Annotated in this window: 53 protein-coding genes and 1 pseudogene; 19 read left to right on the forward strand and 35 right to left on the reverse strand. The window is 30.0% G+C overall.

Going from position 1 to position 50,098, the window contains the following annotated elements; genetic code table 11:
- The first annotated feature begins 549 nt into the window (after positions 1-549).
- Positions 550-810 (forward strand): helix-turn-helix domain-containing protein, encoded by a 261-nt coding sequence (locus tag B3R94_RS02075; protein WP_038337090.1) that lies wholly within the window; start codon positions 550-552, stop codon positions 808-810.
- A gap of 27 nt (positions 811-837) precedes the next feature.
- Here B3R94_RS02075 and B3R94_RS02080 read toward each other — a convergent pair whose 3' ends face one another.
- The 22 genes and pseudogenes from B3R94_RS02080 to B3R94_RS02185 form a co-directional block, all read right to left on the reverse strand.
- On the reverse strand, positions 838-1,440 hold the full coding sequence (locus B3R94_RS02080) for an acetyltransferase (protein ID WP_291098294.1): 603 nt from the start codon (positions 1,438-1,440) through the stop codon (positions 838-840).
- 3 nt (positions 1,441-1,443) lie between these two features.
- A complete protein-coding gene (locus B3R94_RS02085) occupies positions 1,444-2,049 on the reverse strand; it encodes a sugar transferase (protein ID WP_291098297.1) in 606 nt (201 codons plus the stop codon).
- Positions 2,050-2,069: 20 nt separating this feature from the next.
- A complete protein-coding gene (locus B3R94_RS02090) occupies positions 2,070-3,293 on the reverse strand; it encodes a glycosyltransferase family 4 protein (RefSeq protein WP_291098300.1) in 1,224 nt (407 codons plus the stop codon).
- A 6-nt stretch (positions 3,294-3,299) separates the two neighbouring features.
- Entirely contained in the window at positions 3,300-4,046 is a 747-nt protein-coding gene (locus B3R94_RS02095; protein WP_291098303.1) for a glycosyltransferase family 2 protein, read from the reverse strand.
- Between the two features lie 170 nt (positions 4,047-4,216).
- The gene (locus tag B3R94_RS02100) at positions 4,217-5,290 is read right to left on the reverse strand and encodes an EpsG family protein (RefSeq protein WP_291098305.1); all 1,074 of its coding nucleotides are present in this window, start codon (positions 5,288-5,290) and stop codon (positions 4,217-4,219) included.
- Positions 5,283-6,404: a glycosyltransferase family 4 protein gene (locus B3R94_RS02105; protein WP_291098308.1), complete on the reverse strand. Its 1,122-nt coding sequence runs from the start codon at positions 6,402-6,404 to the stop codon at positions 5,283-5,285. Before B3R94_RS02105 ends, B3R94_RS02100 begins: the two co-directional genes overlap by 8 nt.
- Positions 6,401-7,378 (reverse strand): glycosyltransferase family 2 protein, encoded by a 978-nt coding sequence (locus tag B3R94_RS02110; protein WP_291098311.1) that lies wholly within the window; start codon positions 7,376-7,378, stop codon positions 6,401-6,403. The genes B3R94_RS02105 and B3R94_RS02110 overlap by 4 nt, the downstream gene beginning before the upstream one ends.
- Positions 7,375-8,214, reverse strand: a complete 840-nt coding sequence (locus tag B3R94_RS02115; RefSeq protein ID WP_291098314.1) for a GT-D fold domain-containing glycosyltransferase — start codon at positions 8,212-8,214, stop codon at positions 7,375-7,377. The genes B3R94_RS02110 and B3R94_RS02115 overlap by 4 nt, the downstream gene beginning before the upstream one ends.
- Positions 8,215-8,263: 49 nt before the next feature.
- Positions 8,264-9,796, reverse strand: coding sequence for an oligosaccharide flippase family protein (locus B3R94_RS02120; RefSeq protein ID WP_291098317.1), 1,533 nt, complete (start codon positions 9,794-9,796; stop codon positions 8,264-8,266).
- Positions 9,797-9,841: 45 nt separating this feature from the next.
- Positions 9,842-10,825, reverse strand: coding sequence for a mannose-1-phosphate guanylyltransferase (locus B3R94_RS02125; RefSeq protein WP_291098320.1), 984 nt, complete (start codon positions 10,823-10,825; stop codon positions 9,842-9,844).
- On the reverse strand, positions 10,822-11,163 hold the full coding sequence (locus B3R94_RS02130; protein WP_291073135.1) for a phosphomannose isomerase type II C-terminal cupin domain: 342 nt from the start codon (positions 11,161-11,163) through the stop codon (positions 10,822-10,824). Before B3R94_RS02130 ends, B3R94_RS02125 begins: the two co-directional genes overlap by 4 nt.
- Positions 11,164-11,177: 14 nt before the next feature.
- Entirely contained in the window at positions 11,178-12,038 is an 861-nt protein-coding gene (gene rfbA, locus B3R94_RS02135) for a glucose-1-phosphate thymidylyltransferase RfbA (RefSeq protein WP_291073137.1), read from the reverse strand.
- A gap of 20 nt (positions 12,039-12,058) precedes the next feature.
- The gene (gene rfbC, locus B3R94_RS02140) at positions 12,059-12,607 is read right to left on the reverse strand and encodes a dTDP-4-dehydrorhamnose 3,5-epimerase (RefSeq protein ID WP_291076696.1); all 549 of its coding nucleotides are present in this window, start codon (positions 12,605-12,607) and stop codon (positions 12,059-12,061) included.
- On the reverse strand, positions 12,607-13,926 hold the full coding sequence (locus tag B3R94_RS02145) for a nucleotide sugar dehydrogenase (RefSeq protein WP_291098323.1): 1,320 nt from the start codon (positions 13,924-13,926) through the stop codon (positions 12,607-12,609). Before B3R94_RS02145 ends, rfbC begins: the two co-directional genes overlap by 1 nt.
- On the reverse strand, positions 13,923-14,939 hold the full coding sequence (locus B3R94_RS02150) for an NAD-dependent epimerase/dehydratase family protein (protein WP_291098326.1): 1,017 nt from the start codon (positions 14,937-14,939) through the stop codon (positions 13,923-13,925). Before B3R94_RS02150 ends, B3R94_RS02145 begins: the two co-directional genes overlap by 4 nt.
- Positions 14,939-15,358, reverse strand: a complete 420-nt coding sequence (locus B3R94_RS02155) for an adenylyltransferase/cytidyltransferase family protein (protein WP_114998507.1) — start codon at positions 15,356-15,358, stop codon at positions 14,939-14,941. The genes B3R94_RS02150 and B3R94_RS02155 overlap by 1 nt, the downstream gene beginning before the upstream one ends.
- 101 nt (positions 15,359-15,459) lie before the next feature.
- Complete coding sequence (locus B3R94_RS02160) at positions 15,460-16,452, reverse strand: mannose-1-phosphate guanylyltransferase (protein WP_038335997.1); 993 nt, start codon at positions 16,450-16,452, stop codon at positions 15,460-15,462.
- Positions 16,453-16,581: 129 nt separating this feature from the next.
- A pseudogene (pyk, locus tag B3R94_RS02165) lies at positions 16,582-17,971 on the reverse strand (pyruvate kinase).
- 32 nt (positions 17,972-18,003) lie between these two features.
- Positions 18,004-18,462: an IPExxxVDY family protein gene (locus B3R94_RS02170; RefSeq protein ID WP_291098328.1), complete on the reverse strand. Its 459-nt coding sequence runs from the start codon at positions 18,460-18,462 to the stop codon at positions 18,004-18,006.
- Between the two features lie 4 nt (positions 18,463-18,466).
- Positions 18,467-19,219, reverse strand: a complete 753-nt coding sequence (rnc, locus tag B3R94_RS02175; RefSeq protein WP_221854049.1) for a ribonuclease III — start codon at positions 19,217-19,219, stop codon at positions 18,467-18,469.
- The gene (gene fabF / locus B3R94_RS02180; protein ID WP_291098331.1) at positions 19,219-20,472 is read right to left on the reverse strand and encodes a beta-ketoacyl-ACP synthase II; all 1,254 of its coding nucleotides are present in this window, start codon (positions 20,470-20,472) and stop codon (positions 19,219-19,221) included. Before fabF ends, rnc begins: the two co-directional genes overlap by 1 nt.
- Positions 20,473-20,485: 13 nt before the next feature.
- Positions 20,486-20,722, reverse strand: a complete 237-nt coding sequence (locus tag B3R94_RS02185) for an acyl carrier protein (RefSeq protein WP_038336002.1) — start codon at positions 20,720-20,722, stop codon at positions 20,486-20,488.
- Positions 20,723-20,950: 228 nt separating this feature from the next.
- Between B3R94_RS02185 and pckA the strand changes: the two genes are divergently transcribed.
- Entirely contained in the window at positions 20,951-22,522 is a 1,572-nt protein-coding gene (gene pckA / locus B3R94_RS02190; RefSeq protein WP_291098334.1) for a phosphoenolpyruvate carboxykinase (ATP), read from the forward strand.
- 191 nt (positions 22,523-22,713) lie between these two features.
- Here pckA and B3R94_RS02195 read toward each other — a convergent pair whose 3' ends face one another.
- The 6 genes from B3R94_RS02195 to B3R94_RS02220 form a co-directional block, all read right to left on the reverse strand.
- Complete coding sequence (locus tag B3R94_RS02195) at positions 22,714-23,364, reverse strand: tRNA1(Val) (adenine(37)-N6)-methyltransferase (RefSeq protein ID WP_291098336.1); 651 nt, start codon at positions 23,362-23,364, stop codon at positions 22,714-22,716.
- A gap of 49 nt (positions 23,365-23,413) precedes the next feature.
- Positions 23,414-24,862 (reverse strand): sensor histidine kinase, encoded by a 1,449-nt coding sequence (locus B3R94_RS02200; protein ID WP_291098339.1) that lies wholly within the window; start codon positions 24,860-24,862, stop codon positions 23,414-23,416.
- A gap of 2 nt (positions 24,863-24,864) precedes the next feature.
- Complete coding sequence (locus tag B3R94_RS02205; RefSeq protein WP_291098342.1) at positions 24,865-25,452, reverse strand: riboflavin synthase; 588 nt, start codon at positions 25,450-25,452, stop codon at positions 24,865-24,867.
- A gap of 104 nt (positions 25,453-25,556) precedes the next feature.
- Positions 25,557-27,404, reverse strand: a complete 1,848-nt coding sequence (gene glmS, locus B3R94_RS02210) for a glutamine--fructose-6-phosphate transaminase (isomerizing) (protein ID WP_291098345.1) — start codon at positions 27,402-27,404, stop codon at positions 25,557-25,559.
- Between the two features lie 45 nt (positions 27,405-27,449).
- Positions 27,450-29,060 carry a DUF4270 family protein gene (locus tag B3R94_RS02215; protein WP_291098348.1) on the reverse strand — a complete coding sequence of 537 codons (1,611 nt, stop codon included), beginning with the start codon at positions 29,058-29,060 and terminating at the stop codon, positions 27,450-27,452.
- A 15-nt stretch (positions 29,061-29,075) separates the two neighbouring features.
- Complete coding sequence (locus B3R94_RS02220; RefSeq protein ID WP_038336009.1) at positions 29,076-29,888, reverse strand: glycogen/starch synthase; 813 nt, start codon at positions 29,886-29,888, stop codon at positions 29,076-29,078.
- 118 nt (positions 29,889-30,006) lie between these two features.
- Here B3R94_RS02220 and panC point away from each other — a divergent pair, with 118 nt between their 5' ends.
- The 3 genes from panC (at position 30,007) to B3R94_RS02235 (ending at position 32,325) form a co-directional block, all read left to right on the forward strand.
- Positions 30,007-30,849: a pantoate--beta-alanine ligase gene (gene panC / locus B3R94_RS02225; RefSeq protein WP_038336010.1), complete on the forward strand. Its 843-nt coding sequence runs from the start codon at positions 30,007-30,009 to the stop codon at positions 30,847-30,849.
- A gap of 85 nt (positions 30,850-30,934) precedes the next feature.
- The gene (gene panD / locus B3R94_RS02230; RefSeq protein ID WP_038336011.1) at positions 30,935-31,282 is read left to right on the forward strand and encodes an aspartate 1-decarboxylase; all 348 of its coding nucleotides are present in this window, start codon (positions 30,935-30,937) and stop codon (positions 31,280-31,282) included.
- 23 nt (positions 31,283-31,305) lie between these two features.
- Positions 31,306-32,325 (forward strand): lysylphosphatidylglycerol synthase transmembrane domain-containing protein, encoded by a 1,020-nt coding sequence (locus B3R94_RS02235; protein ID WP_280045926.1) that lies wholly within the window; start codon positions 31,306-31,308, stop codon positions 32,323-32,325.
- A 157-nt stretch (positions 32,326-32,482) separates the two neighbouring features.
- Here the strand turns inward: B3R94_RS02235 and B3R94_RS02240 are convergent, their stop codons facing one another.
- The 4 genes from B3R94_RS02240 to B3R94_RS02255 all read right to left on the reverse strand — a co-directional run bounded on the left by B3R94_RS02240 (position 32,483) and on the right by B3R94_RS02255 (position 34,842).
- Positions 32,483-33,259, reverse strand: a complete 777-nt coding sequence (locus B3R94_RS02240) for a hypothetical protein (RefSeq protein ID WP_291098351.1) — start codon at positions 33,257-33,259, stop codon at positions 32,483-32,485.
- A complete protein-coding gene (locus B3R94_RS02245) occupies positions 33,252-34,040 on the reverse strand; it encodes a hypothetical protein (RefSeq protein ID WP_125349138.1) in 789 nt (262 codons plus the stop codon). Before B3R94_RS02245 ends, B3R94_RS02240 begins: the two co-directional genes overlap by 8 nt.
- Entirely contained in the window at positions 34,033-34,578 is a 546-nt protein-coding gene (locus B3R94_RS02250; protein ID WP_291098354.1) for a hypothetical protein, read from the reverse strand. The genes B3R94_RS02245 and B3R94_RS02250 overlap by 8 nt, the downstream gene beginning before the upstream one ends.
- Before the next feature lie 108 nt (positions 34,579-34,686).
- Positions 34,687-34,842, reverse strand: a complete 156-nt coding sequence (locus tag B3R94_RS02255; protein WP_185144126.1) for a hypothetical protein — start codon at positions 34,840-34,842, stop codon at positions 34,687-34,689.
- 198 nt (positions 34,843-35,040) lie between these two features.
- Between B3R94_RS02255 and radA the strand changes: the two genes are divergently transcribed.
- The 4 genes from radA to B3R94_RS02275 all read left to right on the forward strand — a co-directional run bounded on the left by radA (position 35,041) and on the right by B3R94_RS02275 (position 37,805).
- Entirely contained in the window at positions 35,041-36,405 is a 1,365-nt protein-coding gene (gene radA / locus B3R94_RS02260; RefSeq protein WP_291098359.1) for a DNA repair protein RadA, read from the forward strand.
- 71 nt (positions 36,406-36,476) lie between these two features.
- Positions 36,477-36,854 carry a CD225/dispanin family protein gene (locus B3R94_RS02265; RefSeq protein ID WP_125349135.1) on the forward strand — a complete coding sequence of 126 codons (378 nt, stop codon included), beginning with the start codon at positions 36,477-36,479 and terminating at the stop codon, positions 36,852-36,854.
- Positions 36,855-36,858: 4 nt separating this feature from the next.
- Entirely contained in the window at positions 36,859-37,269 is a 411-nt protein-coding gene (locus B3R94_RS02270; protein WP_125349134.1) for a DUF2752 domain-containing protein, read from the forward strand.
- A gap of 5 nt (positions 37,270-37,274) precedes the next feature.
- The gene (locus tag B3R94_RS02275) at positions 37,275-37,805 is read left to right on the forward strand and encodes a hypothetical protein (RefSeq protein ID WP_291098362.1); all 531 of its coding nucleotides are present in this window, start codon (positions 37,275-37,277) and stop codon (positions 37,803-37,805) included.
- 18 nt (positions 37,806-37,823) lie between these two features.
- Here the strand turns inward: B3R94_RS02275 and B3R94_RS02280 are convergent, their stop codons facing one another.
- Both B3R94_RS02280 and B3R94_RS02285 read right to left on the reverse strand, forming a co-directional pair.
- Positions 37,824-39,581, reverse strand: a complete 1,758-nt coding sequence (locus tag B3R94_RS02280; protein WP_125349132.1) for an Ig-like domain-containing protein — start codon at positions 39,579-39,581, stop codon at positions 37,824-37,826.
- A gap of 27 nt (positions 39,582-39,608) precedes the next feature.
- Positions 39,609-40,274, reverse strand: a complete 666-nt coding sequence (locus B3R94_RS02285; RefSeq protein ID WP_221854032.1) for a ComF family protein — start codon at positions 40,272-40,274, stop codon at positions 39,609-39,611.
- Positions 40,275-40,308: 34 nt separating this feature from the next.
- Here B3R94_RS02285 and queD point away from each other — a divergent pair, with 34 nt between their 5' ends.
- Positions 40,309-40,761: a 6-carboxytetrahydropterin synthase QueD gene (gene queD / locus B3R94_RS02290; protein WP_291098366.1), complete on the forward strand. Its 453-nt coding sequence runs from the start codon at positions 40,309-40,311 to the stop codon at positions 40,759-40,761.
- Positions 40,737-41,564 (forward strand): UDP-2,3-diacylglucosamine diphosphatase, encoded by an 828-nt coding sequence (locus tag B3R94_RS02295; protein ID WP_291098369.1) that lies wholly within the window; start codon positions 40,737-40,739, stop codon positions 41,562-41,564. The genes queD and B3R94_RS02295 overlap by 25 nt, the downstream gene beginning before the upstream one ends.
- On the opposite strand, the gene B3R94_RS02300 is transcribed toward B3R94_RS02295, so the two are convergent.
- Complete coding sequence (locus B3R94_RS02300) at positions 41,499-42,389, reverse strand: DUF6427 family protein (protein WP_291098372.1); 891 nt, start codon at positions 42,387-42,389, stop codon at positions 41,499-41,501. The two genes, B3R94_RS02295 and B3R94_RS02300, sit on opposite strands and share 66 nt — an antisense overlap.
- Positions 42,390-42,482: 93 nt before the next feature.
- Between B3R94_RS02300 and B3R94_RS02305 the strand changes: the two genes are divergently transcribed.
- The 8 genes from B3R94_RS02305 (at position 42,483) to B3R94_RS02340 (ending at position 50,094) form a co-directional block, all read left to right on the forward strand.
- On the forward strand, positions 42,483-42,671 hold the full coding sequence (locus B3R94_RS02305; protein WP_219034107.1) for a hypothetical protein: 189 nt from the start codon (positions 42,483-42,485) through the stop codon (positions 42,669-42,671).
- A gap of 170 nt (positions 42,672-42,841) precedes the next feature.
- Complete coding sequence (locus B3R94_RS02310) at positions 42,842-43,738, forward strand: hypothetical protein (RefSeq protein WP_291098375.1); 897 nt, start codon at positions 42,842-42,844, stop codon at positions 43,736-43,738.
- Positions 43,739-43,746: 8 nt separating this feature from the next.
- The gene (locus B3R94_RS02315; protein WP_280050828.1) at positions 43,747-44,331 is read left to right on the forward strand and encodes a hypothetical protein; all 585 of its coding nucleotides are present in this window, start codon (positions 43,747-43,749) and stop codon (positions 44,329-44,331) included.
- Positions 44,332-44,362: 31 nt separating this feature from the next.
- The gene (locus B3R94_RS02320; protein WP_291098379.1) at positions 44,363-45,628 is read left to right on the forward strand and encodes an oligosaccharide flippase family protein; all 1,266 of its coding nucleotides are present in this window, start codon (positions 44,363-44,365) and stop codon (positions 45,626-45,628) included.
- Complete coding sequence (locus B3R94_RS02325) at positions 45,615-46,715, forward strand: glycosyltransferase family 2 protein (protein WP_291098382.1); 1,101 nt, start codon at positions 45,615-45,617, stop codon at positions 46,713-46,715. The genes B3R94_RS02320 and B3R94_RS02325 overlap by 14 nt, the downstream gene beginning before the upstream one ends.
- Positions 46,705-48,099, forward strand: a complete 1,395-nt coding sequence (locus B3R94_RS02330; protein WP_291098385.1) for an O-antigen ligase family protein — start codon at positions 46,705-46,707, stop codon at positions 48,097-48,099. Before B3R94_RS02325 ends, B3R94_RS02330 begins: the two co-directional genes overlap by 11 nt.
- Positions 48,092-48,889: a glycosyltransferase gene (locus B3R94_RS02335; RefSeq protein WP_291098388.1), complete on the forward strand. Its 798-nt coding sequence runs from the start codon at positions 48,092-48,094 to the stop codon at positions 48,887-48,889. Before B3R94_RS02330 ends, B3R94_RS02335 begins: the two co-directional genes overlap by 8 nt.
- Positions 48,886-50,094, forward strand: coding sequence for an O-antigen ligase family protein (locus B3R94_RS02340; RefSeq protein ID WP_291098390.1), 1,209 nt, complete (start codon positions 48,886-48,888; stop codon positions 50,092-50,094). The genes B3R94_RS02335 and B3R94_RS02340 overlap by 4 nt, the downstream gene beginning before the upstream one ends.
- Positions 50,095-50,098 lie beyond the last annotated feature (4 nt).

The following is a 50,098-nucleotide window of genomic DNA, read 5'->3' on the forward strand; positions in this document are numbered from 1 at the left end:
CTTTCTCAACCTTAGTCTTAATCTGAATACATACTACTTTATACATAATACTTTATACATCACAACTACTACATTTTACACTTCTAAAATCTCAATACTAATATCTAACATCTACTATATACATCTTACAATTCTAACTGAATCGAATAACCATCTGTGCATTTCTATTATAAGAAATACATATTTAGAGAGCGTACTTTACTTGATTTGTAGAGGAATAAAACCAAGCATATTATATGAAGTTCGATGCGATTGTGATGGAAGAAAACGACCAAAAACAAGAAAGGCATGGAACTCTTCTTAAAGCATTAGAGGTACTGGCATACCCAAAGGAACAATAAGAGAGCCCACGCCTAGGTCGTGAGCAAAACTACTTATTTTTCTTGTTCCTTTTTATGAAAAGTGCCAGTTTTCTAATACAAGAGAAAAAGTAATAATTACTTTATTTTTAAATAATTGATATTCTTTTACTTATTCAAATGTATAAACAAAAAAAATGTAAACCAAATAGTTTACAATAAATTTTTAATAAACTCTTAAAATTGTCTTATGCCTAAGTTAAGTAATGAAGATAAAGAGTTAAGAGATACTATTAAAAAGAGGTTTTTAACAATCTTAGAAGAAAAGAAAATGTCAAAATCAGATTTAGCAAACTTATCTGATAAAGATCGTCAAGCTATAAATAAATGGACAAACTTAAATAATGAAGATGGATTAACAATTTACACAATAAAAAACCTATGTCGAATTCTTAAAATAAGTTTGACAGCATTTTTTAATGATAAATCATTTAATAATTATACAAAATAACAAAGGCTCCTAGTGGAGCCTTATTTTTTATTCGTTTATATCTTTTATTTTAATGATTTTTCCTGGATTTCCTACAACTGTGGCTCCATCTGGAACATCTTTTATAATCACTGCTCCTGCACCTATTGTACACCACTTACCTATTTTTATTCCTTGAATAACAGAGGCTCCAATACCAATATGCGTACCTTCACCTACCTCTACATTTCCTGCTAAAGCTGCATTAGGTGAAATGTGTACATAATCATCAATTTTACAATCGTGATCGATAGAAGCATTGGTATTAATGATACAATGTTTGCCTATATTGACTTCTGAATTAACAGAAGCTCCTGCCATCACTACAGAACCTTCCCCTAATATAGCTCTTTTCGATATTGTTGTTTTCGGATGAATAAGACTTAGATAATTAAATTGGAGGTGATTACTCACAATTTTTTTTCGAGTAGCATTTTGACCAATTGAAATTACAACATCAATCTGCTTTGTTGGTATTTCATGAATAACTGTATAGTCTAAGACTTTATTTTTCGATTGATCGCTATCTATAAAAGCTTCAATCAATATGTTATTTTCTTCAGCAATTTCAGCAATTACTTTTCCATGTCCGCTTGCTCCGTATAAATACATGTCTTAATTATTTCCGTTAAAAGGTTCTATTGTTACATGCCCATCGGCTGAAATTCCTTCTGATTTGAACACTTTTTTGAACGTTGAAAAGAATACCTTTACATCCATCAAGAAAGATAAATTATCCACATACTCCACATCTAATTCAAATTTTCTTTTCCATGTAATGGCATTTCTACCATTGACCTGTGCCCAACCTGTAATTCCTGGACGAACTTCATGACGGCGTTTTTGATGAGCATTGTATAATGGTAAATACTGTGGCAATAAAGGACGAGGTCCTATTAGTGACATATCGCCTTTTAAGACATTGATTAATTGTGGGATTTCGTCCAAGGATGTTTTACGAACAAATGCACCAATCGGCGTTAAACGAACTGCATCTGGTAAAAGATTTCCATTGGAATCCTTTTTATCGTTCATAGTTTTGAATTTAATGATCTTGAAAATCTTTTCATTCAGTCCTGGACGTGCCTGAAAAAAGAAAGGCTTCCCTTGAGTGGCAAAATATAAGCCAATCATCACTACGATAAATAGTGGCGATAAAATAATCAACCCAACAAAAGCGATGATGAAATCGAAAAGTCTTTTAAAAAAGTTTTTGTACATAATGATAATTAATGAATTTGCTAATTTGCTAATTTGCTAATTAATGAGTTATACTCCTCAAGTAATGCATTCCATACTACTGATTGTTCATAACGAGATTGAATCATGGGACGAGCATTTCCTTTCAGTTTACTATAATAATCATTATCCTCTATCAAACATTGCATAGCCTGTAATACAGCATCAGAATTTTTAACTGGAATTATTATCCCATTTTCTCCTTCTACAATAATTTCATTGCAACCGTTGATATCACTTACAATACTTGGCAATTCCATTGCTCCTGCTTGCATCACCACGTTTGGAAAACCTTCGCGATAACTTGGAAATACTAATGCATTTGCTATCGCAAAATATGGTCGAACATCTTTTTGGAAACCTACACTGATGATATTAGGATTGGTTTCTATTTCTTTTAAGGTTTCAGACTTTAAGGGATCCAGTTCAGTTTCTAATGGGCCAACCAATAAGAGTTTAGGGATTCGGGATTGGGAATTAGAAATTGGAGACTGGAGACTGGAGATTTGGGGTTCGGAACTAATTCCTAATTTCTGATCTCTAATTTCTAGTTTCTGAAATGCTTTAACTAATTCATTGATACCTTTGTCGCCAACCAATCTACCCACAAAAACAAACACAAAATCATTGGGTTGAATACCTAATTCTTCTTTCAAGTCAAGCAACTGTTCTGTTGAAAAATGTTCTTTAGAAAAAAAATCCAAATCAATACCGTTCACATTACCATTTGCTAATACTTTTAAAGGTTTAGAAGTTATCTGATAATTTACAAGGTCTTCTTTAACACCATTGCCTTCGGGATAAATATTCGTTGCAGCCAAACACAATAATTGATCCATCTTAATTAACAAATTTTGGGTAAATCCAGTACGAGTAGGAAATATTAACCCCGTAAAGGTATGCATTCGTATAGGTACACCAGCCATTTTCCCAGCTAACATGGTTAATAAACCAGCTTTAGGTGTTATAGAATGAACAATTGTTGGTTTTTGTTTTAGAAAAATTTTATATAATTTGAACAAGGAAATTAAGTCTTTTAAAGGACTTATTCCTCTTTCCATATCTACTGCAATGGTTTTAATTCCTTCTCTTTTTTCAACTTCAATTAAATCTTCTCCTTCCGATGAGATACCAATCACATTAAATTTTTTGGAAAAAAATTTTAACTGCCCCTTTAATAATACATTAAGAGATAATGGAATTGTGGATGTTTTTATCAATTTCATGTTTTATCACCTCATTATTAATCTTCTAATAAATTTTAAAAAAGAGTAAGAACATACTTTTATAAGCATAAATACATTTATTTTCTTAAGTTTAAATAGATTTACATAATTATTTATCTCTCCCTTTTCCATCTCCCATAATTTAGAGGAAAGGCCACCTCCTGTAAATGCGAAATTTCTAGAAATAACAGGATTTGAAATATAACCACCAACAACACAAGCTTTTGTCTCCGAAGATATTAACAACCAAGACCTGTAATCTTCGGAATATTTTTGTTTTTCGTTGAAAGGATATTTCTTAATCCATTCTTTTTTAACAAAAGTTGTCGAAGTTTGAAAATAATTTTTATACATTAAATCTTTAAAACTAATTTCCTTGTAATCTATTTCTAATTTGCTACCACCAATCAAATTAAATGAATTCTTATCCAAGAAGATTTTTGCAATTTTTAAATTATTAAACTCCCAATAATCATCAGAATCTAAAAAAGCTATCCAATCGCAAGTGGAATGATTAATACCATTATTTCTAGCCACTGAAGGACCTGAGTTCTCTTGGGTTAAAATCACTACTTCAATCCCCTTAGGAGCATGTTCTCTTATTTTATGTAATAAATTTAAGGTTTGATCTTTAGAGCCATCATCTATTACAATGACTTCTTTAGGCAATAAAGTTTGATTGAATACAGACTGAACACATTTAACAATGGTTTTCTCACTATTATAACAAGGGATGATTACAGTGAAATTCATTGATTTTGTTTAATATAAATTTTTTCATTTGAAAATTGCTTTACAATATTTCTAATCTTATTTAAAAATCCGCCATCTACAATTAACCATTCGAACTCAAGTTCAGTCTGAGTTCTTAAGCGTAATCTATTGTAAGCATGAATAAATACTGTTGGTAAAACACTCATAAATTAGTTTGTTTTTAAAGCATAAAAAGTAATTCCCAATATAAAGGAAACTAAAAGAATTGTTCCTTTATTTATAAAAGTGTTTTTTACTTTGAAATTATCGAAAAAAGGAGCAATTAAAATAGGGATTAAAGCCCAAGAAAAAAGTCCATATCTATCACTAAATCCAGAATTAAACATTAAAAAGAATATACCACTCATTATCATATATATATTATAAGTTCTTTGATAGAAAAAGTTTTCATTTTTTTTGTTATAATAATTATATCCATAATAGCCTACAATTGCAAAAAACAAATTAAATACAAAAAAATCAAGTCTAAAACCTATGTTATATGAATCTACATTTACTGCACTATAAGCAGAAATTTTATCTACAAAAAGTCTATTAATTACGGGTATTTTTAAAAGAACATCATAGATAGGAATTTTTACTAATGACAAAATTGTAGAAGCTACAAATACAATAATAGAAAATTTTGCATTCTTTAAAAAATAAGAACCCATGTAAGCTAAAATAGGTATTACAAAAGACGAGTGAATAGTAATAGCTATTACAAAAAATAGATATTTGAGATACTTATTTGGTAAAATATAACCACATAAAAAAATAGACATAGCCATCCCTGTTCTTATTATATTATTTCCCATACTTTTAAAAAAAAACAAACTCACAAAGCAGAAAAATATTAGAAAAACATTTTTAAACTTTGAAATTTTTAAAAATAAAAGAATAAAGAATAAATATATGAAAGATACAGTAAAAAGATAATCATGACCATCAAAACCTATCTCTTTTAAAAGTTTATTAAAATAATAAAAACCAAAATCAGTAAGAAGAGTTTCATTTAAAAAGAAATTAACATATGTAATAGTATCTATTCCTACTGAAAAATCACGCAGACCAAAAAGAAATAAAAACAATATAGCATACAAAATAGTAAAAAACCACTGTAATTTCAATGAACTTTTCTTCTTTAGATAAGTTTCTATAAAAATAAATGTACAACAAAATGCCATAATTAAATATAGCGCCAAGAATTGATAATTAAAATGATTTTCCAAAAAATTATTCATTAATTATAGCATTAATTTTTTGACAATATTTGTCTAGTGTAGAAGTTTTTAAAATTCTATTTCTTGCTTTTATGCCTTCATTTATAACAATAGATTTATCCTTTATTATTATTTTTAGTAAGTTAGACAATTTATCTTCATCATCTTGAGGAATAAGCCATCCTCCGTTTTGATGATCTATTGCATCAGGAATTCCGCCTGTATTTGTTCCAATAACTGGAACACCACAAGATTGAGCTTCAATAAAAACTAAACCAAAACCTTCTACATCACTTGTGTCATCAGCCTCTCTTGTGCAAAGAATAAACAAATCATTTTTAGAATAAAAATCTGGTAATTTGTCATCTGGAATAAAACCATGAAAATAAGTGATATCATCAATTTTTAGTTCTTTCACTAATAATTTTAAATCTTGTAAATAAGGTCCTGTTCCACCAATATTCCAAACGATTTTATGTTTATACTCTTCAGATAAAGACGCAATCGTTTTAGCAATAAAATCATAACCTTTAAACTTAAGTATTCTAGATAAACTTACTATATTTATCTTATCATCAAAATTACTTGTTTCTAAAACTGTCGGTTTAAAAAAATTAGAATTAACTCCTAATGGAACTGCATTAACACGAGCCTTTTTACTTATTTTTTCTGCTAAACGTTTTGTATAATGGCTATTTGTAATTAAACAACTAGTAGATTCTAGAATAAATTTACAATATATATTAAGCCAAAAATACTTTCTCCAAAAAATATTCCCATGAAGAAATTCCGTACCATGTCCTAGTATAAAGATATTCTTAAAACCTGCTATTTTAGCAATTATACCTTCTGGATGCCAAACCCCACAAAGTATATCTGTATTATTTTTATCAAATTTCTTAAGATAATTCAAAATACTAAATTCAAGCTTTCCTCTACTTTCACCAAATCGAGTGATTATTATAGATTTAGAATTATAGGGTAAACTCGGCCCCCTTACATCTCTTGTGACTACTTCTATACTATCATAATAAGCACTTATACCTTGTGCAATTTCATTGCATAATCTTGCTATACCTCCATTTGATGGCGGAAAGTCATATGATAAAATTAAAAGTTTTCTTTGAGTCATCATTTTTTAAAATAATTTTTTAAAACTGTATTAACTAAAAATTTAGCTACTGTATATTGTTTGATTTTAATAAGAAAGGTAACAATTCTTCTAAATAGTGAAGAATATTTAGAAATTTGAAACATTACATTCCAATCTCTATCAGATAATTTAGCAAATTCTACTTTAGAATTATAATTATGTATAAAAACGGAATTTACAAACATATTTAATAAACTTACATATTTATCTGCCAAAACGTGAGATTTCACTTGTAGAACATCTAGCTTAAAATGATTAAGCATAATATCATCAATTACTTTTAATGGCATATAATAATTTTCAGGTTGAAGTAATCTCGAAGACAATGAATTACTAAATAAAACATAATTGTAATTAGACACATTAGATAAATAAATGGTTTTATTGCTTTTAGAAATATACTCTAAAACGAAAATATTATCTTCTGCGTACGTTAAATCTTCTCTAAATTTCAAATTATTACTAATTAGAAGCATTCTATCAAATACTTTACAAAATGGCGTTAAATAAAGTAAAAGATCATCCTCCAATATTTCACTAGATTTAATATGTCGATTCTTAAAACTTTTAGTATATAATAAATTATCTAAATTATCAACTCTTTTAAAACCTTGAATTACAAAGTTATTTTCATTATTTTTTAAATCATTCGATATTTCTTTTAAATAATCTACTTCAACATAATCATCACTATCTATGAATAAAATATAATCATTTGAAGCTTTTGTAATTCCATAATTTCTCGTATATGAAACACCATTATTATCATTTTTAAAATACTTTATTCTCTCATCTTTTAAGAAATTCTCTTTTAGAATTTTTTCTGAATTATCCTTACTCCCATCATTAACAATGATTAACTCAAAATCTATAAAGCTTTGTGATAATATAGAATCTACAGCTTTATAAATTGTTCCTTCAGAATTGTAAAATGGTAAAACAATCGAAAACATCATTCTAGTATTTTTTTTATTATTTGATTATGATATTCTAGTTCATTACCCTTCAAATCCGATCTTTTATTGTTTCCATCTACATTTTGTGCTTCATTTACAAATTTACCTTGAATAGAAACTTTCTCTAAATTTGAATTTTTATACCACATATATTCTACATCAATATGTCCTATATCTACAACTTGTACTTTTAAATCAGCTAAATCCAATGTTAATACTGAAGCTGTAGGACCTAAAGCTAATAAAACTAAATCATAGTCTTGAATAACATCTGTAATACTACTGTATAATTTATCATATAAGTCAAAAACATTTTTATTCAGTGTTACAATTCTATCTATCTTATTTACATTATTAAATAAATCATTCCCAACTCCAAGTTTAGTTAAGTTTCCTTCGACAATAAGCACATCCTTATCCTTCCAAAGATTTTTAAACTTTTCAAAATAAATACCTGTATTAGATTTATCTATATAATCCATATAAGGTCGAGAAATAAAAGAATTATGATAAGTTTTATTAAAATCTAAATATTCCTTATATCTTTTGTAATGTTGAACAACAGATGCCTTCCAAAAATATTGAGAGTTTTGAATATAACAATCCAAAGAATACAATGGATATGGTAAGCACACAACACAATTTTTATTCTTAGAGAGAAGAACCTCTTTTAATCTATTAGATAATTTTTCGTTACCATTCTGAAAACCTATATTCCCGAAATTATCTACCATATGTAACTCTCCATCACCAAACCTACTTAAAGAGACTCTATTTTCTATAATAAAGTCTAAGGTTTCATCAATGGTATGAATTTTCGGAAATTTATATATCATTTTATAGAAATAATAAAAAACTTCAATATAAATTCTATAGATTATTTTCTTACTCTTTTCCAGCATTAATTTTATTTTTAACTAACAAAAGTAGAAGTTCTAGTTGACTTCTTTTGAAAACAACAAATACTCCTAAGATTAAACTTATTAAACCACCTATTACATTTGCAATAACAAATAATGACCATTTGTTAATTTCAACTGTATTTACTTTTATCATATAATTAACTCCTAATGCAATACAAAAGACTAATAATCCTTGAATTATTAATTTATAAATTACGATACTTTTATAATTTAGAATTTTTGAGACATATAAAGGACTAAAAATCAAATGATTTAATGAAGTACATATCATAGCAGCAATTGGAATAGCATATATACCTAATTTAGTAAATTTCAATAAAGTAAAAATTAAAGCTAAATTTAATATAGACATCCCCAACGTGACCAATGCAGGTATTTTAATTTTATTTAGTGTAATATAAATACTAAATATAGGTTCAATCGAGAGTTGAATAACATATTTTAATAAAATAAGTATAAGTAAACTAGATAGTTTATTTATATCTTCTGTTGGAGTCCAAAGTGTGTAAAATATATTGCTGTATATTACAATTCCAGCAACTGGTATTAGTAAAATCAAAGAACTTAATTTAAAACAAATACCTATATATTTTTTTAGTTCATCAGCTTCACCATTAGCGTAAAACTTAACAAATGTAGGTATAAATACAGGAATAATAATATTAGATAAAATTAATAATAAGCTAGGAAATTGTTTCGTTAAAGCTAAATTACCCATTTCTGATACACCTAAATTTGTATTTACAATAAAAAGATCTGCCTGATAAAATAAAGCATCTGATAAACTCATTACCGAATTCCAAACGCCAGCATAAAATAATACTTTAATAATATTTTTAGATATAAAGCTTTTAGAAAACTTTAAGTCAGGGAGGTATTTTTTTGTAATATAAAAATTAGAAATACCCACATATACTGCCATTGCAAGACTACCTATTCCTAAAAAATAAATCTTAGGAAAACAAAAGTATAATAATAGTAGAATTAAAGTTATATTAATAAAATTCCCTAGAATATTTCTTATAGCATTAATATCTAACCTATTAAAAATAAAACCTATTGCTCCAAAAACTGACGTTACAAGATTGATAATTAAACTTAGAAATATAAATAAAAACAATATTTTGACATCAAATACTAAATGATTAGGTATCTCTATAACATTAGGAATTATAGTATAAAATACAAAAAATAAGATAGATAAAATAATTGAAATAAGAATATTTACAAAAAATACTGAGTTAAAATAATTATTAATTTTATCACGTTCTTTCTTTTCATAGCTAATCAAAACATACCTTCCAAACATTGAGTTAATAGAAGTTGTAAAGATTGTTATATAAAAAATAAAACTCCCTGCCAATGGATAAAATCCATAAGCCTCCTTACCTATTGTTTTAATTAAATAAGGAGTAATAAAAAATGATATTACTACACTACATAAAGCACTAATAACACTAGATAATAAATTAATTATAAACTTTTTTTTATCCATTAGATTTTATAAATATTAACCTAAAATAAACTTTTATTGCATTTTCTATTTTAGTTTATCCAAGTTTTCATATACTCTCTTCACCTCCTGTGCTTTTTCTTTTTTCAAAACCAAGATTGCGTCATCTGTTATCACCAAAATACATTTTTTTAATCCCAAAAATTCAGTATGTAATTTAGAACCAATGACCATGTTACCATGTTTATCAATAGGGTGCCCTTTTGTTACTAAATACTCATATACGGACTCAAAGGAGCCCATATCAGACCATTTGAATCTGCCTATTACTGCTTGTAATTTTTCTGTTTTTTCCATTACTGCGTAATCAACAGAAATAGAAGGTATTAATAAGCTATCTTCTAAAGGAAGTATATTATCCTTTGATAATTCAAATGCTTTTAATGCACTTTCATAAACTTCTGGCTCGTGTATTTTTAACTCGTTCAAAAATGTCTTTGCTTCAAAACAAAACATTCCTGAATTCCAATAAAAATCACCTGATTTTAAAAACTCTTGGGCTGTATCTAAATTAGGTTTTTCTCTAAAACCTAAAACTTCACCATTCTTAATTTGAATATATCCATAACCCGTTTCTGGTTTTGTTGGTTGTAATCCAAATGTTACAATGTTACCTTTTTGGGCAAGTTCAATTGCTTCCTCAATTGCTTCCCTATATATATCAGCATCTTCAATTAAATGATCAGAAGGAGAAACCAATAATACATCTTCAGGATTAGCTTTGAAAGCTGAAAAAGCAATCGCAGCTGCAGTATTTCTAGGAGTAGCCTCTATTACTTCATGAAATTTCTTAATTCCTAAATCTTTTAATGCTTTTCTTGATAAATGATAATTATCAACATTACCGACTACAATAAGTTCGTCGCAAATATCTTTGTTTCGAATTATTGTTTGTTGAAATAAAGATTTACCTTCAAATAAGTCAATATATTGCTTCGGTTTATCTTTCCTAGACAATGGCCAAAGTCGACTACCAACACCTCCTGTTAAAATTACATTGATAATTTTCATGCGCGATTGTAGTCGTCTTCAATTCTTACAATATCATCTTCTCCAAAATAAGTTCCATATTGCACTTCTACAAATACAACAGGTTCATTTGTTTTATTCTCAATACGATGATGAGCTCCTTGAGGTATTTGAGCTACCTCTCCAGTTTTATAGTCTTTTATCTCATCATTAATTGTAATTGTCCCGATTCCTGAAACTATTGTCCAAACTTCACCTCTTTTAAAATGATATTGCAAAGACAATCTCCCGCCCGGATTTACTTGAATTCTTTTTACTTTATGCGTATCGCTATCTTCTAATACCCAATATTCTCCCCATGGTCTAATATCATGTTCCATTTTATAGTAATAGTTTATTTGTTGATCTTCATCAAATATTCGCCATACCCACTTTTTTTCAGTGGTTCTGCAATATTCATTAATTCTTCTTTTGTAATGTACCCCATGCGATACGCCACTTCTTCTATGGCACCAATTTTCATTCCTTGACGTTCTTCGATCACTTGAACAAATTGACCAGCTTGCATCAATGAATTGATTGTTCCAGTATCTAACCAAGCTGTACCACGATCGAAAACACCTACTTTCAGTTTTCCTCTTTTCAAATATTCTGCATTAATATCTGTAATTTCTAATTCTCCACGCGGAGAAGGTTTTATATTTTTTGCAATTTCAACCACATCATTATCATAAAAATACAATCCTGGAACGGCATAATTTGATTTTGGTTCTTTAGGTTTTTCTTCAATCGAAACGACTTCATTCTTCTCATTAAACTCAACTACACCATATCTTTCAGGATCGCTCACTTGATACGCAAAAACTACTCCTCCATCTGGATCTGCAGAATCTTGCAATAATTTTGACATTCCTGAAGCATAGAAAATATTGTCACCTAATATCAATGCTACTTTATCATCTCCAATAAATTCCTCTCCTAGAATAAACGCTTGGGCTAAACCATCAGGACTTGGTTGTTCTTTGTACGAAAATTTACATCCAATCTGAGACCCGTCTCCTAATAATTTCTCAAAATGAGGTAAATCATGAGGTGTTGAAATAATTAAAATTTCATTAATCCCTGCCAACATCAACGTTGATAATGGGTAATATATCATTGGTTTATCATATACTGGCATCAATTGCTTACTCACCGCTAATGTTAAAGGGTGTAATCGCGTTCCTGATCCTCCTGCTAAAATTATTCCTTTCAATTTATAGTATTTTAGTTTAGTTATTTTGTTTTAAATTTCTGAAACGATTGTGCTTCTTGATCTTTATCAGAGATAATCATTTTATCCGAAGGGATTTGCCAATCAATATTCAATTCTTGATCTAAAGGATTTACTCCGTCCTCTGAAGCTTTATTGTATCCATTATCACATTTATAGAAAAAAGTTGCTGAATCAGATATTACAGAAAAGCCATGTAAAAATCCTCTCGGAATAAACAATTGTTTTTTATTATCTGCCGATAATTCAACTGCAACTGACTGTCCATAGGTTTCAGAACCTGGACGAACATCAACTGCAACATCTATCACCGCTCCTTCTACAACACGAACCAATTTTGCTTGCGAATGCTCTCCTGCTTGCATATGTAATCCGCGAACTACGCCATATGAAGAACGAGATTGATTATCTTGAACAAAAGTTGGTTTATAACCCAAAATTTCTTCCATTTTGTTTTCATTATATGATTCGAAGAAATATCCTCTCGAATCTTCAAAAACTGTAGGTTCTAAAATAAAACAACCTTTTAATTTCGTTTCTGTCGCTTTCATTATAGTCGTTTATCAACTTCTTCTTTAGGCAAAGCCCCTTTTACATCATAAATCACTCCATTTTCTTTTAAATAATCCGTTAACTGAAGATTTAAAAACTCATTGTGTGATACTGTCAAAATAATGGCGTCAAATTTAGATTCTTCGACAAACTCAGAATGACATTTTATTCCATATTCGTGCATCACCTCATCTGGGTTAGCCCAAGGGTCTAAAGTTGTCACCTCTATTCCATATTCTTCTAATGCATTAATTACATCAATTGCTTTCGAATTACGAATATCAGGGCAATTTTCTTTAAAGGTAATTCCTAAATTTAGAACTTTCGCGCCTTTAACTTTGATATCGTTATTTATTAACAATTTAACAACTTGCGAAGCTACAAAAGCTCCCATCGAGTCATTTAATCTCCTTGCTGCTAAAATTAATTCAGAATAATAACCAATTTCTTGTGCTTTTTGAGCCAAATAAAATGGATCAACGCCAATACAATGTCCTCCAACTAAACCTGGTTTAAATGGTAAAAAATTCCATTTTGTTCCAGCAGCTTCTAAAACATCGTTTGTATCAATATCCATTAGCGAAAAAATCTTCGATAATTCATTGATAAATGCAATATTGATATCACGCTGCGAATTTTCGATCACTTTTGATGCTTCTGCAACCTTGATTGTAGGTGCTAAATGAGTCCCAGCAACAATTACTGATTTATATAAATCATCAACAATTTTTCCAATTTCTGGAGTTGAACCTGAGGTTACTTTTAAAATTTTCTCAACCGTGTGTTTTTTATCGCCTGGATTAATTCGCTCTGGTGAATATCCCGCATAAAAATCTTGGTTAAACTTCAATCCCGAAGAATGTTCCAATACAGGAATACATTCTTCTTCTGTAACACCTGGATAAACCGTTGATTCGTAAATAACAATATCATTTGGTTTTAAAACTTTACCTACTGTTTCCGAAGCTTTTTTAAGCGGCGTCAAATCTGGTCGATTATTCTTATCTACAGGAGTTGGAACGGTTACAATAAAAATTGTAGCATCTCTAATATCTTCTGTATTCGAAGAGCAAAACAATCCGTTTTGAGATTCTTCGACAAGCTCAGAATGTGAATTAAAAGGATTTTGTTTAACTAAAACATTTTGTAGAACATTATTTTCAACTTCTAAAGTTGAATCTACTCCATTGTTTAATTCAGCAATACGTTTCTGATTGATATCAAACCCAACAACAGGGTATTTTGTTGCAAATAATCGAGCCAACGGTAAACCTACGTACCCTAAACCGATAACTGCTATTTTATGTTGTTGATTCATTTATTATAATATTTTCTGTACCATTGTACAAAGTTATACACTCCTTTGTCAACCGGATAATGAGGATTATAACCAAATTTATCTTTCAACTCTTGGACATCTGCCCATGTTTGATTGACATCTCCTGCTTGCATCGGATACATTTCTAAAATAGCTTTTTCTCCTGTTGACTTTTCGATTTCTTTGATAAAATCCATTAATTGAACAGGTTTACTATTTCCTATATTGTATAATTGGTATTTTTCGTTTGTATTTTTATCTTCAAGTATTTTGTCTATTCCTTGAATAATATCATCAATATATGTGAAATCGCGTGATAAATCGCCGTGATTAAAAACTTTTAAAGGTTGATGATTCAATATAGCATCTGTAAACAAAAACATTGCCATATCTGGTCGTCCCCAAGGTCCATAAACAGTGAAAAAGCGCAAACCTATCGTTTGGAAATCGTACAAATGGCTATACGCATGCGCCATTAGCTCGTTTGCTTTTTTGGTTGCAGCGTATAAACTAATAGGATGATCAACATTTTGATTTGTTGAAAAAGGAACATCTGAAGAGTTTCCGTAAATACTTGAACTACTTGCGTACAATAATTTTTTGACGTTATAATTTCGGCAACATTCTAAAATATTTAGAAAACCGACCAAATTACTTTGTCCATAGGCATCAGGATTTTCGATACTATAACGAACACCAGCCTGAGCTGCCATATTAACAACCGCATCAAACGAATATTCTTTAAAAATTTGAGCCAATGACTCTTTATCTTCTAAATTCATTCGATAGAAAATCATCTTTTCTTCGTATTTAGAAGAAAGAACTTTCTGATCAAAATTTGAAGCAAATTCTTGATTGATTCCTAATTCTTTTAATCGATCATATTTTAACTGAACAGTGTAATAATCGTTAATATTATCAATTCCAACAACTTTGATATTTTTTTCGATTAATTTTTCAGCTAAATGGTAACCTATAAAACCAGCTACACCAGTTATGAATACTGTTTTCATTATTTCTCCTTTTCAGAAGTCGCAACTACTTTTCTTAATCCAGAACTAGAGAAGCGGTGTGTACGCTTATTGTAGTAAATTTGAATATTATTATCTAAACAATATTGTTTTCCCGTAAAGTCGATATTTCGATATTCTTCGCCAATAACTCTAACATTTATTGGTAAAGCACTTAACATATCAAACAAATCTTGTTCGGTTTCGTAGGGAATAATTTCGTCGACATATCGACAACCTTCTAATTGAATATAGCGCTCTACGATGGATTGCGTAGGACTATTTTTTGAAGGGTCTACACTTGCAGGATCTGTATTAAGCCCTACAATTAAGTAGTCGCATTGTCTTTTAGCTTCTTCGAGCATCATCACATGACCTGCATGAAGCAAGTCAAATATACCGAATGTAATTCCCGTTGTCATTTTATAATACTATTGTTGGAGCGACAAATTTAGGGATTTATATTGAATTAATTATAAGCTTTTATGACATAAAAAAAGCACTCAAATCGAGTGCTAGGTATTTAAATTAATTCAGAATTTCTTTTTTCTAAATGCGTATAAACATTCTTTACTTCCTGCGAATATTCTTTTTGTAGAATTAAATTCGCGGTTGGGGTATTCACAAAAATAGTGTTTTGCAAACCGACAAAAGAAGTATAAACATCTGTTCCAATCACCATGTTTCCATTACGATCGACATAATGTCCGTTCATCACAAAATAATCATACAAGGATTCGAAAGAACCTAAATCATTCCAAACAAATTTTGCTGGAACTACTTTTATCTTCTTGCTTCGTTCCATTACGGCATAATCGATACTATTTGATGGAATATTCATTGAAAGTTCTTCGTTCAACTCCCCATTGATATTATCTGCCCAAGCAATTTTTGAAGCTTCGTAAATTTCTTTTTCAAATTTCTTTAGTTCTTTCAATAAAACACGTGCTTTGAAACAAAACATTCCACTGTTCCACAAAAAATTCCCTTGCTCGATAAAATCTTGCGCCGTAATATGATTTGGTTTTTCGCGAAACGATAACACAGTGTCTTCTTTGTGCTCAATATAGCCATACCCTGTTTCTGGACGAGTTGGATGCACTCCAAATGTGACGATATAGTCATTTTGTGCTAATTCGATTGCTCTATTCATCGCTTCTTGATAGGCTTCCATATCTTCAATCAAATGATCAGATGGTGTCACAATTAGAATATCATCATCCTCAACTGCTAAAGCTGCAAATGCAATTGCCGCTGCAGTATTACGTGGAACAGCCTCTACAATTTTCGTGTATTCAACATTCATTTTATCAAGCACTTCTTGACTTAAATGGTCATTATCTTTATTCCCAATCACCATTAATTTATCAGCAATTGGACGATTTCTCTGAATCGTTAACTCAAATAAAGATTGCCCATTAAACAAAGGTAAATATTGTTTGGGATGACTTTTTCGTGAAAGTGGCCAAAGTCTACTCCCAACACCACCAGATAAGATCACATTATAAATACACATAAATTCTTCTAATTCGAACTCGTAAAGATATTAAAAACTACTATATCATAACATTCTATTATGATTTTTCTTTTAAACACAAAAAAAGCGTTCAAAATTGAACGCTTTAAAGTATTAGTATTGATTTTATTAAATCATCGAAATACGTAATGTATTGGTAATTCCTTTCTCAAATGCTGGCATTGCATTCAGATTGATGATATAATCACCATATTCTACATAACCCGCATTTTTCGCTAAGATATTTACNNACTCCCCATAACAAATTCAACATACGGTTAATACGTTTACTTGGATTGAAAACCAAAATAAATGAATTTGGACGATGAGAAGAAATTTGGAAAGCTGTATAACCAGAATACGTTAAAGTTGCAATTGCTTTCGCTCCTGTATCTTCTGCCATTCTAGCTGCATTATAACAAACCATATCAGTTACGAAACGTTCGTTTTTGATCTTTGGTTTGTGTTCTGGTACATGTACGTGCTCATCATCTTCAACAGTTTGAAGAATCTTCGTCATTTTCTCGATAACTTGTACAGGATATTGTCCTACAGAAGTTTCTCCAGATAACATTACTGCATCTGCTCCATCAAAAACTGCATTTGCAACATCAGAAACCTCCGCACGAGTTGGTGTCAAACTCGAAATCATTGTTTCCATCATTTGCGTTGCAACAATAACTGGTTTACGAGCTAATTTCGCTTTGTCAATTAATTGTTTTTGCGCTTTTGGAACGATTTCAAACGGAACCTCAACTCCTAAATCTCCACGAGCAACCATTAATCCATCAGAAAATTCTAAAATATCATCGATATTTTCTAATGCTTCAGGTTTTTCAATTTTAGAGATAATTGGAATTTTTAATGTTCCATTTTCTTTGATAAATTCTGATAAATCTTTTACATCTTGTCCAGAACGAACGAAAGATAATGCAAACCAATCTACACGATTTTCGATTGCGAATTTTGCATCTTCTTTATCTTTATCTGTTAGAGCAGGTAAAGAAATATTGGTATTTGGTAAGTTAACTCCTTTTTTAGAACGTAGCGGACCTCCTTGAATCGTTTCTGCTTTTACAGTATCTGTTCCGTTTGTCTCGATTACTTTGAAGATTAATTTTCCGTCATCAATCAAAATATTTTCTCCCACTTGCACATCTTGCGCAAACTTTTTGTACGTCATAAAAACTTTTTCTTTCGTTCCTACAACATCCTCGTTTGTGAAAGTTAAAATATCTCCTGGATTGATTACGAAATCTTCGTGTTCCATTTTTCCAATACGCAACTTAGGACCTTGTAAATCCGCTAAAATTGCTGTATTGTAGCCATGATCGTTATTTAATTGATGAATTGTTTCAATCTTACGTTTCACATCCGCATAGTCTGCGTGCGAAAAGTTGATACGGAACACATCTGTTCCTTTTCTCATCATTTCTAATAAAATCTCTGGACTATCGGTTGCCGGACCTAAAGTCGCAACAATTTTTGTCTTTTTAAGATATTGTCTATCGTAAATCATAATTTTTCCCTTTTTTTATGCACAATATTTTGTTAGAAAACCAATTGATCTGCATTGCTAATCAAATCGATATCTATTTTTTTGATCGTTTTTATAAAATCTTTTTCTACAAATGGTAGTTGAAGATATTGTAGTTCATCTTCCCAACCAGAGATTTTTACAACATAGTTGCAATCCTTGTAATTTGGCACAAGAATAACGCTCCCTTTGAAAAGATTGGATAAATCTACTTCATTTTTTTTAAAATCGGATTGATTTGGCGTATTTTTAATAATATGATAATCTATTTTATTTGCTTCATCTAACCATTGATAGGTTTCGAAAAAATAAGTATGCTCATCTAACCGAATATCCAAATCCTGAATACGCTGAAAACGCGTATCAAAAGTAGAGTTGAGATGGAAAATAAATTGTGTAGAAGTGTTAAAACTAGAATTTACGCCTATGAGATGAAAATCTATCCAATCATCATATAAGAGTAATTCTGCCATGTTTCTAAACTTTTTCTATTTTCTTTTGTAGCGAATAGTACGCGCGTTTTGCTGCGCTTTCTTCGGCTTTCTTTTTAGAAGTTCCTCTCCCTTTCGAGATAACTTTATCATTGAGACGGATTACTGACACAAAAACCTGCAAATCTTCTGCGTTTTGCTCCTCAAATGTATTGAATCTTATCGTATTTCTCGTTTTTTGACTCCATTCCAAAATCAACGATTTGTGACTTGTAATCGTGTGCTCCAAACGATCTAAATCCGCATAAGGGTCAATAATTTTGACTTGAATAAATTTTTGTACTGCAGCTATACCTCCATCAACATAAATTGCACCAACCAACGCCTCCAACATATCACCATTTACATCTTCACCCAAATTGTTGTGATTGTTCATTGGATCCAAATAATCCAACAAGCCAAGTTGTTTCGAAACGGCATTCAATTGTTTACGCGAAACAATTTTAGAACGCATTTTTGTTAAATAACCTTCTTGTTGATCGGGCGCTTTGTAGTATAAGTGCATTGCTGCAGAAGCACCAAGTAATGCATCTCCTAAAAACTCTAATCTTTCAAAGTTTATACTGTTTCCATTTTCATCTTTTTTCTGTGCAGATCTGTGGGTAAATGCTTCTTTAAAAACCTCAACATTGCGAGGAGTATAACCCAAAATCGACTTCAAAAATTTCAAAAAAGGATCAGATGAATTTGAATCATCACGATGATTTTTAAAAGAAAATAATTTTTTTAAGAAAGACATTACTTATACTTCTTAAATATCACACAAGCATTGTGACCACCGAAACCAAAAGTATTACTCAATGCATAATCTACATTTTTCTCTTTTGCTTTATTAAATGTATAATCGATTTTCGGATCAAGATTTTCATCATCCGTAAAATGATTAATTGTTGGTGGAACGATACTGTTATTGATTGCTCCAATAGCCGAAATCGCTTCAATAATCCCTGCACCACCTAATAAGTGACCAGTCATAGATTTTGTTGAATTGATTTGAATATTATAAGCATGTTCTCCAAATAATTTTTGAATTGCTTTAGATTCTGCAATATCACCTAATGGTGTAGATGTTCCATGCATATTAATATGATCTACATCTTCTACATTGATATTTGCGTCTAATAAAGCCTCTCTCATCACATTTAATGCGCCTAATCCTTCTGGATGTGGTGCTGTAATATGATGTGCATCTGCTGTCATTCCTGTTCCTACTAATTCAGCATAAATGGTAGCTCCACGTGCAATTGCATGTTCGTACTCTTCTAACACAATACATCCAGCTCCCTCTCCCATTACAAAACCGTCACGGTCTTTGTCGAATGGACGAGAAGCAGTTTGTGGATCATCGTTTCGTGTAGATAACGCATGTAATGCATTGAAACCTCCAATACTTGCAGCTGTAATCGCAGCTTCTGACCCTCCTGCAACAATTGCATCAGCTTTTCCAAGTCTTAATAACATGTAAGCATCAATAATTGCGTTTGTAGAAGAGGCACATGCCGAAACAGTTGTATAATTAGGTCCCATAAGACCAAATTCCATTGAAATATGACCAGGCGTGATATCTGCAATCATCTTAGGGATAAAGAAAGGATTGAAACGTGGTGTTCCATTTCCTGTTGCGTAATTAGAAACTTCTTCTTCAAAAGTTTTAATTCCACCGATACCAGATCCCCATATAACGCCGATACGCTCTTTGTTTACATTTGCATCTTCTAAGATTCCACTGTGTTTTATTGCCTCTCTAGCTGCAATAATTCCCAATTGGGCACAACGGTCAATTTTTCTTGCCTCTTTACGATCAAAATGATCTTCAATATTGAAGTTCTTGATCTCACAAGCAAATTGTGTCTTAAAAAGAGTTGCGTCAAAAAGCGTAATAGGCGCAGCGCCACTTACACCATTCACTAATCCATTCCAATATTCTTGGTATGTATTTCCGATTGGTGTTAGCGCGCCTAAACCTGTTACTACTACTCTTTTTAATTCCATAAAATAGGAACTATTACTTGTTTAAGTCTTCGATGTATGTTACAGCTTGACCTACAGTAGAAATTTTTTCTGCTTGATCGTCTGGAATTTGGATATCAAATTCTTTTTCGAATTCCATGATTAATTCTACTGTGTCTAATGAATCAGCTCCTAAATCGTTAGTGAAACTTGCTTCTAGCGTAACTTCGCTTTCGTCAACTCCTAATTTATCTACGATAATTGCTTTCACTCTTGATGTAATGTCAGACATAATTTTCTAATTTTAATTGTTGTAAACTAGTGCAAAAATATAAAACTTATATTAAATACAAGCTTTTTTTTATATGCACGCATAAGAACTTGCAAATATATGGTGAATAAATATTCACGAAAACGTTTAAGTGAATGACATAAGTCAAATTTTTCACGCTTCTTTTTATTGTAACTTTGTCCAAAGTTTTTACCTTTAATATTTTAAAATACTATAAAAATCACAAAAATGAGCATAGAATTGGCATCTTACGGAATAAAAAATTCCAAAATTAACTATCAATTATCTCCTGAAGAGCTTACGGAGAAAATGGTAGAGCTAGGACAAGGAGAAATTACATCTTCTGGAGCAGTAAATATGTTAACAGGAGAATTTACAGGTCGTTCACCTAAAGACCGTTTTATTGTAAAAGATGATATTACTGCAGAAAACGTTTGGTGGGATAGAAACATCAATATTCCTTTCGATTCTGATAAATTTGATGCTTTGTATGATAAAGTTGTTGAGCATTTAAGCAACCGCGAAATTTATGTACGTGATGCTTTTGCTTGTGCTGATGATTCTTACAAAACAAAAATTAGAGCAATTACAGAAACTCCTGCGGCTAATTTATTTATCTATAACATGTTTATTCGTCCAACGGAAGAAGAATTAAAAAACTTTGGTGATTCTGAATGGACAATTATCAATGCGCCAACTTTTGTTGCAGACGCTAATGAAGATGGTACAAGACAACACAATTTCTCTATCTTAAATTTTAAACGTAAAATCGTTTTAAACGGAGGAACTGGTTATACAGGAGAAATGAAAAAGGGTATTTTCTCTGCCTTAAACTTCATCATGCCAGTATTCAGAAATACTTTACCAATGCACTGTTCTGCAAACTCTGGTGAAAATGGAGATACAGCAATGTTCTTTGGTTTATCTGGAACAGGAAAAACAACTTTATCAGCAGACAAAAACAGACGTTTGATTGGTGATGACGAACACGGATGGACAGAAGACAATACGGTTTTCAATTTTGAAGGTGGTTGTTACGCAAAAGTTATCAACTTATCTCCAGAAGGTGAACCAGAAATTTTTGCAGCGATCAAAGACGGAGCTTTATTAGAAAACTGTAAATTAATTCCAGGTACTAACGAGGTTGATTTTACAGATACATCTATCACAGAAAATACACGTGTTTCTTATCCAATTGATTATATCGAAAATATTGCAGTTCCATCTGTAGGAAAAAATCCTAAAAATATTTTCTTCTTATCGTTTGATGCTTACGGAGTTTTCCCTCCAATTGCAAAATTAAACCCAGATCAAGCAGCTTACTTGTTTATCTCTGGATATACATCTAAAGTTGCTGGTACAGAAGCTGGTGTTACAGAGCCTCAAACTACATTTTCTACATGTTTTGGTGCACCATTTATGCCATTACATCCAACTAAATATGCTGAAATGTTGAGCGATAAAGTTGAGAAAACTGGTGTAAATGTTTGGTTAATCAATACAGGTTGGAATGGTAAAAAAGAGCGTATGTCTTTAAAAGATACACGTGCAGTTATCAATGCAGCTTTAAACGGAGATTTGAACAATACAGAATTCAAAAAAGATCCTTATTTCGGATTTGAAGTTCCAGTTGCAATCGAAGGTGTTGCTTCAGAAAAATTAAGTCCAGCTACTTCTTTTGATTCTACAGCAGCATACGAAGCAAATGCGAAAGAATTAGCAGATAAATTCAAAGCGAACTTTAAGAAATTTGAAGAGTTTGCAACTGCTGATTTATTAGCTGGTGGACCAACGATTTAAGATTTAGATTGAGGTTGAGAATGAGTTTTTAACTCATTTTGAAAATCAGAAATAAATATAAAACCGAGCAAATTGCTCGGTTTTTTTATGTTTTAAACTTTAGAATAATTCACCACATAGACACATAGAAATACATTTCTATTTGATATAAAATAAGTAGTTTACTCAAAGATTTTCATCTTTGATGAAAATTACATTTTCAAGTAAAAATCTTTTGTTAAATCGATATAATCTTCTGTGTATTGATGACGATCGACTTCGATGATTAATTCTTTTTTTTCTACATCATTTTCATGAAAACTAAATTCTAACAACACACGTTTTGTTGCTGTTGTCGAATTCCCTTTGATATAAACGACTCTAGATAGTTTTAAAGCGTTTTGAGCCGTTATCATACAAAAATCACCCATTTGATCGTATGGAATTATAAAACTCGCTAATCCGTCTTTTTGTAGTAATTCGGCAGTTTTTTTTATTAATTCTTCGAAAGTCAACGTTTCTTGCTGGCGTGCTTGTTTACGCGCATCAAAATCAACCGTATTATTCACCACAAAAAAAGGTGGATTACTGACAATCAAATCATATTCTTTATTGGTTGAATAATCTTGAAGCGATGAATTAAAAATGGTTAATCGATCTGAAAAAGGTGCATTCTCGAAATTCTCTTTTGCTTGTAAAAAAGCATCGTTATCAATTTCTATTGCATCAATCATAGAAAGAGGAAAACGTTGCGCTAACATCAACGAAATTAATCCAGTTCCTGTACCAATATCTAAAATAGTATTTCCACTTTTTAAATCAGCCCAAGCACCAAGTAAAACACCATCTGTGCCTACTTTCATTGCGGTTTTATCTTGAAAAATTTCGAATTGTTTGAATCGAAAAGGTTTTCTATTCATTGTAAGGAATCAAAATGTAGAATGTTGTACCAACAGAAATTTCGGTTTCGAAACGAATTGTTCCGTCATAATCGTCAATAATTTTTTTGACCATTGGCAAACCAATTCCCATTCCACTATTCTTTGTTGTAAACTTTGGAACAAAAATAGAATCTTGCGATTCGACAGGAATTCCATCCCCATTATCTTGAATGGTTAGATGTAAGAAACCTCCTACTAAAAACACATCTACTTTAACTTTCGCAATACGAGATTGCGGAATAGATTGAAATGCATTTTTTGTAATGTTTGTAATAATTCGATTCAAATATTGTTTATCAAAACGCATCATGATGATGTTTGGAGAATAATTAAATTCGATAAACTCCATTGGAAAAACATAAAGCGTGTTTTTTATAACATCAACTACATCGATTTTTTCATCGTTACGAGAAGGCATTTTAGCAAAATCTGAAAAAGCTTCGGCAATCGCAGAAATGGTATCAATTTGTTGCAATAAAATATTAGTTGTTCGCATCGTCTTTTCTTCAAGATTCGGATCATTGATATCAAATTTTCGCATATAATTTTGAATCATTAATCGCATTGGTGTTAATGGATTTTTGATTTCATGCGCCACTTGTTTTGCAAAATCTCTCCAGGCTTCTTCACGTTCTTGTTTAGCCAACAAATCTGATTGTTCCCGCAATCGGTACAACATATCATTATAAGAATCTACCAGAACCTTTATTTCATCGTTACCATCGTAACGAATCGGCATATTGTTTACAATAACTTCTGTTTCGCGAATACGATCTGCAAATGACCAAAGTTTATTCAATGTACGTTTAGTAACAAAATAAACCGCTAACGTCCCAAACAAAAGAATAACTCCAAAAGCTAATCCATAACTCCCAATTAAGGTAAACATGTCTTGTTGTAAAAAATCTTGGTTAGATTGATAAGGTAGACAGAGAATAGCAATGTTTTCATTGTAATAATTTTTGATATGACTATAAGACGAATAAAGATTGTTATCATCAGCGGTATCTTTATTCGTTACAATAAAATCATTTGACTTTTGTAGTTTGTCTAATATTTTTTGAGGCAAAACATTATAAGTCGTTGAAACCGGCTGAGTGGTTAAAATTTTATTACCACGTAAATCATAAATTACAATATCGGTTTTATTGATATCACCGATGCGAAGAAAACCATCTTCTAAAATCTCGTGAATATTATCTTTGGTTGCAATTCCAGGATAATTATCCATTTCGTAATCTATCGCAGACTCTACCGCTCTAACTTTTCGTTTGAGAATATCTTCGTGATATTGTTTAGTTTGTTCATTGAAATGATTGGCAGTAATCAGCAAGATAGCACCTGCTGTAAATAACAAAATCGTTACCATATAAATGATAATACGAACGGGTAGCGATAGGTTATTTTTTTTTCTAATCATTTTTATTGTTGGAATAATCTTTTGACGTATTTTCCTAAGATATCAAATTCTAAATTCATTGTATCGCCCACTTTCACTTGATTAAGGTTTGTAAACTCCCAAGTATATGGAATAATTGCAACCGAAAACTGTCCAACTTTACTGTCTACAACTGTTAAACTAATTCCGTTAAGACAAATCGAACCTTTTTCTACTGTAACATTTCCAGACGATACTTCATCATATTCTACTGTAACAAAAAAGCTACCATTTTGGTTTTCTATCGAAACAATTTTTCCGGTTTGATCAACATGTCCTTGAACAATATGACCATCGATACGACCATTGAACTGCAAACATCGTTCTAAATTGATCAAATCACCTTCTTTTAAAGTGTTAAAATTTGTTTTTTGTAAGGTTTCCTCTATAGCAGTGACTTTGTAAAGACCATATTTGAAATCAACAACTGTTAAACACACTCCATTGTGAGCAACACTTTGATCAATTTTTAATTCATCACAAAAATCTGCTTCAATCCATAAATGTAAATTTGATTGATCTTTCTCTGCTTTTATAAGCTTTCCAACTCCTTCAATGATTCCTGTAAACATGATGTTATTTTTGGTGAAATTAATAATTAAATTAAACTTATAAAATGAAAAAGGGATGATTTTAAAACATCATCCCTTAATTATATAAACGCTGTAATAATTTTTTACTCTACAGTAACAGATTTTGCCAAATTACGAGGCTGATCTACATTCTTACCTAATTTAACGGCAATCCAGTACGATAATAATTGTAATGGAATAGCTGTTAGGATTGGAGAGAATTCTTCTGCTGTTTCTGGAATTACTACGTAATCATCTGCCATAGCAGTTACTTGATCATCACCATCATTCACAATTGCAATTACTTTAGCACTACGTGATTTAATTTCTTGAATATTAGAAACTACTTTTTCGTAATAACCTTTTTTCGTTGCAATAACAATAACTGGCATATTTTCGTCCAATAAGGCAATTGGTCCGTGCTTCATTTCTGCTGCTGGATAACCCTCTGCGTGGATATATGAAATCTCTTTCAATTTTAATGCTCCTTCTAAAGCCGATGGATAGTTGTATCCACGTCCTAAATAAATTGCATTTCTGTTGTCTTTGTATTTTTCTGCGATTTGATCAACAACCCCTTCACAGTTATCTAAAATTTGTTGAACTAAATCTGGAATACGCTCTAATTCTCGTGTTAACAATGTAAATTTCTCTGTTGATAATTCACCGTTTTGTTTACCTAATTTTAAGGCAATCAATGCTAAAATTGTTAACTGAGCTGTAAATGCTTTTGTTGATGCAACACCAATTTCTGGTCCCGCATGTGTATAGGCACCAGCATCTGTAATACGAGCAATAGAAGAACCTACAACATTGTTAATTCCAAAGATAAATGCACCATTTTCTTTTGCTAATTTAAGTGCTGCCAATGTATCTGCTGTTTCTCCAGATTGAGAAATTGCAATCACGACATCGTGTTTATTGATGATTGGATTGCGGTAACGGAACTCAGATGCATATTCTACTTCTACAGGAATACGAGCGAAATCTTCGATCATGTATTCTGCAACCAAACCTGCATGGTAAGAAGTTCCACAAGCAACAATGATGATACGTTTTGCATTCAAGAATTTTTCTTGATGATCCCAAATACCAGCCATTTTAATAACGCCTTCGTCTACTAATAAACGTCCACGCATTGTATCACGAATAGAACGAGGTTGTTCGTTGATTTCTTTTAACATGAAATGCTCGTAACCACCTTTTTCAATCGCTTCAATATTTAATTGTAACTCTTGAACATCTAAAGAAACTGCTTCATTGTTATGGATTGTACGTACATCAACTTCTTTATCTAAAGTAATTGTGGCCATGTCACCATCTTCCAAATAAACCGCATCTTTTGTAAACTCGATAAACGGAGAAGCATCAGAAGCAACGAAAAATTCGTTATCTCCAATACCAATTGCTAATGGAGAACCTAAACGACCTACAACAATTGTATTTGCTTCTTCTTTGTCTAAAACAGCTATCGCATAAGCCCCAATCACTTCATTCAAAGCTAAACGAACTGCGTCAGTTAAGTTTAAATTTTGTTCTTCTTGAAATAATTGAATAAAGTTTACTAAAACTTCTGTATCTGTATCACTATGAAAAACGTACCCTTTGTCTTTTAATAATTGTTTGATTGATTCATAATTTTCAATAATTCCGTTATGAACCAATACCAAACGTCCATTATTAGACATATGAGGATGAGAGTTTACATCATTTGGAACACCATGTGTTGCCCAACGTGTATGCCCAATTCCTAAATGAGGTGTTTTATCTAAACTTGCTGATTTATCTTCTAAATCTGAAACTTTTCCTTTTGTTTTTACCAATTCAAAATCGGTACCAGTAGAAAGAACTAAACCTGCACTATCATATCCACGATATTCTAGTCTTTTTAGTCCATTAATAATAATTGGGTACGCTTCGCGATGTCCAATATATCCTACAATTCCACACATAATATTTTATAGTATTTTAGTTAAATTCGTTAAATATAATACGCCCTATTTTTGAGAGTAATATACCAATAATTTCAATTTTTTATCCGCTACTTCCGAATTATTTCCATGTAAAACAATTCTGTATGGATTATAAGCTCTATCATTTTGATAAGGATTTGTACTATTAATAGTTGTTGCATAACTAACAGATGTTATAAAATTACCCATTGTAATAAACATCGTTTGATCTTTAAACTCATTTCCTTTCTCTAACATGCTTTTTAGATGTTTCGTGATATCAATTGTATAATAATCCGTATCTCCTTTTACAATAGGATTAAAGTGAACTGATGTAGGGTAAGAATTATAGAATTCTAAAACGTCTGCATACAATTCATTTATAACTTTATCATCTTTTTTGTAATTATTCCAAGCCACTAAATAAGGAGGTTTTGGAAAACCTGTAGAACCATCAATATAGAATTTTAATTTTGCGCCAAGAATCACAATATTAGTTTTTGTCATCTCAGATTTTAATTCATCTAATTGAGTTTGATTGAATTTTAATTTTGCATAATTCCCACTCATTCCGCTTAAATACAATCTTGCATCACCATTCACTTCATCAGGTTTGATTGTAGAATAAGTAGACCCTATTGTATTATTTACGATTTGAGAAGCAATAATATTGGCATTATTTGCAGTACCAGAATTCCACTGATTTGTCATATCAAATGCATAAGTTCCACTCAAACGTTCTTTGTAACTTGTGTCTGAATCTGTTTTTGCAGTTGGATTTTTATATGAATAATACATATTCAAGTCAATTTTATTTGGATTAAAATTGACAATAAATCCATTTGATTCTTCTACAGAAAACTCTAAACCTTTGATATTTTCACGAATAAATGTTGCGTAATCAGAAAGTAATCCTGTTTTAGCATTTTTAATAATTTTTTCATCGAAATAATCTGGATCTAAAGAAACTTTGTAACCAGGAACAACCTCAGAAATATTAGAAGTTCCAGTTTTTTGTTTAACAACTTTTCCTGTTACTGTTTTTCCGATTGTAGCTTTTCCGATTACTCTTGAATTAACAGAAATTGGAGATTCAATGCCACTTAATGTTGAAAAATATTTTGTGTCTTTATATAAAACCGTATTAATGTCTTTAATTTTCAACGTCATTGTCAAATCCTTATTCCCATACAAAGAGTCTACTGCATACTTTGTTGTAATTTGGATTGTATCTGTATCTTTTGGTTTCTCTCCAGGTTTAGAAAGATTGATCGTATCTTTAGAAATTGGATCTTTAGTCGTGTTGTAATAAACTGGAATTACCAAATTCACAGAATCTACTTTAGGTTCTGTTCCAAAATCCTGATCACCAATAGACGAAGGTCTAATTTGTGTATAAAACTTAGAGGATGTAGAACCAAAAATTGGTTCGTTGTACACACCAAAAGCTCCATTTTGAAGTACAAATTTATCTGTACGAAGCGTATCAAAATTTGCATTAAAAGCAATAACATCTAAGGATTTTACATTTCCTTCTGCCTCACCTCTAATCACATTGTTATCTAATCCTAGTGTTTCATTCTCACACGAAACAATTGCTCCCATTCCAATCATCATTGCAACAGACACAGAAAGGACATTCAAAAATTTTTTCATTAATCTAAACAGATTTTAATTAGAGTTCATTACTTCCTCAAGATAGAAGTTGTTGTAAACTTCTTTTGCTTGTTCTTTAGAACAATAGTCTAATAGAGGAATATTTTGTTGGTTGATATAGTTTTTCACATCTTCTGGAATCATCTCTTCTCCTTTCGCAACTGCATCTGCATATTGTAAAGAAGCTTGAATCATACCCAAATGTGTAGGTTTTTCTAAATATGTTTGTACATCAGCTTCTACCTTATCAAAAGCTAATTTTTTAACTAATTCGTTATCTAATTCTCCTTCAAATCCGTTGTCAAATAAAGAAACAACAACTTTCGCATCTTGAAAGAAAGGATCGTCAGAATAATATTTTTTTAGATACAATGGTACTAAACTAGACATCCAACCCATTACGTGAACAACATCTGGTTTCCAGTTTAATTTTTTTACTGTCTCTAAAACTCCTTTTGCGAAGAAAATAGAACGCTCGTCGTTATCAGAAAATAATCCATTATCTTCTCCATAAACTTCTTTACGTTTGAAATATTCTTCGTTATCAATAAAATACACTTGTAGTCTTTCTCCTGGAACAGAAGCGACTTTAATGATTAATGGTTGATCCAAATCATTAATAATCATGTTCATACCTGAAAGTCGTATTACTTCGTGTAATTGGTGTCTTCTTTCGTTAATTGCTCCAAATCTTGGCATAAAGATTCTTACATCTGCGCCACTACTTTGCATGATTTTTGGCAAATCTAATGCTTGTGAAGACATCGGATTTTCAGGAAAGTAAGGTACCATTTCTGTTGTTACATACAATATGCGCTTTCCTTCCATAATTTCTACTCTCTTTTCCTAATGAATAATAAGGCACAAATTTACAAAAAAATGTTGATATATTATTTGCTTATAGTAGCTTTGCGAGATATTAGTTTTTTTTTAACAAATCAGTGTTATGGTTATATTTAACGAAAAGGAAAAATTAACTCCCGCAATCGTCGAGTTAAAAAACCAAAACAAAACCATTGGCTTTATCCCTACAATGGGCGCTTTACACGAAGGTCACATGTCTTTGGTCAAAGCTTCTAAAGCTCAAAACGACTACACAATCGTCAGCATTTTTGTCAATCCGACACAATTTAATAATGCAGAAGATTTAGCAAAATATCCTCGAACTGAGGAAAATGATAAAGAATTGTTAATGAAAAATGGCTGTGATTTTGTCTATATGCCTACTGTTGAAGATTTATATGAAACAAATGAAGGTGCAAAACATTACGATTTTGGTACAATAGACCAAGTGATGGAAGGCACTTCTCGCCCTGGACATTTTGATGGAGTAGCTACAATTGTTTGCAAATTATTCAAAGCAGTTCAACCAACAAGAGCATATTTTGGAGAGAAAGATTTTCAGCAAATTCGTATCATTCAAGAAATGGTAAAACAAGAAAATTTAGATGTCGAAATTGTTCCAATGCCAATTCATAGAGCAGATTCTGGTTTAGCATTTAGTTCAAGAAATGCACGTTTATCAACGCAACAAACTTCGGATGCCCCTCAAATTTATTCAATTTTATCGCAAGCTGTAACGCTAAAAAATGAAGGAAAAGATGTTGCTGAAGTAAAAGCTTTCGTCGAAAATGAATTCAAAAATTCACCCTTCGAATTAGAATATTTTGAAATAACAGATGAAGAAACCTTGTTGTCTATCGAACATTTTTCTGAGGCCTATAATATTCGTGGATTTGTCGTTGCCTATGCAGGTGATGTACGTTTAATCGATAATATTCAGTTTTAATTAAATATAATAAATTTCTCAAATCAATAGAAAAATATTGAAACAGGTTTTGAAATTTATAAGTTCAGTGTAACTTTGCAAGATTATGATGGTAGAAGTTTTTCACTCTAAGATACATAGAGTTAAGGTAACAGACGCAAAATTAAACTACATCGGAAGTATTACAATCGACGAAGATTTGATAGATGCTGCCAATATGGTTGTGGGTCAGAAAGTACAAATCGTGGTACAAGAGAATGGCGAACGATTTGAAACTTATATTATAAAAGGTAAACGTGGAAGTGGCGAAATCTGTCTGAATGGACCTGCAGCGCGTAAAGTACAAGTTGGTGACACAGTTATCATCATTACGTATGCGATGATGGAGTTTGAGGAAGCCAAAACATACGAACCAACAATTGTTTTCCCTAACGAGAACAATCGTTTAGATTAAGAAATTAATTTTCAACAATTTATATGAAGAGTAAGATCAAACAATCGCTCTTCTTAATCACTGCTTCATTGTTAGCCGTATTTTTTGTCGTGGTAACAGTGAAGCAAATTGATTTCGAACGAGTTGCAAAAGTTTTAAAACAAACCAATTATTTTTGGATTTTTGCATCTATGGCAATCAGTATTCTCACATATTGGATACGCGCCGCTCGTTGGAATCTTCTTCTAAAGCCAATGGGCTACAACACACAAACCTCATCTGGTTTTTGGGCAATTGCATTTGCATATTTTATGAATTTGACCATTCCTCGAAGTGGCGAAGTGGCTCGTGCAACAAGTTTCTATAAAATGGAAAAAGTCCCGTTTGAGAAATCTTTCGGAACAGTAGTTTTAGAGCGTGTAATTGACGTTTTATTTTTGGGATTATTTTTCGGTTTAACACTTATTTTCAATTATGAAACATTCATCAAATTTGTAGAATTAGGAAACAAAGAAAAAGCACATCAACCAACAGCAGAACCTTCTTTCTTAAAATACTACATCACAATTGGAGTTCTTGTTTTAGGAATTGGATTAATCGCTATTTTCTGGAAAAAAATTAGTCAATTAAAGTTTTTTGAAAAAATCAAAACCTTTCTATTTGGACTTTGGGAAGGTATAAAATCAATCTCGAAATTAGAAAAAAGAGGCTTATTCATCTTTTATTCTTTCGCACTTTGGATTTGTTATTTCCTAATGACTTTCCTTGTTTTCTTTGCTTTTCCAGACACCAAAAATTTTGGTATACCAGAAGGTTTATTTCTATTGATTGCAGGATCTTTGGGAATGATTTTGCCTGTTTCGGGAGGTTTGGCTTATCCGTATATTATGTCGATTGCATTTTCGGCCGTTTATTTAGCAAAAGGCGGAGATCAGCACGAAGGACGAGCTATTGGCGATTATTTTGGGTTAATTCTTTATATAGCTCAAATTGTATCGATGATTAGTTTTGGATTGATTGCTATTTACAAAATCGCACGAATTCGACGAGATTCTACACAATAATCACATACCTCCAAAACTACGATTCCAAAGCTTTACCATTTTATTGATTTCCCAAGGATTTATTTTATAACTTATTTTCATAACAAAAAAGAAAATAAGATTGACAAACAATACAAAAAGTAATTCCATAGCTAATAAGTTTCATTAAATATACATTTTATTTCTTTATCATTTCCAAATATTTAGGCGCTTGTTCTTCTAAAATTTCTGTAATCTTATCGTATTTATTTTCTTTTACGAGTTTCTCTAATTCAAAATTCGCATAGCAATAACGCACATAATCAGTGACTTTATTTTCGGGAATATTCAATGTTTCGATGAAATAATTTGAGGTGAAATAATTCTCTAAATCCTTGATTTTATCTACCTTTTTGAAATATTCGTTTTGTTTTTTATCTTTTTTCTTTTGTCCAGAAATAGTTGCTATCCAATTCGACGGATCCAACAATCCATTATTATTAATTGTAGAAGTCATGTTAGGATTTATCTTTCGGAAACGCAAATTTGGATTAAAACCCAAGTTCAAATTATCATACAATTCATCTACTTTTCCGTGTTCTAACTTGATGTTATTCTTAAAATTTCTGTCCAACGTATTAATTCGCGCTTCAGCAAGTTCAATCGTTTCAATATTCAAATGAATCGTCAGCATTCCTTTTACTAAAATATCCGATGTAATTTTGATTTTTCGTTCGATATAAAAATCATGTGTAATCACCAATTCATCTCCCACAGAAGCTTTAATTGAAAACATTCCGCTCGCATTTGTAAACGTTTTCGCATTCGTCGATTCGTTTGTCACCAAAATATTGTCTACCGCATCTTGCCCAGCAACACCATCATCAATCACTACTTTTCCAGTAATCAAGGTTGTTTGCGCAAAAGAAAAAGTGCTCATCAAACCGAAAATTATAACGTGTAAAATTTTATTCATTCTTTTTGATTTTTGACAAATAAACCGGCGCTTGTTCTTCAATTATAAAAAGAATTTCATCAAAATTATTATCTCGCAACAATTTCGGAAAATCAAAATTTGAATAACAATAATCTAAAAACTCGTTTATTTTTCCTTCTGGAATTTTCAAATCATTCACAAAATAATATGTCGTAAAAAATTTATGCAACGCCGACAATTGATCTTCTTTCACAACTTTTATCGGAACTGGATTTTTCATTCGCTTTTTCGGACTTTTAAACACATTTAACAACCCAAGTAAATTAACTCCACCAACTTGTTTTATTGTTCTATTCACTCTTTCCTCATCATGTTTAAGATTAAGTTCCGCTTTAAATTCTAGAGAAGTAAAACCCGCTTCATCATTCAATTTTTCTTGAAATGATTTTTCTTTTCCCAAATTTTTGAGCGAATTTTTATCTAATTTCGAGATATTCGCTTCTTTCAATTCAATCACTTCAATATTTACATGAATCGTCACAAAACCTTTTGTAATCATAGTTTCCGAAACTTTCAATCTTCTTTCTTCAATTCCCGTATGTTTGATTATCAATTCATCATTCAAGTTCACATTGATCGAAAATAAGCCAACATTATTCGTTTTTGTTTTGGCTTTTGTCGTTAAATTTTCAATCGAAGTTCCTTCCAAATCAATAACCTCTTCTGCATCATCCACAATAATTTTTCCTGTGATTAAAGTGCTTTGTGCTTGAAGATAAGTTGATGAAATGATGAATAAAAAGAATAAAATTTTACTCATGTTCGATTGTTTTTTGGTTGATAGTAGAAAGATAATTTGGTGCTTGTTCTTCGAAAATTAAAGTGATTTTATCATAATTATTTGCTTTAAAAAGTGGTTCTAACTTAAACTCAACAAAGCAATAATGAATAAAATCAAGAATATTTCCTTTCGGAATTTTCAAATCATGTGCAAAATAATATTCGGTGAAATAATCTTTGAGCTGAATGATTTTATCGTATTTATCAAGGTTTTTCTTTTTCAGAAAATGTTTATACGTCTGCACTTCTTTGTCCGAATATTGCTCTATCAAACCCATCACATTTTCATAACGAATGGGAACTCTTAATTTTCGAAGATATTCCGAAGCAAAATAGGCTTTCACCATATCATTTTTAAATTCTTCATTAATACCTAAACTTTTATTGATTTTTTCGCTTTGCGTTTCTTCTTTGCTAATATTTTCTTTCCAATTCTTTTTAAGCGGTTTTATTTTCGTTTCGGATAATTCTATCACTTCAACATTTAGATGAACGTCTATAAAACCTTTTCTAATCATTGATTCAGAAATCTTAAGCTGACGTTCTTCAATTCCAATTTGTTTAAAAAGTAAAACATCGTTTGGCTGAACTCGAATCGAAAAAAGACCTTTTTCATTTGATTTTGTTCATGCATTTGACGTTAAATTTTCGATTACAAAATCATCAAGATTAACGATTTCATCCGCATTATCTACCATAATTTTCCCCGAAATTAAAGTCGATTGTGCATTGACAGAAATACAAAAAATATAAAAAAAGCTAAGAAATAAAGTTCTTTTCATTGGCATTTTAAAATATGATTAAAAATAATCGAGAAAATAATTGAAAATCAATATTTAACTCAACTTTATCTAAAGTTGATAATTTGTTAAAAAAGTAAATTATTGTTAACGTTTTTTGATTATTGTATTAAAATTTTTCACACTTATAACTCCATATCTTGTCGCGATAAAACATTATTTTTGTCTAAATTTGAAGCTATGGCTAAAACAAAAACTACATATTTCTGCCAAAACTGTGGCACGCAAACCGCGCAATGGATGGGACAATGCAAAAGTTGTGGCGAATGGAATACCATTGTTGAAGAAATTGTAGACAAAGGCGACGAAAAAAAATCGTGGAAAGATAAATCGGACAAAAAAGAGAAAACGTTTGCCCTGAATATTCGCGAAATAAATCCATTAGGAGAAATAAGAATTTCAACGAAAAACCAAGAATTAGATAGGGTTTTAGGAGGCGGAATTGTTCCTGGATCAGTGATTTTGGTTGGTGGAGAACCTGGTGTTGGAAAATCGACATTGATGTTGCAAGTTGCCTTAAAGTTAGATACGATTAAAATCTTGTATGTATCTGGAGAAGAATCTGTTTCGCAAGTAAAACTTCGTGCTGAACGAATTGGAATTGAATCGGATCAATGTTTTATTTTACCCGAAACTAATACGCAAAAAATATTTGCGCATGCCAAAGAAATTCAACCTCAACTGATTGTTGTCGATTCTGTACAAACGCTTCAAACCACTTATGTAGAATCATCTCCAGGAAGTATTTCGCAAATTCGAGAAACAACTTTTGAGCTGATTCAATACGCAAAAGAAACCAACACACCGATTATTTTAATTGGTCATATTACGAAAGAAGGTGTAATTGCTGGACCAAAAATTTTGGAACATATGGTAGATGTTGTGTTGCAATTTGAAGGCGATCGCAACCATATTTACCGAATTTTACGTGCAAACAAAAACCGTTTTGGCTCGACTGCAGAAATCGGAATTTATGAAATGCAAGGAGCGGGTTTGCGTGAAGTCACAAATCCGTCAGAAGTATTAATTACCAAAAAAGATGAATTACTAAGCGGAAATGCAATTGTAGCAACTTTGGAAGGTGTTCGCCCGATGTTGATTGAAATTCAAGCTTTAGTTTCTACGGCAGTTTATGGAACTCCACAACGTACTGCTACTGGTTTTGATGCCAAACGATTGAATATGTTGTTGGCTGTTTTGGAAAAGCGAGCAGGTTTCCGATTGAATATGAAAGATGTTTTCTTAAATATTACAGGCGGAATTCGAGTAGATGATCCTGCGATTGATTTAGCTGTTATTGCAGCAATTCTTTCATCAAGCGAAGATTCTGCTGTTCCAGACAATTGTTGTTTTGCAGGAGAAGTCGGTTTGAGCGGAGAAATAAGAGCTGTGAATCGTGTTGAACAACGCATTACAGAAGCTGAAAAACTAGGTTTTGATGCAATTTTTGTTTCAAAATACAATAAAATAAAAGATACAGATTTTGGAATTAGAATCGTCAGAATATCAAAAGTAGAAGATTTATATCGAATGTTATTTCAATAGAATATTAAATATTTTATTAAATTTATTTAAACATTTTTTCTATTTTTATTCGAAACTAAAAAAACATTATTATGGATTATTCTAGCCAATCTAATCAAGATTTTAATCAACCACAACAATCTTCTTTTGAAGAAATTAAACCAAAACCAGAAAACAACCTTGTTTTAGCAATCATCGGAACTATTTTAGGTCTTTGTTCTCCTTGTTGTATCGGTACTATTGTGGGTATTATCGCGATTGTTTTTGCAAATCAAGTGAATACAAAACACAATATTGGTGATTCTACAGGAGCTGAACAAGCAGCTAAAAATTCTAAAATATTAGCTTACGTTGCAATTGGCTTAGGTGTAATTGGTGTTATTATAAATGTTGTGATATTAATTACAGGAGGTATGGATGCTTATATGGAGCAATATAAAAGTATTTTAGAAAGCTCTAACGGAAATTAATCATATGATAAAACGGATTTTGGTTTATGGACTATCAACACTTTTACCCATTTTGGTAATTGTCTATTTTTATAGTTATTACAGCAACCAAAGTCCGTTTTCTATCAAATGTATGTTTCATGAAATAACAGGTTTATGGTGTCCTGGCTGTGGCGGTCAACGTGCTTTTTCCTTACTTGTTCACGGACATTTTTTACAATCGTTACGATACAATCTTATTTTGCCTTTTGCACTTTACATTTGTGTACAATTGTATTATGCTATTATTGAAAATATTTTTTTAGGCAAACCAATGTCAGGCAAATTACATCTTCCCGAAAGTTTTGCTAGAAATTTCTTAATCTTCCTTTTGGTTTATTCTATTTTGAGAAACATTCCTCTTTCACCTTTTATATATTTAGCACCAGAAAGTTAGAAAATATGGGATTAGATACTGTTGAATTAATCATGGAATTTGAAAATCATTTCAATATTCGTTTTAAAAATGAAGATATTCAGCAAATAAGTCGAGTTGGGGAAATTTCAAACCTAATTTGTCAAATGATTGATATTACTTCCGAAAACAAAGAAGAATTTAATTCACTTTATGCTTTATTTCAGGATTATTTTGGAAATCATATTCAACTAGCAGATAAAATATCAAATTACTTACAAATAAATAACTTTCAAGATTTAAGCAATTTTTTAAATCTAAAAATTAAAAATTATTCTAATATTTTAAAATATATTTTCTTAGATTATCATTTTATTAAATGGGAAGAACTTACTGTTGAAGAGTTTATCAATGCAATTTTAATTACAAATTGTAAACATCTTTTTGATAACAATACACCTAAAACTCAATATCAAGTTTATTTAATTGTAGGAAGTATTATTTTGGACAGAATAGGTTGTCCAGTTTATGACATACAACCATACGCAAGTATTACGAGAAATTTGCGAATTGTCTAAATTAAAAAAATCAGAGAACTATTCCTCTGATTTCTTATTTGCTGTTCGTGGATTTTGACGCTCCTCGCCTTCTTTCAATTCTCCTCGACGTATTCTATTTTTGTCCGAATCTTTGTCATCATTTGGTAAAGAAACTGGTTGATTTGCCTCTCCTAAAACCCAAGTTTCGGTCGCATCCCACATCGCTCTAATTTTAATTGGCTCTGGATACAAATAAATTGGTTCGGGCTGTTTACCTGATAAATAATCGCCAGTATCCCATTTTCCATTTTCGTTTTCATCAACCAATAAACGGAACAAATATTCTCCTGGCTCAATAAAATTGAACTCAAAATAGTTTTTATTTGCTGGATTATAAATTTCTTCAATTACTGTAAAATCTTTATCAGTCTTTAAAAACTGTAAAATAAATGGTTTTGATGGTGTATTTTGAAGCGTTAATTTTAAATGTCCAAAATCTCCACGCGTTCCCATTTTTATAGGATAAGCAAGTGTATCATTCTTCTCTCCTAACACGTCTGTCAACGCATTTGGATAGATATTAACTTCAAATTTTTCATCTAAATTTTTCTCAAAAGCAAAATTCAAATTCTGAGCATTCACTGTATCGATCGAAACTTTGAATGGTATGGAAACCGTATCCTTAAACACATAAATTTTAGATAAATCCAATGATTTTATTGGTGCATTTGCCTGAATTTTAAACGGTTTATTTGGTGCTAATTTTTGATCATTTATTGCTTTAAATTCTAATTTTCGTTCAGTATTCGATTTTGAGTATAATGCACTTACTTCATCAATTTGATCTTTATGTTGAACCTTGAAGTTCAATTTTGCACTTCTTCCTACAATTGTATCCACTTTTGGATTGAACCAAAAATTAATCGAATCTTGTCTTGGAAACTTCTGAATATAAGCCGTTTTGAATTCTTTCCCAACCGGCGTTATCGTAACATCATCCGTTGCTCCTGTCGTTTTAAAAACAATTAAACCTTCTTGTTTAAAACTCGCTTCAGGTTTACGATAATCTGGTTTTTGATTGAATAAATTCAAGTTGATTTGTTGATTCGCATTCAGCTCAATTGGTTCGTTATGAAAAGCCAAACGCTCTTTTCCATAATCGTACATCACATTTTCTACCTTATCCTCAAAAGCAATTAATTTATACTTACCCGAAGCCAAATAATTTAATTGATATTCTCCTTTATCATTGGCTCTCGCAATGTAATATGGTTTCTTTTGCAGAATGATACTGTCTTTGTATGTACTATCTACTTTATATAGCCCGACCAATATCTTTTCTGGTAATTTGAAATCATAAGACGAATTTACACGACCTGTTACCTTCAACGAATCGATAAAACTACCTGTCGAAAAAACATATTGAAAGTTTGATAACTTATTATTTTCGTTAAAATCTTGAATCGCATCTCCAAAATTGAAACTATACGTCGTATTTGGTAACAAGGGTTCTTGAAATTTAATCGAAATATATTTCTTCGCTAAAGCTTGCGGCGTCACAATTGGGGGAATCTGAAACGATGGCGAAACAACCACATTTTTGCTGTATTCTTTCAGAAGAATGTACTCATCAAAGTTGATTGTAGCCTCTTGCAAATTAAGATCTACATTCGTAGCCAATGTATCTGGATCAGCTTTTAGGAAAACTGGCGGAGTTTCATCTTTAGGTCCTCCCGTTGGTGAACCTTGTCTTGCACAAGAAATAACCGTCAAAATGGTTAACATCAAAAGCGAAAAACGTGTCGTCTTATTCATGGGCGCAAGTTAAGAAAAAGCTTGTTATTAAGCACAAGCAATGGTAATTACACTTATCTTAAAATTTTCTGAAAGATTAAACTTTTTTATTGCCGATGCAATTGTTGCACCAGTTGTTAAGACATCATCAATCAAAATATAATGTCCAGGTTTAAGATTTGGATTGATTTCAAACGCATCTTTCAAGTTATCCAATCGGTGTTTTTTGTCTTCATTTACTTGAGATGAATTGTATTTAGTTCGGATTAATCCATCCGAAAAATAATTTATCTGGTTGATTTCTGCCAACGTTCGTGCAAAATTTTCTACTTGATTGTAGCCTCTTGTTTTCAATCGTTTTGAATGCAATGGAATCGGAATAATTCCGTCATAATGACTCAAATCAAACTTAATCATCTGCGCTAAATCAATTCCAATTTCTGGGCGATTTCTATATTTCATTTCATGTAAAATAGCTTGCGTGGTGTTATGATGTTTAAATTCTAACAAAGAAAAAGCGTTTTCAACTTCGCAAAAATTTCTCAATTTATCATAAGCTCGATTATTTTGATCGAAATTAAAATGTGTGAAAACGAGTTTTGTTGAACACGAAACACACAGAAATTGCGAAGCTTGAATGACGTCTTGGCAATCCAAACAACGCATCGGAAAAAATAAATCAACCAAAGAATTTACGATTGTTTTGATTTCCATTACCTTTGCAAATTAAAGTTTAGTACTAAATTTAATGAAAATCATTCGACTTACAAAAGCTTTTACGTTCGAAACTGCACATGCATTGCATGGTTATGACGGAAAGTGTAAAAATATACATGGGCATTCGTACAAATTATTTGTAACTGTGAAAGGAACACCTTCTGAAGACACAACCGATGTGAAACTTGGAATGGTGATGGATTTTGGGGATTTGAAAAAAATTGTGAACAAAGAAATTGTTAATCTTTTTGATCACGCAATTTTATTGAACGAAAATTCGCCTCACAAAACATTGGGAGAGAAATTATTAACAGAAGGACATAATGTTGTTTTCACTGATTATCAACCATCTGCAGAAAACATGATTTTATGGATTGTGGATAAAATCAAACCTCTTTTACCAACGAATATCGATTTGGTTGCTTTGAAATTACACGAAACTGAAAATTCTTATGCAGAATGGTTAGCGGAGGACAACCAATAAACATTCAGTTAGAACCTGGTAAAAAAGCCTATTTTTCTTCGGATCATCATTTTGGTGCTCCGAATGAAAAAGATAGTTTGGTGCGCGAAAAATTGTTTGTAAAATGGCTTGACGAAATAAAAGACGATTGTGGTGTTTTGTTTTTGATTGGCGATTTATTCGATTTTTGGTTCGAATATAAACATGTTGTTCCAAAAGGATTTGTGCGTGTTTTAGGAAAATTAGCCGAAATTTCTGATCGTGGAATTCCAATTTATTTCTTTGTTGGAAACCATGATTTATGGATGAAAGATTATTTGGAAGAACAAATAAACGCAATTGTTTTTCGAGATAAGCAGGATTTTATCATCAATGGAAAAGAATTTTTTATTGTACATGGAGATGGAAAAGGACCTGGTGATAAAGGCTACAAACGCATGAAAAAGGTTTTTACAAACAAAGTTTGTCAATTCCTTTTTTATCTACTTCATCCCGATTTGGCAATGTGGTTGGGAATTACAGCTTCGCGAAAAAATAAAATGATTTCAGGAGACGAAGATGTTAATTTCTTAGGCGTTGACAACGAATGGTTAATCATGTATAGCCGCAAGCAATTGCATCGAAAATACTACGATTATCTAATTTATGGACATCGACATTTACCAATGGAAATTGCGATAGGCAAAGCGCGTCATATCAATCTTGGTGATTGGATTAACTACTTTACTTATGGTATTTTTGATGGAAAAGAATTCGAATTAAAAACTTACCTCCGTAATCAAGGAGAAGAATCGAGGGATTCTATCATAAAAATTATAGATTAGCAAGCAAATCATAAAAACCCAAAGAAATGCCTCTTTTAGCCATTCTATTTTGGGTTTGCTTTCGCTAAAATATCTTGTTAACATCAACATAATGCTAAAACCTAAAAAGGCAAGATAAGCATCATTATTCCCTCCGTAGAGAATATACGTAATCAGCATTGTTCCAAACATAAAATGCATCAACAAAAAGATTCGTTTCTTTTGTGCTGTCAATTTATTCACATTCTTGAAATGATTAATAATTGAATAAGTTAGAATAATTGCAATTGGAACTAAAAACAATTGTTTCCATTCGAAATGCACTATTGTTAACATCAATTGTTCTTTATAAAAATCGAACATAAAGTAATAATCAAGCAGAAAACTTACTTGAGCAACGATTAATATAGGAAGAATAAATCCTAGAAAACCAAGGATAGGAATTTTTGGTTCTACCACTCTTAAAGTCAAGAAATAAGTAAAAACTACAATTCCTAAGAAAATAAGTGGTGGACTTAATAAAATTGCAAAACTCATAAAAACGCCTATATCAAATGCATTGTACGTATCGTTTTTTTCGGACTCAAAATAGAGTAATTGCACTGTTACATAAGTCACAAGCAACAAACTTCCTGCAATTCGATAATCGGATAAACCTGCAATAAAAGGCATGATCCATAAAATATAGACAAAAGTTGGATAGGATGAAGTCGAAATTAAATCATTCGTATTGTCGATATACCCCACAAAAGCAATCGTCAAAATCGTCAGGACTATGCCTAATTTTTCTAAATTACTCAGATCAATACTGTTAAAATTAGTAACTCCAAGTAACGTAAACAGCACAATGATAAAAATCTGTATAAAAAAATTCCTTTTGTCAAGTAGATTAACCAACATTTTATTAACTTTGATGCAAATTAAGCAATAAACTAGAATATGGGAGTTATAACTGATTTATTTTTTGCGATTGGTGATATTTTCAAATGGACTTTTGAAAACTTATTATCTCCAGTTGGTGTTATCTTTGGATGGTTATTTACATTCATCGGATGCGCATTGATGGGATGGTGGTTATATAAAATCGCTAGCTTTGGAACCGAAAATGAAAAAAGATACGAAAGATAATTTATCTTATATTGTATAAAATATATTTTCGAAGTAATTCGAAAAACCTCTTATAAGTTTATAAGAGGTTTTTTTATAATTATTATTGTAAAAATGAAATAAAAAATCAATATTTTCGTTGTCATCTAAAAAAAGATGTAAAATCTAAATTCTTTTTATAAAACTAACTCATGAATTCACAATCTTCAGAAATTGAAATTGGAGCTTTATTTAAAAATTTTCTACAAAAATTTAGAACTTTTTTACAAAAAAACCTTCTATTTATTATCTTATTAGCTGCTTTAGGTTTAATAGTTGCTTATTTTATAAACCCAATATTAAAAACCTATGAAAGTAAAGTAATTGTAACTCCAAATTATGGTAGTGTAGATTATTTATACAATGAGATTGAATTAATCAATTCTAAAATTTCTGATAAAGATACTGTCTTTCTTAATAAAATTGGTATCACCCATAATATCAACAAAATAGAAGTCAAACCTATTACTAATATCTACCAGTTTGCTGGCGAAAGCGAAAGTAATTTTGATTTACTTAAACTTTTTGCTGAAGATGGCGATATTAATAAAGTAGCTGATGACGAAAAAACAAGTAAAAATTATAAAACACATCAAATTATTCTAACGACAAAAAAATCATCCATACAAACATCAAATATTGATAAATTATTAAAATTTCTTAATAAAAATGAATATTATAATCAAGTTCGTTTAATAAGAATAGAAAATGAAAAACAACGTTTAGGAATAAATGATGGTACTATTAAACAAATAGATGCTGTTTTTTCAAAAGTTGAAAACTCAACAAAATCAGAAGCAAGTAAAAATTTGGTTTATGTCAATGATAATAATCAACTTAATGATTTATTAATAACAAAAAGAGAACTTATAAAAGAAAACGAATATATTAAATTAAACGAATTGTTGTCTACAAATATCATAAAGAAAATCAGTGAATCTCTCAATGTACAAGCAGAAACAAAGGGAAATTTATTGAAGATAATTTTACCAATTCTATTTATAGGTATATTTTTATTCATTAGATTAATATTTACTAAACAAAAATAATTTTATTCATGAAAAATTTAACTTTATTATTATTCTGTTCCTTTATTATTTTCCAAAGTTGCGGGAATGATAAAAAACCGAGAACAAAAGAAGTACAAACTTCTAGTACATCAACAGAAAAAGACTCTTCTAATGATCAATCATTAATTTCTAAAAAAGGATTAGTACTAACTATTAATGCAGATTTTAGCAAAAATGATGAATTAGTTCTGTTTTGGAAAGATAAAAGTATTGGATGGTTTACAGATGAAAAAACTATATATGGAGGATCTTCAGATATAAAAGGACATCAAACTATAGAGTTTAAATTTCCTGAAAACGCAATTCCTAATGATTTACGTATTGATATAAGTGGAGATAAATTACAAAAAGAAATTAAAATAAATTTCATTAAAATTTCTGATGAAAATAGAGAATTCTATGTGTTTGGCGATGAGTTAACAAAGTACTTTAAAACAAATGAATTTATCACTTATAATGAAAAAAACCATTCATTAACTTTAAATACTAAAGGAGAAAACTACGATCCTTATTTAACTACAACACATGATTTCATTCTTGAGTTACAAAGAGTGTTAAATACTACTTTTTAATTAAAAAAACAATTGATTACAGCTTTTCAAAGTGCTAAAAATTATTCAAAAATATAAACAATATGAAAAATTAGTATATAATTTTTTATTCCTTTTTATCATCCAAATAGTAGAAATGTTTGTTCCTTTGATAATTTTTAGGATTTTGATTGATGTAGTTGGTGTTGAAAAATTTGGATTATTAAATTATATTATTGCATTTGTCGTCTATTTTCAAATATTAATTGATTATGGGTTTAACAATTCTGCTACAAGACAAATATCACTTAATATACATAGTAATGCTAAAGTAAATGTGATAATAAATAGAGTTATATCTGCTAAAATATATTTACTCGTTTTCAGTTTTATTATATTTTCACTCATTGTTTTTTTAATTCCTAGTTTCAAAGAAAATTGGATAATTTATTTTTTATACTTTGGAGTCATAATTGGTTATACATTTTCACCTTCTTGGTATTATCAAGGTATTCAGAACATGAAAAGCTATATGTTCACAAACATAATTGTTAAAATATCTTCTTTGATTATTATTTATTTTCTAATTAAAAATGAAAATGATTTTTGGTTAGCACCTTTGATTTTGAGTATTAGCCAAATTTTAATTGCTTTGATAACATTTTCTTTACTACTATTGAACAATTCATATCAATTCAGATTATTATCCCCAATAAAAATATTTAGAGAATTAAATGAGGGTAAATATTTTTTTTTATCTGAATTACAAGCTACATTGTTTACAAATACAAATGTTATAATATTAGGCTTTTTTTCATCTTTAACAAACGTTGCATACTTTACTTCTGCTGATAAATTAACGCGCTCAATAAGAAATATACAAATACCTTTATCAAATGCTTTGTATCCACATCTTTCAATAGAGGTTAATAAAAATCCAAAAAAGGGATTGAAACAAATTAATAAAATAACTTTATTTGGACTTTGTATATTAATTTCTTCTTCTATAATTATAGGATATTTTGGTGAGAAAATAATTATTTTAATTTTTAGCAATGATATGACTGGAGCTACTACAGTCTTTCAAATTTTATTATTGATACCAATTTTTTCATTCATAGACAGTATGTATGGTAAACAAATTCTATTAAACTTAAAAAAAGATAAAATATTTTTCAATATATTTTTATTTAGTTCATTATTCTGTCTCATTTTAAGTTGTATTTTATCCTATAAATATAGCATAATAGGAACAGCAATCGCTGTTGTTATAGGACAAGGAGTTTTAGCAATTCTCATGTTTTTTTATGCTCAAAAAATTGTATATGGAAAAAGTTAAAGTTAGTATTATTATACCTGTTTATAAACCAGGAAATTTAATTCATGAATGTGTGACATCATTAATTAATCAGAGTTTTAAATCAACCGAATTTATTTTTGTAAATGACGGCTCACCTGATAATGTTCAAGAAATCTTAAATGATTATCAAAAAAAAGATGAAAGAATTAAAATTATAGAACAAGAAAATCAAGGAATTAGTGTTGCTAGAAATAAAGGATTACAAATAGCAAAAGGAGAATATATTGGCTTTCTAGATAATGATGATTATTATAAAGATAATTTTATTGAAAAATTATATTCTAAAGCCTCTAAATATCAACTTGATATTGTTGTATCAAGAACTATTGAAGGTCGAGATGGAAAAAAAATTATTAAAGCTCCTATTTTTGAAACAAATAAAATTTATAATCAAGAATTTTCACACAAAAATTTTATAAAAAATTTATTAACTGAAGAATCTCTTTTTGCTGTATGGAACAAACTATACAAAAGAGAGTTAATCACTCAATATAACATTCAATTTCCGTCAAATAGAGAAATAGAAGAAGATTGTATGTTTAATTTACAAGCTTTTAATAATTCGAAAAGAATAATGTTTATTGATTATTATGGTTACTATTATCGTGAAGTTTCTACAAGTGAATCGAGAAGATTTATTGAAAGAGATTTATTCACAAAAGCGATAGAAAAATATAATTTTGACTATAAATCTACTTATAATTTAGAAATTAATAAGGAGGAAGAAGAACGTTTTAAAAGTGTTCGATTAATCAATAGGGCAATATACTTAACATTTATATGCTCCAAGGATAATGCAAATTTCAATACAAATTATTCCTATGTAAAATCTATCGTTTCCAATCCTATTTTGATTAATGCTATGAAAACATATAAACATGATCCGTTATTAAAAGCAGGTAAATATAATCGAATCTTAATTAATATAATTTTGAAACAAAATTATATTAAATTAAGAATAATATGTTTTTCTATTTACAAATTTTATACACAATCAGTTTCAGAATTTTTAAGAAATTTAAATGGAACAAATAAAAATATTGAATTGATTTTAGATGAAAAATAATTATAAAAATGTATTTAATTACTTATTTTTCTTAGGACTTTTCTTTTTTTCTTTCAACCATATAGAAGTAATGCCTTTTATGGGAGAGTATATAAAAGAATCCGGAGCTATTTTTTTCTTTTTAGGTTTTTTTTTACTTGTGATAGAAATTATAAAAACAGGAAAAATAAACTTTCCTATTAATGATAAATTATATTTCTTAATTCTAATATTTTATTCAATATGTATAATTTGTACAGTTATAAACTTCAACTCTGTTTCTAATAATTATTTTAAACGAACTACTGGAGTTTCTAGATTTATAAGACAAATAATTTCTTTATCAATTCCTTTCTTTGTTTTTATTCCTTTTTTTTGGCGTGTCATACAAAACTGGACAATAACAAAAATTTTTTTTACTATACGAAGAATATTTTTGTTCTCTTTATTATTCGCTTCATTTTATGGTTTTTTTGAAATTTTATATTCCTATTTTGGTATCTATCCTGCTAGATATGTTACTGATCTACTTGGTAATATAATCCCTTTCATAAAACCATATTATCATCAAGGTGGAAGGATTTCAGTTTTTGCTTACGAACCTCCATTTTTTGCAATATATCTAATTACAATATCAGGTTGGATGTTTAGTTATATATTAACAGAAAATAATATTATCAAAAAATTATACCCTTCAATCGCTGTTTTAGGTTTTACCTTTTTTTCTGGTTCAAGAACAGGGCTTCTTGTTATATTTTTTATCTTTACACTATTTATCTTTTATCTTTACAAAAATAATTTTTACCGTAAACAACTTAATATTTTATTTTTCGGCTTTTTTATTATAATCTTTTCTTCATTAGCATTTAATGCAGAAAAATTAATTTATTCTATCAACCAAAAAGTTGAAAGTTTAAATTTTGTAGGAAACTTAAAGACAGACGTTTCTAACAAAACAAGATTTGGAATGCAGTATGCTTCTATACAAGTGTTCAAAGAAAACCCAATTTTTGGTGTTGGTTTTGGACAACAGGTATATCATTCAAGATTTCACTACCCTAGATGGTCTACAATTAATAATTGGGAATTTAAAGAGTTTTACAATAACAAAAAAGATCCTTCATTTCCTCCAGGATATAATATTTACACTAGATTATTAGCAGAATTAGGAATTGTAGGTTTTTTATCTTGGATGTCAATATTGCTTTATAGTTTATTTCTGTGTTATAAATTTTTACAATCAACTGATTTTTATACAAAAGTCTTAGCTATTTCAATTACTATATCTCTAATCGGACTTTACATAAATTGGTTACAAATAGATACTTTTAGACTTTATGGAGTGTGGTTAAATTTTGTGGTATTAATGTTTTTGCAACATAAAGTTTATCAAAAAAATGAATAAAAATCTATTAATAATTCCTCATTATAATAATCCTGATGGATTGATTAAATCAATTTCTTCAATTGGAAAAGACGAAAACTTGGATGTAATTGTAATTGATGACGGTAGTTCTATTAACAAAATTAATGAATTTGAAGTTTTGAGCAATAAAGCATTCAAAGGAGAAATATTATTTAAATACTGTAATGTAAATAGAGGAATCGAATTTGTTTTAAATGATGCAATAAATTACGCTCTTGGAAAAGATTATATTTATCTCTCTAGACTAGATTGTGGAGATATATGTAAAAATAACAGATTTCAAACACAAGAACTTTTTTTTGAAAAAAATAAAAGTATTTCATTAATAGGAAGTAATGTAGATGCAGTAAATGAAAATGGTGATTTTTTATATACAATCAAAGTCCCATTGACAGATAAAGATATTAGAAAAGGAATGCTAATAAATTGTATGTTTATACATCCTAGTGTGATGTTCAAGACCGAAGTTATTAAACAAGTTGGGAAATACCCTACAGAATATAAAGCGGCAGAAGACTTCGCTTTATTTACGAATATTTTGAAATATTTTAAAGGCGCTAATATCAACGAGTCCTTAGTTACAATAGAATTGAATACAAAAGGAATTAGTATAACAAATAGAAAAAAACAAACTAAAAGTAGAATACAAATTCTTGAAAAGAATTACAAATTAGGCATCACTTCTACATATGGACTTATTAGAAGCTATATTTTACATTATACTCCATATTCATTAGTCCAAAAATTAAAAAATTTTATTTATAAATGAAATATTCCATAAATAGATTTAGATATTTCTTTCTTTTATTATTTATACTAATATTACCTTTTACTATTGCTATTAGCAATATTACATTTGGTATTTTCTCTGTATTAACTATTATAAGTTTTTTTTATTTTAAAGATGATTTCTATGTAGATAAATTCTTGATTCTTATTCTCACATTTCTATTATATTTATCCATAGATGGTTTTTTTCAAGGATCTTATAATGCTAATAAAACATTATGGAAATTTCTTCCAATATTATTAATTGGAACAACATTGATGTACTCTAGTAAAAAATTACCTTTACTAAAATTAAAAAAAATATCTGTTTTTTCTAGTTGTATTTTTATACTTACTTGTTTAATAAGGACGATAATATTTTATACTGAAAATCATTTTCTTCCTTTTGCAAATGATGCCGAAATAGCTAGTATTCTTAAAATACATAGACCATATTTAGGATTTTATGTATTATTGAATATTATTTTATCTTATGATCTTTTTAATAAATCAGATCAAAAAAAATATAAATATATATACAGCCTTATTTTTTTATTTTTATTTGCATTTATTGTTTTAATCGCAGCCCGATTGTCAATCATTAGTTTCTTTATTATTTCTTTTATTTATGTTATATTTTATTTAGATTTAAATATTTACAAAAAATTTACAATTGGTATTCTGCCATTATTTATTGTAAGTAGCTTTATATTTTATAGCCCTAAAATACAAGAAAGATTAAATAATAATAATCTAGAGCTGATGATAGATCACGAACCTCGATTTGTTATTTGGGAGAGTGTAAATAATATATCTAGAAATGAAGATTTTAATACCATATTTGGATATGGTAACTATCAATTAATAGAAGATTATCTCGTATTAAACTATGAACAAATAATTGATAAAAAAGAAAAAAGAGATTATTATATTGAAGAACGATTTAATACACATTCTCAATTTTTTGATTATTTTTTATTTGGAGGATTTATTGCTTTTTTCTTTTTTATCAGTATATGTTTAATTTCTTTATGGAAAACTAAACGAGACTTTACTTCTTTCGCTATAGTGATCTCATTTATTTTATTTTTCTCAGTGGAAAATGTATTCCATAGACAATTAGGTTGTTATTTGTTTATTTTATATTACTTCATAGCTTTAAAAAATAATAAAAACTTTATAGTGAGTGATTGGATATCCCCCTGAATTT

It is taken from the genome of Empedobacter sp. UBA7611 (assembly GCF_002484365.1).
GTDB lineage: Bacteria > Bacteroidota > Bacteroidia > Flavobacteriales > Weeksellaceae > Empedobacter > Empedobacter falsenii_B.

What these genes read in the sequence shown, in the direction of transcription:
- B3R94_RS02075 (WP_038337090.1), top strand. Translation starts at nt 550, where the DNA reads ATGCCTAAGTTAAGTAATGAAGATAAAGAGTTAAGAGATACTATTAAA.
- B3R94_RS02080 (WP_291098294.1), bottom strand. Translation starts at nt 1,440, where the DNA reads ATGTATTTATACGGAGCAAGCGGACATGGAAAAGTAATTGCTGAAATT.
- B3R94_RS02085 (WP_291098297.1), bottom strand. Translation starts at nt 2,049, where the DNA reads ATGTACAAAAACTTTTTTAAAAGACTTTTCGATTTCATCATCGCTTTT.
- B3R94_RS02090 (WP_291098300.1), bottom strand. Translation starts at nt 3,293, where the DNA reads ATGAAATTGATAAAAACATCCACAATTCCATTATCTCTTAATGTATTA.
- B3R94_RS02095 (WP_291098303.1), bottom strand. Translation starts at nt 4,046, where the DNA reads ATGAATTTCACTGTAATCATCCCTTGTTATAATAGTGAGAAAACCATT.
- B3R94_RS02100 (WP_291098305.1), bottom strand. Translation starts at nt 5,290, where the DNA reads ATGAATAATTTTTTGGAAAATCATTTTAATTATCAATTCTTGGCGCTA.
- B3R94_RS02105 (WP_291098308.1), bottom strand. Translation starts at nt 6,404, where the DNA reads ATGATGACTCAAAGAAAACTTTTAATTTTATCATATGACTTTCCGCCA.
- B3R94_RS02110 (WP_291098311.1), bottom strand. Translation starts at nt 7,378, where the DNA reads ATGATGTTTTCGATTGTTTTACCATTTTACAATTCTGAAGGAACAATT.
- B3R94_RS02115 (WP_291098314.1), bottom strand. Translation starts at nt 8,214, where the DNA reads ATGATATATAAATTTCCGAAAATTCATACCATTGATGAAACCTTAGAC.
- B3R94_RS02120 (WP_291098317.1), bottom strand. Translation starts at nt 9,796, where the DNA reads ATGGATAAAAAAAAGTTTATAATTAATTTATTATCTAGTGTTATTAGT.
- B3R94_RS02125 (WP_291098320.1), bottom strand. Translation starts at nt 10,825, where the DNA reads ATGAAAATTATCAATGTAATTTTAACAGGAGGTGTTGGTAGTCGACTT.
- B3R94_RS02130 (WP_291073135.1), bottom strand. Translation starts at nt 11,163, where the DNA reads ATGGAACATGATATTAGACCATGGGGAGAATATTGGGTATTAGAAGAT.
- rfbC (WP_291076696.1), bottom strand. Translation starts at nt 12,607, where the DNA reads ATGAAAGCGACAGAAACGAAATTAAAAGGTTGTTTTATTTTAGAACCT.
- B3R94_RS02145 (WP_291098323.1), bottom strand. Translation starts at nt 13,926, where the DNA reads ATGAATCAACAACATAAAATAGCAGTTATCGGTTTAGGGTACGTAGGT.
- B3R94_RS02150 (WP_291098326.1), bottom strand. Translation starts at nt 14,939, where the DNA reads ATGAAAACAGTATTCATAACTGGTGTAGCTGGTTTTATAGGTTACCAT.
- B3R94_RS02155 (WP_114998507.1), bottom strand. Translation starts at nt 15,358, where the DNA reads ATGACAACGGGAATTACATTCGGTATATTTGACTTGCTTCATGCAGGT.
- B3R94_RS02160 (WP_038335997.1), bottom strand. Translation starts at nt 16,452, where the DNA reads ATGTGTATTTATAATGTGATCTTATCTGGTGGTGTTGGGAGTAGACTT.
- B3R94_RS02170 (WP_291098328.1), bottom strand. Translation starts at nt 18,462, where the DNA reads ATGGCAGAATTACTCTTATATGATGATTGGATAGATTTTCATCTCATA.
- rnc (WP_221854049.1), bottom strand. Translation starts at nt 19,219, where the DNA reads ATGTCTTTCTTAAAAAAATTATTTTCTTTTAAAAATCATCGTGATGAT.
- fabF (WP_291098331.1), bottom strand. Translation starts at nt 20,472, where the DNA reads ATGGAATTAAAAAGAGTAGTAGTAACAGGTTTAGGCGCGCTAACACCA.
- B3R94_RS02185 (WP_038336002.1), bottom strand. Translation starts at nt 20,722, where the DNA reads ATGTCTGACATTACATCAAGAGTGAAAGCAATTATCGTAGATAAATTA.
- pckA (WP_291098334.1), top strand. Translation starts at nt 20,951, where the DNA reads ATGAGCATAGAATTGGCATCTTACGGAATAAAAAATTCCAAAATTAAC.
- B3R94_RS02195 (WP_291098336.1), bottom strand. Translation starts at nt 23,364, where the DNA reads ATGAAAGTAGGCACAGATGGTGTTTTACTTGGTGCTTGGGCTGATTTA.
- B3R94_RS02200 (WP_291098339.1), bottom strand. Translation starts at nt 24,862, where the DNA reads ATGATTAGAAAAAAAAATAACCTATCGCTACCCGTTCGTATTATCATT.
- B3R94_RS02205 (WP_291098342.1), bottom strand. Translation starts at nt 25,452, where the DNA reads ATGTTTACAGGAATCATTGAAGGAGTTGGAAAGCTTATAAAAGCAGAG.
- glmS (WP_291098345.1), bottom strand. Translation starts at nt 27,404, where the DNA reads ATGTGTGGAATTGTAGGATATATTGGACATCGCGAAGCGTACCCAATT.
- B3R94_RS02215 (WP_291098348.1), bottom strand. Translation starts at nt 29,060, where the DNA reads ATGAAAAAATTTTTGAATGTCCTTTCTGTGTCTGTTGCAATGATGATT.
- B3R94_RS02220 (WP_038336009.1), bottom strand. Translation starts at nt 29,888, where the DNA reads ATGGAAGGAAAGCGCATATTGTATGTAACAACAGAAATGGTACCTTAC.
- panC (WP_038336010.1), top strand. Translation starts at nt 30,007, where the DNA reads ATGGTTATATTTAACGAAAAGGAAAAATTAACTCCCGCAATCGTCGAG.
- panD (WP_038336011.1), top strand. Translation starts at nt 30,935, where the DNA reads ATGATGGTAGAAGTTTTTCACTCTAAGATACATAGAGTTAAGGTAACA.
- B3R94_RS02235 (WP_280045926.1), top strand. Translation starts at nt 31,306, where the DNA reads ATGAAGAGTAAGATCAAACAATCGCTCTTCTTAATCACTGCTTCATTG.
- B3R94_RS02240 (WP_291098351.1), bottom strand. Translation starts at nt 33,259, where the DNA reads ATGAATAAAATTTTACACGTTATAATTTTCGGTTTGATGAGCACTTTT.
- B3R94_RS02245 (WP_125349138.1), bottom strand. Translation starts at nt 34,040, where the DNA reads ATGAGTAAAATTTTATTCTTTTTATTCATCATTTCATCAACTTATCTT.
- B3R94_RS02250 (WP_291098354.1), bottom strand. Translation starts at nt 34,578, where the DNA reads ATGATTAGAAAAGGTTTTATAGACGTTCATCTAAATGTTGAAGTGATA.
- B3R94_RS02255 (WP_185144126.1), bottom strand. Translation starts at nt 34,842, where the DNA reads ATGAAAAGAACTTTATTTCTTAGCTTTTTTTATATTTTTTGTATTTCT.
- radA (WP_291098359.1), top strand. Translation starts at nt 35,041, where the DNA reads ATGGCTAAAACAAAAACTACATATTTCTGCCAAAACTGTGGCACGCAA.
- B3R94_RS02265 (WP_125349135.1), top strand. Translation starts at nt 36,477, where the DNA reads ATGGATTATTCTAGCCAATCTAATCAAGATTTTAATCAACCACAACAA.
- B3R94_RS02270 (WP_125349134.1), top strand. Translation starts at nt 36,859, where the DNA reads ATGATAAAACGGATTTTGGTTTATGGACTATCAACACTTTTACCCATT.
- B3R94_RS02275 (WP_291098362.1), top strand. Translation starts at nt 37,275, where the DNA reads ATGGGATTAGATACTGTTGAATTAATCATGGAATTTGAAAATCATTTC.
- B3R94_RS02280 (WP_125349132.1), bottom strand. Translation starts at nt 39,581, where the DNA reads ATGAATAAGACGACACGTTTTTCGCTTTTGATGTTAACCATTTTGACG.
- B3R94_RS02285 (WP_221854032.1), bottom strand. Translation starts at nt 40,274, where the DNA reads ATGGAAATCAAAACAATCGTAAATTCTTTGGTTGATTTATTTTTTCCG.
- queD (WP_291098366.1), top strand. Translation starts at nt 40,309, where the DNA reads ATGAAAATCATTCGACTTACAAAAGCTTTTACGTTCGAAACTGCACAT.
- B3R94_RS02295 (WP_291098369.1), top strand. Translation starts at nt 40,737, where the DNA reads ATGGTTAGCGGAGGACAACCAATAAACATTCAGTTAGAACCTGGTAAA.
- B3R94_RS02305 (WP_219034107.1), top strand. Translation starts at nt 42,483, where the DNA reads ATGGGAGTTATAACTGATTTATTTTTTGCGATTGGTGATATTTTCAAA.
- B3R94_RS02310 (WP_291098375.1), top strand. Translation starts at nt 42,842, where the DNA reads ATGAATTCACAATCTTCAGAAATTGAAATTGGAGCTTTATTTAAAAAT.
- B3R94_RS02315 (WP_280050828.1), top strand. Translation starts at nt 43,747, where the DNA reads ATGAAAAATTTAACTTTATTATTATTCTGTTCCTTTATTATTTTCCAA.
- B3R94_RS02325 (WP_291098382.1), top strand. Translation starts at nt 45,615, where the DNA reads ATGGAAAAAGTTAAAGTTAGTATTATTATACCTGTTTATAAACCAGGA.
- B3R94_RS02330 (WP_291098385.1), top strand. Translation starts at nt 46,705, where the DNA reads ATGAAAAATAATTATAAAAATGTATTTAATTACTTATTTTTCTTAGGA.
- B3R94_RS02335 (WP_291098388.1), top strand. Translation starts at nt 48,092, where the DNA reads ATGAATAAAAATCTATTAATAATTCCTCATTATAATAATCCTGATGGA.
- B3R94_RS02340 (WP_291098390.1), top strand. Translation starts at nt 48,886, where the DNA reads ATGAAATATTCCATAAATAGATTTAGATATTTCTTTCTTTTATTATTT.